This is a genomic window from Erythrobacter oryzae (assembly GCF_030271515.1).
GTDB classification, from domain to species: domain Bacteria; phylum Pseudomonadota; class Alphaproteobacteria; order Sphingomonadales; family Sphingomonadaceae; genus Erythrobacter; species Erythrobacter oryzae.
Genome location: NZ_JASCXI010000003.1, coordinates 273,665 through 327,014 on the forward strand (window position 1 = coordinate 273,665; position 53,350 = coordinate 327,014).

General features: G+C 68.6%; 56 protein-coding genes (2 of these 56 cut by a window edge). 27 read left to right on the top strand and 29 right to left on the bottom strand.

The genetic code is table 11. The features are described 5' to 3' along the window. From PFX90_RS10175 to PFX90_RS10185, 3 genes are all read right to left on the bottom strand, one after another. Positions 1–672 carry the 5' end (the start) of a cytochrome P450 gene (locus PFX90_RS10175; RefSeq protein WP_285712321.1) on the bottom strand. It extends 681 nt beyond the left edge of the window, so only the first 672 of its 1,353 coding nucleotides appear in the window; the start codon lies at positions 670–672; its stop codon lies beyond the left edge, outside the window. A 307-nt stretch (positions 673–979) separates the two neighbouring features. Further along, entirely contained in the window at positions 980–2,236 is a 1,257-nt protein-coding gene (locus tag PFX90_RS10180; protein ID WP_285712322.1) for an ABC transporter permease, read from the bottom strand. Continuing rightward, positions 2,233–3,243 (bottom strand): ABC transporter ATP-binding protein, encoded by a 1,011-nt coding sequence (locus PFX90_RS10185; protein WP_285712323.1) that lies wholly within the window; start codon positions 3,241–3,243, stop codon positions 2,233–2,235. Before PFX90_RS10185 ends, PFX90_RS10180 begins: the two co-directional genes overlap by 4 nt. Before the next feature lie 46 nt (positions 3,244–3,289). On the opposite strand from PFX90_RS10185, the gene queG reads away from it, so the two are divergent. Next, positions 3,290–4,345, top strand: coding sequence for a tRNA epoxyqueuosine(34) reductase QueG (queG, locus tag PFX90_RS10190; RefSeq protein ID WP_285712324.1), 1,056 nt, complete (start codon positions 3,290–3,292; stop codon positions 4,343–4,345). On the opposite strand, the gene PFX90_RS10195 is transcribed toward queG, so the two are convergent. The 5 genes from PFX90_RS10195 to PFX90_RS10215 all read right to left on the bottom strand — a co-directional run bounded on the left by PFX90_RS10195 (position 4,329) and on the right by PFX90_RS10215 (position 13,104). Further along, positions 4,329–5,567: an NAD(P)/FAD-dependent oxidoreductase gene (locus PFX90_RS10195; RefSeq protein ID WP_285712325.1), complete on the bottom strand. Its 1,239-nt coding sequence runs from the start codon at positions 5,565–5,567 to the stop codon at positions 4,329–4,331. The two genes, queG and PFX90_RS10195, sit on opposite strands and share 17 nt — an antisense overlap. 88 nt (positions 5,568–5,655) lie before the next feature. Then, positions 5,656–10,359, bottom strand: a complete 4,704-nt coding sequence (locus PFX90_RS10200; RefSeq protein WP_285712326.1) for an NAD-glutamate dehydrogenase — start codon at positions 10,357–10,359, stop codon at positions 5,656–5,658. 139 nt (positions 10,360–10,498) lie between these two features. Beyond that, positions 10,499–11,494, bottom strand: coding sequence for an LLM class flavin-dependent oxidoreductase (locus PFX90_RS10205; protein ID WP_285712327.1), 996 nt, complete (start codon positions 11,492–11,494; stop codon positions 10,499–10,501). After that, positions 11,491–12,363, bottom strand: coding sequence for a tetratricopeptide repeat protein (locus PFX90_RS10210; protein ID WP_285712329.1), 873 nt, complete (start codon positions 12,361–12,363; stop codon positions 11,491–11,493). The genes PFX90_RS10205 and PFX90_RS10210 overlap by 4 nt, the downstream gene beginning before the upstream one ends. Positions 12,364–12,369: 6 nt before the next feature. Further along, positions 12,370–13,104 (bottom strand): alpha/beta hydrolase, encoded by a 735-nt coding sequence (locus tag PFX90_RS10215; RefSeq protein WP_285712330.1) that lies wholly within the window; start codon positions 13,102–13,104, stop codon positions 12,370–12,372. Positions 13,105–13,174: 70 nt separating this feature from the next. Between PFX90_RS10215 and PFX90_RS10220 the strand changes: the two genes are divergently transcribed. Then, positions 13,175–14,833, top strand: a complete 1,659-nt coding sequence (locus PFX90_RS10220; protein ID WP_285712331.1) for an alkaline phosphatase D family protein — start codon at positions 13,175–13,177, stop codon at positions 14,831–14,833. Between the two features lie 75 nt (positions 14,834–14,908). Continuing rightward, positions 14,909–15,598, top strand: a complete 690-nt coding sequence (locus PFX90_RS10225) for a hypothetical protein (protein ID WP_285712332.1) — start codon at positions 14,909–14,911, stop codon at positions 15,596–15,598. On the opposite strand, the gene PFX90_RS10230 is transcribed toward PFX90_RS10225, so the two are convergent. The 4 genes from PFX90_RS10230 to PFX90_RS10245 are packed head-to-tail and all read right to left on the bottom strand — an operon-like array spanning position 15,595 to position 17,290. Next, positions 15,595–16,485, bottom strand: coding sequence for an alpha/beta fold hydrolase (locus PFX90_RS10230; RefSeq protein ID WP_285712333.1), 891 nt, complete (start codon positions 16,483–16,485; stop codon positions 15,595–15,597). The two genes, PFX90_RS10225 and PFX90_RS10230, sit on opposite strands and share 4 nt — an antisense overlap. Next, positions 16,482–16,685: a helix-turn-helix transcriptional regulator gene (locus PFX90_RS10235; protein ID WP_285712334.1), complete on the bottom strand. Its 204-nt coding sequence runs from the start codon at positions 16,683–16,685 to the stop codon at positions 16,482–16,484. Before PFX90_RS10235 ends, PFX90_RS10230 begins: the two co-directional genes overlap by 4 nt. After that, positions 16,682–17,122 (bottom strand): hypothetical protein, encoded by a 441-nt coding sequence (locus tag PFX90_RS10240; protein ID WP_285712336.1) that lies wholly within the window; start codon positions 17,120–17,122, stop codon positions 16,682–16,684. Before PFX90_RS10240 ends, PFX90_RS10235 begins: the two co-directional genes overlap by 4 nt. Before the next feature lie 3 nt (positions 17,123–17,125). Further along, positions 17,126–17,290: a hypothetical protein gene (locus PFX90_RS10245; protein WP_285712337.1), complete on the bottom strand. Its 165-nt coding sequence runs from the start codon at positions 17,288–17,290 to the stop codon at positions 17,126–17,128. A gap of 361 nt (positions 17,291–17,651) precedes the next feature. On the opposite strand from PFX90_RS10245, the gene thrS reads away from it, so the two are divergent. Genes thrS through PFX90_RS10260 form a run of 3 tightly spaced genes read left to right on the top strand, consistent with a single transcriptional unit; the run spans position 17,652 to position 20,755 of the window. Then, positions 17,652–19,646 carry a threonine--tRNA ligase gene (gene thrS / locus PFX90_RS10250; RefSeq protein ID WP_285712338.1) on the top strand — a complete coding sequence of 665 codons (1,995 nt, stop codon included), beginning with the start codon at positions 17,652–17,654 and terminating at the stop codon, positions 19,644–19,646. Positions 19,647–19,660: 14 nt separating this feature from the next. Beyond that, complete coding sequence (locus PFX90_RS10255; protein WP_285712339.1) at positions 19,661–20,011, top strand: hypothetical protein; 351 nt, start codon at positions 19,661–19,663, stop codon at positions 20,009–20,011. Then, on the top strand, positions 20,012–20,755 hold the full coding sequence (locus tag PFX90_RS10260; RefSeq protein WP_285712340.1) for a TSUP family transporter: 744 nt from the start codon (positions 20,012–20,014) through the stop codon (positions 20,753–20,755). Here the strand turns inward: PFX90_RS10260 and PFX90_RS10265 are convergent. From PFX90_RS10265 to PFX90_RS10280, 4 genes are all read right to left on the bottom strand, one after another. Next, positions 20,752–21,522 carry a DUF1223 domain-containing protein gene (locus PFX90_RS10265; RefSeq protein WP_285712341.1) on the bottom strand — a complete coding sequence of 257 codons (771 nt, stop codon included), beginning with the start codon at positions 21,520–21,522 and terminating at the stop codon, positions 20,752–20,754. The genes PFX90_RS10260 and PFX90_RS10265 overlap by 4 nt on opposite strands. A 73-nt stretch (positions 21,523–21,595) precedes the next feature. Continuing rightward, complete coding sequence (locus PFX90_RS10270; RefSeq protein ID WP_285712343.1) at positions 21,596–21,724, bottom strand: hypothetical protein; 129 nt, start codon at positions 21,722–21,724, stop codon at positions 21,596–21,598. A gap of 49 nt (positions 21,725–21,773) precedes the next feature. Beyond that, positions 21,774–22,748, bottom strand: coding sequence for an agmatine deiminase family protein (locus tag PFX90_RS10275; protein WP_285712344.1), 975 nt, complete (start codon positions 22,746–22,748; stop codon positions 21,774–21,776). 5 nt (positions 22,749–22,753) lie between these two features. Beyond that, positions 22,754–24,457 carry a M28 family metallopeptidase gene (locus PFX90_RS10280; RefSeq protein ID WP_285712345.1) on the bottom strand — a complete coding sequence of 568 codons (1,704 nt, stop codon included), beginning with the start codon at positions 24,455–24,457 and terminating at the stop codon, positions 22,754–22,756. A gap of 141 nt (positions 24,458–24,598) precedes the next feature. Between PFX90_RS10280 and glnE the strand changes: the two genes are divergently transcribed. The 6 genes from glnE to PFX90_RS10310 all read left to right on the top strand — a co-directional run bounded on the left by glnE (position 24,599) and on the right by PFX90_RS10310 (position 32,585). Then, entirely contained in the window at positions 24,599–27,358 is a 2,760-nt protein-coding gene (gene glnE / locus PFX90_RS10285) for a bifunctional [glutamate--ammonia ligase]-adenylyl-L-tyrosine phosphorylase/[glutamate--ammonia-ligase] adenylyltransferase (RefSeq protein WP_285712347.1), read from the top strand. Next, positions 27,355–27,828, top strand: coding sequence for a peroxiredoxin (locus PFX90_RS10290; protein WP_285712348.1), 474 nt, complete (start codon positions 27,355–27,357; stop codon positions 27,826–27,828). Before glnE ends, PFX90_RS10290 begins: the two co-directional genes overlap by 4 nt. Before the next feature lie 7 nt (positions 27,829–27,835). Next, on the top strand, positions 27,836–28,627 hold the full coding sequence (locus PFX90_RS10295; protein WP_285712349.1) for a ferritin-like domain-containing protein: 792 nt from the start codon (positions 27,836–27,838) through the stop codon (positions 28,625–28,627). Positions 28,628–28,819: 192 nt separating this feature from the next. Beyond that, positions 28,820–29,485, top strand: coding sequence for a M23 family metallopeptidase (locus PFX90_RS10300; protein WP_336426493.1), 666 nt, complete (start codon positions 28,820–28,822; stop codon positions 29,483–29,485). A gap of 269 nt (positions 29,486–29,754) precedes the next feature. Next, entirely contained in the window at positions 29,755–31,296 is a 1,542-nt protein-coding gene (locus tag PFX90_RS10305) for an acyl-CoA synthetase (RefSeq protein WP_285712843.1), read from the top strand. After that, positions 31,293–32,585, top strand: a complete 1,293-nt coding sequence (locus tag PFX90_RS10310) for a cytochrome P450 (RefSeq protein ID WP_285712351.1) — start codon at positions 31,293–31,295, stop codon at positions 32,583–32,585. The genes PFX90_RS10305 and PFX90_RS10310 overlap by 4 nt, the downstream gene beginning before the upstream one ends. 3 nt (positions 32,586–32,588) lie before the next feature. On the opposite strand, the gene PFX90_RS10315 is transcribed toward PFX90_RS10310, so the two are convergent. Then, the gene (locus PFX90_RS10315; RefSeq protein WP_285712352.1) at positions 32,589–33,467 is read right to left on the bottom strand and encodes a UTP--glucose-1-phosphate uridylyltransferase; all 879 of its coding nucleotides are present in this window, start codon (positions 33,465–33,467) and stop codon (positions 32,589–32,591) included. A 150-nt stretch (positions 33,468–33,617) separates the two neighbouring features. Here PFX90_RS10315 and murA point away from each other — a divergent pair, with 150 nt between their 5' ends. Together murA and PFX90_RS10325 are read left to right on the top strand one after the other, a co-directional pair. Next, positions 33,618–34,898, top strand: coding sequence for a UDP-N-acetylglucosamine 1-carboxyvinyltransferase (gene murA / locus PFX90_RS10320; protein ID WP_285712353.1), 1,281 nt, complete (start codon positions 33,618–33,620; stop codon positions 34,896–34,898). Between the two features lie 11 nt (positions 34,899–34,909). Then, entirely contained in the window at positions 34,910–35,098 is a 189-nt protein-coding gene (locus tag PFX90_RS10325) for a hypothetical protein (protein ID WP_285712354.1), read from the top strand. A gap of 8 nt (positions 35,099–35,106) precedes the next feature. On the opposite strand, the gene PFX90_RS10330 is transcribed toward PFX90_RS10325, so the two are convergent. From PFX90_RS10330 to PFX90_RS10345, 4 genes are all read right to left on the bottom strand, one after another. Further along, entirely contained in the window at positions 35,107–35,340 is a 234-nt protein-coding gene (locus PFX90_RS10330; RefSeq protein ID WP_285712355.1) for a ribbon-helix-helix domain-containing protein, read from the bottom strand. Between the two features lie 12 nt (positions 35,341–35,352). Continuing rightward, entirely contained in the window at positions 35,353–35,865 is a 513-nt protein-coding gene (locus PFX90_RS10335) for a hypothetical protein (protein WP_285712356.1), read from the bottom strand. 204 nt (positions 35,866–36,069) lie between these two features. Then, positions 36,070–37,044: a sulfur carrier protein ThiS gene (thiS, locus tag PFX90_RS10340; protein WP_285712357.1), complete on the bottom strand. Its 975-nt coding sequence runs from the start codon at positions 37,042–37,044 to the stop codon at positions 36,070–36,072. A 49-nt stretch (positions 37,045–37,093) separates the two neighbouring features. Beyond that, a complete protein-coding gene (locus PFX90_RS10345) occupies positions 37,094–37,483 on the bottom strand; it encodes a MerC domain-containing protein (RefSeq protein ID WP_285712358.1) in 390 nt (129 codons plus the stop codon). A 121-nt stretch (positions 37,484–37,604) separates the two neighbouring features. On the opposite strand from PFX90_RS10345, the gene PFX90_RS10350 reads away from it, so the two are divergent. The 4 genes from PFX90_RS10350 to rpsI all read left to right on the top strand — a co-directional run bounded on the left by PFX90_RS10350 (position 37,605) and on the right by rpsI (position 40,136). Beyond that, on the top strand, positions 37,605–38,669 hold the full coding sequence (locus PFX90_RS10350) for a COX15/CtaA family protein (RefSeq protein WP_285712359.1): 1,065 nt from the start codon (positions 37,605–37,607) through the stop codon (positions 38,667–38,669). Then, positions 38,666–38,983, top strand: a complete 318-nt coding sequence (cutA, locus tag PFX90_RS10355) for a divalent-cation tolerance protein CutA (protein ID WP_285712360.1) — start codon at positions 38,666–38,668, stop codon at positions 38,981–38,983. The genes PFX90_RS10350 and cutA overlap by 4 nt, the downstream gene beginning before the upstream one ends. Before the next feature lie 158 nt (positions 38,984–39,141). Then, the gene (rplM, locus tag PFX90_RS10360) at positions 39,142–39,621 is read left to right on the top strand and encodes a 50S ribosomal protein L13 (protein WP_285712361.1); all 480 of its coding nucleotides are present in this window, start codon (positions 39,142–39,144) and stop codon (positions 39,619–39,621) included. Continuing rightward, positions 39,621–40,136: a 30S ribosomal protein S9 gene (rpsI, locus tag PFX90_RS10365; RefSeq protein WP_285712362.1), complete on the top strand. Its 516-nt coding sequence runs from the start codon at positions 39,621–39,623 to the stop codon at positions 40,134–40,136. Before rplM ends, rpsI begins: the two co-directional genes overlap by 1 nt. A gap of 75 nt (positions 40,137–40,211) precedes the next feature. Here rpsI and PFX90_RS10370 read toward each other — a convergent pair whose 3' ends face one another. The 3 genes from PFX90_RS10370 to PFX90_RS10380 all read right to left on the bottom strand — a co-directional run bounded on the left by PFX90_RS10370 (position 40,212) and on the right by PFX90_RS10380 (position 41,625). Beyond that, positions 40,212–40,403, bottom strand: coding sequence for a hypothetical protein (locus PFX90_RS10370; RefSeq protein WP_285712363.1), 192 nt, complete (start codon positions 40,401–40,403; stop codon positions 40,212–40,214). Between the two features lie 175 nt (positions 40,404–40,578). After that, positions 40,579–41,343 (bottom strand): metallophosphoesterase family protein, encoded by a 765-nt coding sequence (locus PFX90_RS10375; RefSeq protein ID WP_285712364.1) that lies wholly within the window; start codon positions 41,341–41,343, stop codon positions 40,579–40,581. 9 nt (positions 41,344–41,352) lie between these two features. Next, positions 41,353–41,625, bottom strand: a complete 273-nt coding sequence (locus tag PFX90_RS10380; RefSeq protein ID WP_285712365.1) for a hypothetical protein — start codon at positions 41,623–41,625, stop codon at positions 41,353–41,355. A 229-nt stretch (positions 41,626–41,854) separates the two neighbouring features. On the opposite strand from PFX90_RS10380, the gene PFX90_RS10385 reads away from it, so the two are divergent. Further along, complete coding sequence (locus tag PFX90_RS10385) at positions 41,855–42,181, top strand: UrcA family protein (RefSeq protein WP_285712366.1); 327 nt, start codon at positions 41,855–41,857, stop codon at positions 42,179–42,181. A 134-nt stretch (positions 42,182–42,315) separates the two neighbouring features. Here PFX90_RS10385 and PFX90_RS10390 read toward each other — a convergent pair whose 3' ends face one another. The 4 genes from PFX90_RS10390 to PFX90_RS10405 all read right to left on the bottom strand — a co-directional run bounded on the left by PFX90_RS10390 (position 42,316) and on the right by PFX90_RS10405 (position 46,088). Next, positions 42,316–43,071: a LytR/AlgR family response regulator transcription factor gene (locus PFX90_RS10390; RefSeq protein WP_285712367.1), complete on the bottom strand. Its 756-nt coding sequence runs from the start codon at positions 43,069–43,071 to the stop codon at positions 42,316–42,318. Continuing rightward, the gene (locus PFX90_RS10395) at positions 43,064–44,326 is read right to left on the bottom strand and encodes a sensor histidine kinase (RefSeq protein WP_285712368.1); all 1,263 of its coding nucleotides are present in this window, start codon (positions 44,324–44,326) and stop codon (positions 43,064–43,066) included. The genes PFX90_RS10390 and PFX90_RS10395 overlap by 8 nt, the downstream gene beginning before the upstream one ends. A 119-nt stretch (positions 44,327–44,445) precedes the next feature. Next, a complete protein-coding gene (fumC, locus tag PFX90_RS10400; RefSeq protein WP_285712370.1) occupies positions 44,446–45,873 on the bottom strand; it encodes a class II fumarate hydratase in 1,428 nt (475 codons plus the stop codon). Positions 45,874–45,947: 74 nt separating this feature from the next. Then, positions 45,948–46,088: a hypothetical protein gene (locus tag PFX90_RS10405; protein ID WP_285712371.1), complete on the bottom strand. Its 141-nt coding sequence runs from the start codon at positions 46,086–46,088 to the stop codon at positions 45,948–45,950. Between PFX90_RS10405 and PFX90_RS10410 the strand changes: the two genes are divergently transcribed. Genes PFX90_RS10410 through PFX90_RS10430 form a run of 5 tightly spaced genes read left to right on the top strand, consistent with a single transcriptional unit; the run spans position 46,087 to position 51,393 of the window. Next, positions 46,087–46,680 carry a protein-L-isoaspartate O-methyltransferase family protein gene (locus PFX90_RS10410; RefSeq protein WP_285712372.1) on the top strand — a complete coding sequence of 198 codons (594 nt, stop codon included), beginning with the start codon at positions 46,087–46,089 and terminating at the stop codon, positions 46,678–46,680. The two genes, PFX90_RS10405 and PFX90_RS10410, sit on opposite strands and share 2 nt — an antisense overlap. After that, the gene (locus PFX90_RS10415; protein WP_285712373.1) at positions 46,677–48,152 is read left to right on the top strand and encodes a TolC family outer membrane protein; all 1,476 of its coding nucleotides are present in this window, start codon (positions 46,677–46,679) and stop codon (positions 48,150–48,152) included. The genes PFX90_RS10410 and PFX90_RS10415 overlap by 4 nt, the downstream gene beginning before the upstream one ends. Positions 48,153–48,198: 46 nt before the next feature. Next, positions 48,199–48,723: a DUF2497 domain-containing protein gene (locus PFX90_RS10420; protein ID WP_285712845.1), complete on the top strand. Its 525-nt coding sequence runs from the start codon at positions 48,199–48,201 to the stop codon at positions 48,721–48,723. Between the two features lie 52 nt (positions 48,724–48,775). Further along, positions 48,776–50,968: a S9 family peptidase gene (locus PFX90_RS10425; RefSeq protein ID WP_285712374.1), complete on the top strand. Its 2,193-nt coding sequence runs from the start codon at positions 48,776–48,778 to the stop codon at positions 50,966–50,968. Further along, complete coding sequence (locus PFX90_RS10430; RefSeq protein ID WP_285712375.1) at positions 50,965–51,393, top strand: (2Fe-2S) ferredoxin domain-containing protein; 429 nt, start codon at positions 50,965–50,967, stop codon at positions 51,391–51,393. The genes PFX90_RS10425 and PFX90_RS10430 overlap by 4 nt, the downstream gene beginning before the upstream one ends. A gap of 44 nt (positions 51,394–51,437) precedes the next feature. Here PFX90_RS10430 and PFX90_RS10435 read toward each other — a convergent pair whose 3' ends face one another. Beyond that, positions 51,438–51,749 (bottom strand): hypothetical protein, encoded by a 312-nt coding sequence (locus PFX90_RS10435; protein ID WP_285712377.1) that lies wholly within the window; start codon positions 51,747–51,749, stop codon positions 51,438–51,440. 138 nt (positions 51,750–51,887) lie between these two features. Here PFX90_RS10435 and PFX90_RS10440 point away from each other — a divergent pair, with 138 nt between their 5' ends. The 3 genes in view from PFX90_RS10440 to xth are tightly spaced (at most 40 nt apart) and all read left to right on the top strand, a layout consistent with a single transcriptional unit that may run on beyond the window. Continuing rightward, positions 51,888–52,319 (top strand): CBS domain-containing protein, encoded by a 432-nt coding sequence (locus PFX90_RS10440; RefSeq protein ID WP_285712378.1) that lies wholly within the window; start codon positions 51,888–51,890, stop codon positions 52,317–52,319. Between the two features lie 40 nt (positions 52,320–52,359). Continuing rightward, a complete protein-coding gene (locus PFX90_RS10445) occupies positions 52,360–52,692 on the top strand; it encodes a HesB/IscA family protein (protein WP_285712379.1) in 333 nt (110 codons plus the stop codon). 38 nt (positions 52,693–52,730) lie between these two features. Beyond that, a protein-coding gene (gene xth, locus PFX90_RS10450) for an exodeoxyribonuclease III (RefSeq protein ID WP_285712380.1) crosses the window boundary here: on the top strand, positions 52,731–53,350 show its 5' portion. The gene runs 175 nt beyond the window's last position; 620 of the gene's 795 nt are visible here — the first part of the coding sequence; it begins with the start codon at positions 52,731–52,733; its stop codon lies off the right edge, out of view.

A 53,350-nucleotide genomic window follows, 5' to 3' on the forward strand; every position in this document is an offset into this window, starting at 1 on the left:
TGCGCCCAGTTCGGTATCGCCCGACCAGTCCGACCAGAAGGTGAGCAGGCGGCGGTCTTCCCAGGGGAAGCCGAAAAGGATCGCGAGCATGCCGGTGGTGAGTTCGATCGACACGGTATCGACCCAGTCGAACACTTCGCCCCGCGGCAGGCGGTCGAGCAGCTCGCCGGTTCGTGCACGGATCTCCGCTTCCATATCGGTGACGGCAGACGGCGTGAACTTGGGCGCGACGGTGCGGCGCTGGCCGGTGTGCTGCGGGCGGTCCATCGCGATGAACATCGGCAGCTCGCGGCGTTCGATATTGCTGTTCGCCAGCTCCTCTTCCGACAGGCGGTTCAAGATGGTGATGCCGCCATGCTCCCAGCTCGAGGAGAAGGTTTCGGGCAGGGCCTCGATATGCTGGATCGCCTTGTGGCCGACCACCGCCCAATAGGGGCCGAAGGGGCTGTCGGGGATCCAGTGGAGCTGCCCGGCCTTGCGCATCTCGGCGAAGATCGGCTGCCACTTGTCCTCGTAATAGATGTCCGAGCGGCTGACGTCCCACGGGTGGGTGTGCTGGAGGCGTGCCTCGGGGTGCTGGGCGAAGTGGGCCTGAAGCGCCTCGTAGGAGGAAGGCTCGCGCCGTACCTGCGGGCGCTGGATTCCGGGCGTGGCGGGGGCGATGGTGGCCATGTCTGTCTCCCGTCGGGCGGCGCTTATGGGGTGGGCCGCTCCTTAACGAGTCGCAGTCTGACGCAACTGACAGCAATGTCAATATGAGTTGCGAATCGGGACGGATTGGACGCTTTCCTACAAGCCTTGCGCCTGACATGATCGCGGGAATGCGCCGCTTTGCCCCCTCGCCTGCCCTTTGCGCCAAGTGTCGCAGGGCGCCGTGCGCGGGGGGAGGAAATCCGGTTCTGGACAGTGTCGCTCGTGTCTCATGGTTCAGCCTTGCGCGGGGCAGGCTGAACGGCGGGACGGCGACTCGGACGCCGACTCAGGCGGGAAGCCGCACGCCCTTCTTGCGCTTGTCGCGCCCCGCTCCGCCCGACTTCATCACCCGCTTGCGGAACAGCAGCGATCCGGCCTTGACGATCAGCACCACGGCGACCGCCTGCCAGGCCAGCGCCAGAACGTGGGGCCACACCGCGCCCTCCATCGCCGCGCGCGCCAGCATCGCGAAGGGCGATGAGAGCGGGAAGGCGATCGCGGCCATCTCCATGCCGGAGCCCGGCTGGTTGATGGTGTATGCGGCAAGGAAGAACACCATCAGCTGGAGCATGGTGACCGGCATCGAGAGCGTCTGCACCTCGCGCACCGAGGTCGCCATCGAACCGATCGTCAGGAACAGCGCGCCGAGCAGGAGGTAGGCCATCGCGAAGTAGAGGACGCCGAGCAGCACGAACAGCGGCCAGCCGACCGCCGGGGCGGGCAGGCCGGTGATGTCGAAGCCGGTGACGCGGCTGACCACGTCGCCCGCTCCGCCGAACAGGACGAAGCCCGCGGTGCCCCACACCGCAATGCCGACGAAGGAGACCGCGAGCATGGCGAAGAGTTTGCCCATAAACACGGCGTCCATCGGGATCGCGGCGGCGAGGATCTCGATGATCTTGTTGGCCTTCTCCTCGACGAGGTTGGAGAGCACCATGCCGGCGAGCAGCATCGTCAGCAGGAACAGCAGCATCTGCGCGATCTGGGCGGTCTGGATGCGGGTGGTGCGCTCGTCGGCGGCGCTGGTCGCGACCGGATTGGCGCGGACCTCGGGGAAGGCGGCGGGCTCGGCGGCGAGCGCGTGTCCGGCGATCAGGCTGACGGGGCCCTGCCAGCGCGCGATCTGGCCCTCGGTGCCGACGATGACCGGGCGCTGCGGGGAGCCGGAGACGATGGCGGCGTAGTTGCCCTGGCGTGCCTCCATGAAGGCGCGCGCGTCGAAAGCGGGATCCTTGGCGGCCTCGGGGACGGGGCGCAGCACGGGCAGCGCGAAGGGCAGCTGCGGGGCGAGCTGCTCGCCAGCGGCGACCATCCTGGCGGTGTCCTCGGGGCTCATGGCAACGCCGACCTCGTAGGAGACCGCGTCGCGCTGGACCTCGCCGCCGATCGAGCCGGCGAGGCCGCCGACGATGACGGGGAAGAGCGGGCCGAGGAGGAAGAACAGGAAGGCGCGGGAGAACAGCACCGCGACGAAGTCCCGCCGGGCGATGACCCAGGCAGCCTCGAGCGCGGAGAGGCGGGGGCGGAGCGGCAGGTCGGTCATGCTTCGGCTCCCTCGCTGTCAGCGGCAAGCTGGCGCGCGGCGGCCTCGCCCGCGATGGCGACGAAGGCGTCGTGGAGGCCCGCGCGCTCGATCGAGAGCGAGAGGATGCCCGCCTCGCCTTCGATCAGCCCCTTCAGGAGCGGTTCGATGCCGCTCTCGGGGAGCGGGAAGTGGAAGAAGTCGCCGTTGCGGCGGGTCTCGGGCGGCAGGGCAGAGAGCCACGCGCCTTCGCGCGCCCGGGTCTCGAGCCGGACCTGCGCCGGGATGCGGTCACGCGCGGCTTCGACCGAGCCGGCATAGGGCACCTTGCCCCCGGCAATGATCGCCACGCCCTCGCACAGGCGCTCGGCGTGGTGGATGACGTGGGTGGAGAAAATGACCGTGACGCCGTCGTCGGCGAGCGCGCGGATCATCATCTCGAGCTTGCCCTGGTTGATTGCGTCGAGCCCCGAGAAGGGCTCGTCGAGCACCACCAGCCGCGGCTCGTGGACCAGCGTGCCGAGCAGCTGGACGGTCTGCGCCATGCCCTTGGAGAGCTGGCGGATCTGGCGGTCGGCGGCGTGGCCGAGGCCGTGCCGCTCGAGCAGCTCCACCGCGCGCTTGCGGCCCTCCTTCAGGGGCAGGCCTCTGAGGGCGCCCATGAAGGCAATCGCCTCGATGCACTTCATCGCGGGGTAGAGCCCGCGCTCTTCGGGGAGGTAGCCGATCAGGCGGCCGATGTCGTGCGGCCGGTCATGCCCGAACACGCGGCGCACGCCCTCGTCCGGGTCGATGATGCCGAGCAGCATCCGCAGCGTCGTGGTTTTCCCTGCGCCGTTGGGGCCGAGAATGCCGTAGATCGCGCCCTCGGGCACCGAGATGTCCACCCCGTCGACCGCGCGCGTGCCGTCGAAGCTCTTGACCAGCCCGCGCGCTTCGATCGCGAGCGGACGTCCGTCAGCCGGAACGGCGCTGAAGCCCTCCGCTCGATTGCCCGAAAGGCTCTGATCGCTTACCGCCATGTCCATGGCATACGCGGTTAGCGGACAGGATTAAACGGAGCCCTTGCCGAATATGGTTAACAGCGCCGCAACCCTGTCGGAGGAGATCGCCGAGCGGGCGCTCGCCTTCGGCTTCGCGGTGTGCGGGTTCGCGAGCGCCGGTGAGGACCCGCTGCGCTCCGAACGGCTCGAGGAGTGGCTCGGCGAAGGGCACCATGGCTCGATGGAATGGATGGCCACGCGCCTCGAGCACCGCCGCTCGCCGCAGGGGCTGTGGCCCGAGGCCCGGAGCGTGATCGCGCTCGGCATGAGCTACGCCCCGGGGCACGATCCGCTGGCGCTGGAGGGCTCGGATACCCACGCCCGCATCTCGGTCTATGCCCAAGGCAAGGACTATCACGATGTGGTGAAGAAGCGCCTCAAGGCGCTCGCCCGCTGGCTGGTGGAGACGGTGCCAGGGGCGCAAGTGAAGGTCTTCGTCGACACCGCGCCGGTGATGGAAAAGCCTTTGGGCGAGGCGGCGGGGATCGGGTGGCAGGGCAAGCACACCAACCTCGTCAGCCCCACCCACGGCAGCTGGCTGTTCCTCGGCGCGATCTACACGACCTTGGACCTCACCCCCGCGCAAGGCCACCGCGACCAGTGCGGCAGCTGCCGCGCCTGCCTCGACGCCTGCCCCACGGACGCCTTCCCTGCGCCCTACAAGCTCGATGCGCGCCGCTGCATTTCCTACCTCACCATAGAGCACAAGGGCGCCGTGGACGAAGCGCTGCGCCCCGCCCTCGGCAACCGCATCTACGGCTGCGACGATTGCCTTGCGGTGTGCCCGTGGAACAAATTCGCCGCGCAAGCGCAGGCGATCCGCGAATTTCTCCCCCGCGCCGAACTGGTCGCCCCGCGCCTCGACGAATTGCTGGCGCTGGACGATGCGGGCTTCCGCGCGGTGTTCTCGGGATCGCCGATCAAGCGCGTCGGGCGCAACCGCTTCGTGAGAAATTGCCTCTATGCGGCGGGCAACAGCGGCAACGCCGCGCTGGCGGGACAGGTTGAGACGCTCACCCGCGACCCCGATCCGGTGGTGGCGGAGGCGGCGGAATGGGCGTTCGCCCGCCTCAGATCAGATCCTTGAGCGCCACCTCGGGGTCGGCCAGCAGCGCCGGGTCGATCCGGCCGCAGCCGCTCTCGAGCAGCTTCCTCGCCTGCACGTAGTCCTTCATCGTGCTCACGCAGTCGAAGGCAATCGGCACTCCGGCTTTGAGGTAGACCACGGTGAACTTGCGGCTTTCCGGATCGCCGCGCAGGATCGTCTGGTCGTAGCCCAGATTGAGCCCCGCGGTCTGGAGCTTGAGGTCATACTGGTTCGACCAGAACCACGGCAGCGCGTGATATGGCTCCTTCTCGCCCATGATCGCCTTCGCCACGGTGTTCGCCATGTCATGCGCGTTCTGCACCGATTCCAGCCGGATCACCGCACCATCGGCAAAGTCGTTGGCGTGGGCGGCGCAGTCGCCGATGGCATAGATGTCGTCGAGCGTGGTGCGGCAGCAGAAATCGACATCGACGCCGTTGCTGCCCGCCGCCCCTGCCGCGATCAGCGGCGCGACCGCGGGCACGATCCCGATCCCCGCGATCACCATGTCGCAGGGCACTTCCTCGCCATTATCGAGCCTGACGCCGGTGACCCTGTCCTCGCCCAGCACCGAGTGGACGCCGACCCCGAGGCGAATATCGACGCCCTGACGGCGGTGTTCCTCGGCGTAGAAGGTCGAAAGCTCCTCGCCCGCCACCCGCGCGAGCAGGCGGTCGAGCATCTCGACCAGCACCACCCCGCAGCCCAGCTTGCGCAAGACCGCCGCCGCCTCGAGCCCGATATAGCCCCCGCCGATCACCACGGCCCGCCGCGCGCCGTCGGCGAGCGCCTGCATCATCGCGTCGGCATCGCGCTTGTCGCGGACGTAGAACACGCCCGGCAGCACCGCGCCCGGCACCGGCAGCCTCCGGGGATCGCCGCCACCCGACCAGATCAGCTTGCGATAGGTCACCTGCCCGCCGTCCGAGAGCGTCAGCGTGTGCCGCGCGGGATCGATGGCCGTCACCGCCGCGCCCAGACGCAGGTCGATCTGCTTGTCCGACCAGAACTTCTCGGGCCGGATCATGATCCGCTCGAAGCCCTTGTCGCCCGCGAGATATTCCTTCGACAGCGGCGGGCGCTCGTAGGGCGGGGCGTCGTCGCGGCCGATCATCAGGATCGAGCCCTCGTGCCCGTGCTGGCGCAGCGCAATCGCCGCCTGCGCGCCGCCGTGGCCGGTGCCGACGATAACGACGTCGGCGTGCTGGGTTGTGGATGCCATGACCTGCCTTATGCCCCTCCGGCTGCTTGCGGCCCTTGATGTGGCGCAAATTGCCGGAGGGTCAAGTTAGCGGTTTGGCAGTGGAGCCTCACCGCTCGAGCAGATTTCGCGCCTGGGCCGCGATCTGCGCCAGCATCGCCGCGCCCACCGGCGGGCGGGCCTGCGCGCGGGCGACGAGCTTGCGGAACTGGGCGACACCGGCGGCGTTGCGCTCGGCCCACTCGGACACTGCGCCGCGCGGGTCGGTCTTGCCGCCGTCACCGCGCATCAGCCGCCGCAGGAACTCGATCCGCATCTGCTGGAAATCGCGCGCGAGGCCCGAGATCAGCAGCCGCTCCCACACGTCCGAAGGCGACATATGCGCCGCCGTGCCCTGCGCCCAGTCGAGCCCGAGCGCGGTGCCGATATCGGTGAAGGCGTGGGTGAGGAGGCGCGGCTCGATCCCGCCGCTGCGCGCGGCTTGCGCGAGGCCCACCGCGCCGTCGAAGTCGAACATCCCCGCGACCCGCGCCGCCAGCCCCTCGGGCGCGCCGACGCCGACGAAACCGTCGCGCAGCGCCTTGGAGCGGGCGCGGGGTTCCTCGGTGAGCAGCTCCTCGCGGCCCTGCACCAGCGCGGTGACGCCCTCGGAGAGATCGGCGATCATCCGCCCGGCCGCGACCTTGCCCGCAGCGGTGCGCAACACATCGCTCATCAGGTTGCCGACGGCTGCCGCGAGCCGGTCGAACAGCGCGAGGCGCGCGGTCTCGGGCATGGCGGCGCTCTCGAGATCGCGCCACAGCGCCTCGAGCCCGAACAGGTTCTCGGTCACCACGAAGGCCGCCGCGACCTCGGCAAGGCCGACGCCCTCTTCCTCGGCCAATTCAAACGGATGGACCATGCCCAGCCGGTTGACGATGCGGTTGGAGAGGCTCGTCGCGATCATCTCGCGCCGCAGCCGGTGGCCCTTGATCTCGGCGGCATAGGCCTTGCGCATCGCCGCCGGGAAGCGCGCGAGCAGCAGCGGTTCGAGCACGGGATCATCGGGCAGATCGCTCGCCTCGATCGCGGCCTGCAGCGCGAGCTTGCCCGAGGACAGCAGCACCGCGAGTTCGGGGCGGGTGAGGCCCTGCCCGTCGGCGGCGCGGCGGGTCAGCACCTCGCCATCGGCGAGGCCTTCGGTGCGTCGGTCGAAATCGCCGATGTCTTCCAGCCGCTCGATCAGCCGTACATAGGCCGGGATTGCTCCAGCCCCGCCGCTTTCGGCAATCGACAGCGCGAGCGCCTGCAACCGGTTGTCCTCCAGCACCAGCGCCGCGACATCGTCGGTCATCGCTGCGAGCAGCGTGTTGCGCTTCTTCTCGGTGAGCTTGCCGCTCTTGGTCGCCGCGGCCAGCGCGATCTTGATGTTGACCTCGTTGTCCGAGCAGTCAACGCCCGCCGAATTGTCGATGAAATCGGTGTTGATCCGCCCCCCTGCAAGCGAGAAGGCGATGCGCCCCGCCTGCGTGACGCCCAGGTTCGCCCCCTCGCCGATCACGCGCGCGCGGATCTCGGTCGCATCGACGCGCAACCCGTCATTCGCCGGGTCGCCGACCTGGATGTGGCTTTCCTGCGGGGCCTTCACATAGGTGCCGATCCCGCCGAACCACATGAGGTCGACCGGCGCCTTGAGGATCGCGGTAATGAGCGCCTCGGGCTCGATCTCCTTCGCGTCGATCCCGAGCACCTCGCGCGCCTGCTTGGAGAGCTTGATCGTCTTGGCTGAGCGCGGGAAAACCCCGCCGCCCTTGGAGATCAGCGACTTGTCGTAGTCGTCCCAGCTCGACCGCGTGAGCGCGAACATGCGGCTGCGCTCCTTCCAGCTGGCGAGCGGATCGGGCGCGGGGTCGATGAAGATGTGGCGGTGATCGAAGGCGGCGACCAGCTTCAGCGCCTTCGAGAGAAGCATCCCGTTGCCGAAGACGTCGCCCGACATATCGCCGCAGCCCGCGACGGTGACAGAGTCCTTCTGGACGTCGATCCCCATCTCGCGGAAGTGGCGCTGGACGCTCACCCATGCGCCGCGCGCGGTGATGCCCATCGCCTTGTGGTCGTAGCCGTTCGAGCCGCCGCTGGCGAAGGCGTCGTCGAGCCAGAAGTCGCGGCTTTGCGCGATCCCGTTGGCAATGTCGGAGAAGGTCGCGGTGCCCTTGTCGGCGGCGACCACGAAATAGGGGTCCTCGCCGTCGAGCGCGGTGACGCATTGGGGGTGCACCACCTTGCCTTCGACGATGTTGTCGGTGACCGAGAGCAGCGTGCGGATGAAGATTTCATAGGCCGCGCGGCCCTCGGCCGCCCAGCCTTCGCGGTCGAGGGCGGGCGAGGGGAGCTGCTTGGGATAGAACCCGCCCTTCGCGCCGGTGGGCACGATCACCGCGTTCTTGACCCGCTGGGCCTTCATCAGCCCGAGGATTTCGGTGCGGAAGTCGTCGCGCCGGTCGGACCATCTGAGGCCCCCGCGCGCGACCGCGCCCGAGCGCAAGTGGATGCCCTCCACACGGGCGCTGTAGACGAAGATCTCGCGCCACGGCAGCGGCTTGGGCAGGCCCGGCACCTTGGCGGATTCGAGCTTGAACGCCAGCGCCTCGGCAGCGGCAGGGGCGAAGGCGTTGGTGCGCAGCACCGCGTCGATCACCGCGCGGTAGAGCCTGAGCAGGCGGTCGTCGTTGATCGCGGTGACTTTGGCGAGGCCTCGCGTGAAGCTCCCTTGCGCGGCGGCGGCGGCCTCCTCGCGGTTGCCCTCGAAGGCCGGGTTGTGGCGCGCTTCGAACAGCTCGATCATCGCGCGCGTCACCTGCGGCGCGGCGGCGAGCGCGTCGACCACGGTGTAGATCGTGTAGGCGAGCCCCGTCTGGCGCAGGTAGCGATAGACCGCGCGCAGCCAGTTCGCCTCGCGCGGGGAAAGCCCGGCGGCGGGAACGAGGCGGTTGAAGGGATCGTCCTCCGCCGCGCCGTTCAGCACGTCTGCCAGCGCCGCCTCGATCGGCGCGGCGCGCTCGAGCAGCGCCCCCGCCTCGCGTCCGGCGGGCAGGGTCAGCAGGAATTCGTGGATCGAGCCGAGGCCCGCATCGGTGAGATAGGTCGGCACCTCGGCGAGCACGCGGAAGCCGAAATTCTCGAAGGCGGGCACCACGTCCGACAGCGCCAGCGCGCCGCGGGTGTGGTAGACCTTGAGCCGCAGCGTATCGGCCCCGTCACCCGCGAGGCGGTAGAGCCGCACCGCGCGCTCGGACGGGCGGGCGATGGGCGCGTCGGCCTCGGCGAGGGTAAGCCCGCGCAGCTTGGCGATGTCGCGCGCGGCTTCCTCGGGGCCGTAGGCGAGGCGGTAGCCGGTCGGGAAGGCCGGGGCATAGCGCGCGGCGAGCGCGGCGGCGCGGCCATCGTCCTCGTGTGCGGCGATGTGGCTCGCGACCGCCTCGTTCCAGCCGCGCAGCAGATCGGCGAGCTGGGCTTCGATCGCGGCATCATCGGGCAGCGAGGCGCAAGCGCGCACGTCGATCAGGAAGCGCAGCAGGGCGAGGGTCGAGCTCTCGATCTCGAGGCTCCAGTCGAGCAGCCTGGCGCCGGGGCTCGCCAGCAGCATCGCCTGGATCTGCAAGCGCACATCGGTGCTCATGTGATCGCGCGGCAGCCACACGAAGGCGAAGACATGGCGCTCCAGCGTCGCGCGGACCATGATGACGCGCGGGCGCGGGCGGTCGATCAGCGCCATCTTGGCGGTGACGAGATCGGCGACGCGGTCGGGATCGAAGGCGGTGAGGAGGTCGTTGGGGAGCGAGGTGAACGCGTGGACCAGCGCCTTGCCGTTGTGGCCCGAGGGGTCGAAGCCGAGGCGCTGCGTGATATCGGTCACCATCGCGCGCAGCACCGGCACTTCGCCCGGGCGCGCGTTCATCGCGGCGCTGGTCCACAGGCCTGCGTGGATCGAGAGCGCGGTGATTTTCCCGCCCTCGCGCACCGGCACGATGAACAGGTCGAGCGGGCTGGCGCGGTGGACGCGCGATTGCACGTTGCTCTTGATCGCCAGCATCGCCTTGGTCGTACCGTCCTTGTCGGCCGCGTCGAACCACTCGAAGGCGCGCTCGAACGAGATGTCGGCGAGCAGATCGGGCGAGGAGGCGCGGCAGATGCCGAGCCGCGCTTCGCTGGTGCCGTCACGCCGCCGGGTCATGTGGCCGAGCTGGGTCAGCATCCCGTCCTTGAGCCAGACGAGCAGCGCCCCCGCCTCGGCATCGCGCGCGGCGACGGCCTGCGCATCGGCAGCCATGGCGTCCTGCATCGCCGGCCAGTCGGCAACCGCAGCATGGACATCGCCGAGCGTGGTCTGGAGCGCCTCGAGCAGCTCGCGCCGCTGGCGGGCGTCGACGCGCGGGGTCTCGATATAGATGAGCGATTCGCGCGCGCCGGCCTTGCCGAGGCCGGTAATGGTGCCGTCGGCATCGCGCTCGACCGGGACCACCGGGTGCAGCAGCCGGTCGATCCCCACGCCTTGCGCGGCAATGGTCGCGGCGAGCGAATCGACGAGGAAGGGCTGGTCGTCGTTGATAATCGCGATGCGCAGATGGCGCCGCGCGCCGCTGGTCGATTCGAGCTGGACGATCGGCTGGCCCGGTTGGCGGGTAGCGGCGGCGGTCAGCAGCCACGTCGCGGCGTCATCGAGCACGGCCTTGTCCGCGCCCGCATCGCCGGGGAGCAGCGAGGCTTCCAGCTCGAGGCGCAGGGCCTTGATCAGCGCCTTCGAAGGCGCGGCGGCGGCGGCTTTCGACCCCATGACTGGCTCCTGTCCATCCTGCGTTCCGGCGCTTGCCTCAAAGCAATATTATTATGCCGGATTGTTTTTATCGTGTCTTGTCCGATACCCTTATTCCGTGGGGGCGCGCAAGCCGGATGATTGCCCAGAGCCGAAGGTATCAGGCGGCAACCATGGCGCGGCAGGCGTCGAGGGTCAGTTCGAGGCTGCGGATGCGGGCGTCCGGGTCATAGGTCGCGCCGCAAAGCATGATCTCGTCGGCACCGGTGCGCTTGACGAAAGCCTCGATGCCCTCGCGCACCTGCGCGGGCGTGCCGACCGCGGCAGCCTGCCCGATATGGGCGAGCATCGCTTGCGCGGTCGCGGGAAGGGTGTCGGTATAGGCTTCGACCGGCGGGGGCAGCTTGCCGGGATTGCCGGTGCGCAGCCGCACGAAGCTCTGCTGCTGCGAGGAGGCGAGCAGGCGCGCCTCGCCTTCGGCTTCGGCGGCAAAGACGTTCATCGCCACCATCACATGCGGGCGCGCGAGCGCCTCGGAAGGCTGGAAGTCGCGGCGGTAGACCGCCAGCGCTGCGTCGAGGTGATCGGGCGCGAAATGCGCCGCGAAGGCGTAAGGCAGGCCGAGCTTGGCGGCCAGTTGCGCGCCGAACAGGCTCGATCCGAGCATCCACAGCTCCACCTTGGCGCCAAGGCCGGGGGTGGCAGCAATCGGCAGCTCGATATCGCCCGTCAGCAGCGCGCGCAGCTCGACCACGTCCTGCGGGAAGTATTCGGCGGCCTGGTGGAGGTTCTTGCGCAAGGCGCGCTGCAATTCCGGCCCCGCCCCCGGCGCGCGGCCGAGCCCCAAGTCGATCCGCCCGGGGAACAGCGCGTCCAGCGTGCCGAATTGCTCGGCGATCTGGAACGGGGTGTGGTTGGGGAGCATGATCCCGCCCGATCCGATGCGGATGCGGCTCGTGGCGTTGCCCACGTGAGCGAGCACGACCGAGGTCGCCCCGCCCGCGATCCCGTCCATCGCGTGGTGCTCGGCGACCCAGAAGCGGTCGCACCCCAAGCCTTCCGCCGCGCGGGCGAGGTCGGTGGTGGCGGCGAAGGCTTCTTGCAGGGTGCCGCCCTCGCGCACCGGCACCAGATCGAGCACGGAGAAACGGGTCATGACGCGGGAGCCTCCTCGGATGCGGGCGCAGTCTCGCCCGCCGCGCCGATCTGCGCAAGGTAGTCCTTGGCGGTGGTCGCCGCCGGGCTGTCGGGGGCGAGCGCGAGCACCGACTCCCAGCTCTTGCGCGCCGCATCGTCGCGGCCCGCGAGCACGGCGATGACCCCGGCTTCGAGCGCGGTTTCGGGATTGGTGGGAGCGAGCGTCGCGGCGCGTTCGATCGCGGCCTGCGCCTCGGCAAGCTTGTCGAGACGCCGCAGCAGGGTGGCCTTGAGCAGCCAGCCCTCGGCGCGGTCGGGCGCGAGCGCGGTCGAATTCTCGAGCGCGGCGAGCGCTTCGTCGGTGCGGTCCAGCATCACCAGCGCGCGGGCGCGGTCGCTGGCGGCGATGGCTTCGAGCAGCGGGGCCCTGGCGGCTTGCGCGTCGCGTTCGGCCTGCGTCAGCAGCGCGAGCGCGCCCTCGGAATCCCCGCCGCCCAGCGCCGCCGCCCCTGCCAGCGCGCCGAAGCGGGCGCGGGCGCGGGGTTCGGCCTCGGGCGTCTCCTCGCGCGCGGCGGTGAAGGCGGCGCGGGCGTCGTCCCACATCCCCAGCTGCGCCGCCGCCGTGCCGAGGCAGTGGTTGGCGAGCACGCGGTCGGCCCCGGTGGTCTCGGCGCGGCGGATCTGCGCCATGGCGTGGGCGCGCGCCGGGTCTTCCTCGAGCGTGGAGAGGCATCCTGCGAGCCATGCGCTGACCGGATCGGGCTCCGCCTCGGCATCGGGCTGCACCTGTTCGCGGGGGGGCCGGTCGCGCACCAGCTCGTCACCCGGCATCGCGCCCCCAAGCGGATTGGGGCCGACTTGCAGGGCGAGCGCGAGGAGGAAGGGCACGTGTGGCTATCCGTAAAATTCGGCCACGATGGCCTTGAGCATGGCAATGTCGCTATCCCGCGACAGGCGGTGGTCGCCGTCCTCTACCAGCGTCACCTGAACGTCAGCCGACCGCAGCGCCGCCTTGAGACGGAGCGAGATGTCGAAGGGCACGTCCGGGTCCGCCTTGCCGTGGAGCAGCCGCACCGGACACGTCAGGTCGATCATCGATTCCAGCCGCAAGTGGCATTCGGCATCGGCGAAGAATTTCGCATGGGTGGGGGTGGGTTCGGGGCCGTAGGGGTTCTCTTCGAAAATGGTCTCGCCGCGCTCGAGAGCCGCGCGCTGCTCGGCGCTGTAGCCCCAGCGGGTGAAATCGGGCGCGGGGGCGATGCCGATCATCCCCGCCACCCGGTGCTTCAGATGCTCGGCGACCAGCAGCATCAGCCACCCGCCCATCGAGGAACCGGCCAGCAGCACCGGCCCGGTGACATAGCAGGCGACCAGCGCCAGCACCTCGTCACGCCAGGCCGAGAGCATCCCCTCGGCGAAGTCGCCGTCGCTCGCGCCGCAGCCCGAATAATCGAGCAGCAGGCAGGCGCGGCCCTGCGCCTCCGCCTCGGCGAAGAGGGCGGTCGCCTTGCTGCCGCTCATGTCGCTCATGTAACCGGGGAGGAAGACAAGACAGGGCCCGCGCCCGTGGGTATAGCGGAAGGCGACGCGGCGTCCGTCGTAGAGGGTGTGGTGCATGATCGCTGTCATGCGCGCTTCCATGCCCCGCGGCGGCGCGATTGTCACGCAAGCGAAACCGGAGAGGGGTAGCGCGCACACTATGCTCAAGACCGAACCCGCGGCCCAGCCCGCTGCCACCGCGCTCACCCGGCGCTCGCTGTTCACCCTTGCAGGCGCAGGCGCCGCGATGGCCGCCGCGCCCGCCGCCGCAAGCGGCTTCGGCACCGGCTTCACCCACTGCGTCGCGAGCGGCGAGCCGGCGGCGACTTCGGTGCTGCTGTGGGCCCGATATGTCGCGGGCGCGGACACGGTGCTGACGTGGCAGGTGAGCGAGACGGAGAATTTCTCGAAACCCGTCGCCGAGGGCAACGTCACCGCCTCCCCCGCGCGCGACTGGTGCGCCAAGGGCGTCGCCACCGGGCTCGCTCCCGACCGCTGGTATTTCTACCGCTTCCTCGCGCCCGATGGCACCGCGTCCCCCGTGGGCCGCACGCGCACGCTCCCCGAAGGCCCCTCGGCGAGCTTCCGCATGGCGGTGTTCTCCTGCTCGAACTTCGGCTTCGGCTGGTTCAACGCCTATGGCCACGCGGTGGAGGCGAACGACTGCGACCTCGCGGTCCACCTCGGCGACTACATCTACGAATATGCCAAGGGCAACTATCCCTCGGCAGCGCAGACCGCCGAGGGCCGCGTGCTCGCGCCCGAGAGCGAGATCGTCGCGCTGACCGATTACCGCCTGCGCTACGCCACCTACCGCGCCGACCCCGATCTCCAGCGCCTCCATCAGGTGCTGCCGATGATCGCGGTGTGGGACGACCACGAGAGCGCGAACGACTCGTGGAAGGACGGCGCGGAGAACCACCAGCCGGAAACCGAGGGCACCTGGGCAATGCGCAAGGCGGCGGCCAAGCAGGCCTATCGCGAGTGGCTCCCCGTGGCCGATACCGCCTATTCGACCTATCAGGTGGGTGATCTCGCCACCCTGTTCCGGATCGACACCCGGCTCGAGGGACGCGACGAGCAGTTCGAGCTCGAAAAGATCATGACCGGGGCCAAGGACCCGCAGGCGCTGATGGCGGCACTGGGCAAATTCAAGGACGGCGCTTGGGCCGCGCCTGATCGCCAGCTGCTGGGCGAGGCGCAGGAGGCATGGCTCGCCGAGGCGCTCGCCTCCTCGACCAGGTCGGGCACACAGTGGCAGGTGCTGCTCCAGCAGGTGCTGATGGGCAATCTCAAGACCCCGCGCGACCTGATGCGCGCAGCGGGCGACGGCGTCCCCGATTACGTGCGCCAGCGCCTCGAGGCTGCCGCCGCGGCGAGCGAGGCGGGGCTGCCCTCCAACATGGACGCGTGGGACGGCTACCCCGCCGCCCGCGCCCGCGTGTTCAAGGCCGCGCTCGAGGCCGATGCCAATCTCGTGGTGCTCGCGGGCGACACCCACAATGCCTGGGCCTTCGACCTCGCGCATGAAGGCACCCCAGTCGGCGTCGAGTTCGGCGGCAGTTCGGTCAGCTCGCCGGGGTTCGAGACCTACCTGACCTTCGTCAAGCCCGACACCCTCGCCGCGGCGCTGGTGGCGGAGAACGAACAGCTCAAATGGGCCGACACCGCGCAGCGCGGCTACATGACGGTCGAGCTGACCCCGGCCCGCGCGACCACCGAATACCGCTTCGTGGCGGGAGTGAAGCAGCGCTCGACACGGCTGGCGGGCACCAGGCGGATCACCACCGAGAAGGGCTCTGCCAAGCTGACCGTATAATCGATGCCCGCGCTGACGGATTGTTAAGCCTCTTCCGCCATTTACTGGACCCATCCATGTTCTGGAGGGTCACGCATGCGGTTTATTGCTATGGCGGCGGGCGCATCGGTGCTGGGCACCGGCGCCTATGTGGGCGGCGCTTTCGAGCGGGGCGAGTATTACGAGATCGCCCCTGTCGACGTCGAATCGCGGCTGGCGGGGATGAATTTCACCTCCGAACTCGGCGGCGGGAAGGGCGATTCCTCGATCCGCCTCGCGCTGCGCAGCCGCGGCCCGAGCCTGCTCCGCTGGGACCTGATGGTCGACGGCAAGCGCGCCGGCGAAGTGCGCGCCAACCTCTCCCCCGACGATGCCGGCACCCGCGTCAACGTGACCTTCAAGTTCGCCGAGGGCGACGCGATGCTCGGGCTCGAGGATGATCCGCTGGTCAACGACATCGCCCGCATCGCGATGGAGGAGAAGGTCGATTCCACCCTCGACGGCCGCGCCTTCGACAAGCGGCGGATGCAGGCCAAGATCGCCGGGATGATCGCTGCCAATCCGGGCAAGCTCGCCGCGATGCAGAAGTCGCTGCGCGACAATATCCAGCGCGAGATGGACGAGTTCGACCGCGTCGACCCGCGGGACTTCGAGGACCGCGAATACGGCGAACCGACCTCCTATGGCGAGCCGACTTCTTACGGGAAGCCCACGATGTCGACCAGGCCGCAACGCCCGACCGACTTCGAGGAGACCCACGCCGACGGCGGCTGGGGCAAGAACTAAGGTATTTGCGCGGGCGCGGGCACGGCGGCTTCGGCCGTCAGCCCCGCCCGCAGCGCCGTTTCGAAGGCTTCCGGCTGGTCGAACATGACGAAGTGGAAGGCATCCTCGATCACGGTCAGCCCGAAATCGGGCGTGCCCGCATAGGCGGTGCGGAACAGCGGCTCGACCCGCGCGCGCGGGGCGTAGGGGTTCGCCGCCGCGATCACCCGCACCGGGACCTTCACCTCGGCGAGGCGCGGGCGCATGTCGGTGGTCATCAACGCGTGGATCGCCGAGGCAAAGCTCGCGCGGTCGCTGGCGATGCTCCAGTCGGCCACCCGTCCCTGCCACGCCGGTGTCTTGACCAGCGACATCACCCCGCGCCGCTGGCTCTCGGCAAAGCTGTCGCGGTCCTGCGCGAGGAGGCCGATGCGCGTGTCCTCGGCGATGCGGCGGCTGCTCGCGACGGTGGCACCCGGGTTGTAGATCAGGGGGAAGAAGGGGAGCGAATCGACCACCACCACGCGGGTGATCCGGTCTGGGTGATCCGCGCCCAGCATCAGCCCGAGAAAGCCGCCGAGCGAATGGCCGGCATAGGCGGCGCGTTCGATCTTCTGGCAATCGAGGTGGCGGATGATCTCGGCCTCGGTGTTCTCGAGCACCCGTGCGGGATCGCCTTGCGACGGCCGCCCGGCGAACCCGGCGACATGGACGAGGTGCAGGCGGTAGTCCCTGGCGAGGCTCTCCTTGACGAGACTCCAGGTCTCCGGCGAGGAGCCGAGGCCGGGGACCAGCACCAGATCGGGGCCGGTGCCGGTGACTTCGAAGGGCGGGCAAGGCGCGTCTTCGGCATGGACGGAAGCGGGCAGCAGCAGCGCAGCAAAGGCGGCGAACAGAAGACGTTTCATTCGGGGGTTCCCTCTCTCAGGAAAATGGCTTCGATCGGCAGGCCGAACACGTCGGCAATGGTGAAGGCGAGCGGGAGCGAGGGGTCATAGCGGCCCTTCTCGATCGCATTGACGCTCTGGCGCGAGACGCCGAGGCGGTCGGCGAGGTCCTGCTGGCTCCAGCCGTGCTCGGCGCGCAGCACCCGCAGGCGGTTGTTCATTCCGCTTCCTCCAGCTCGTCCTCGGCGCAGTCCCGGCGCATGGCGAGGCCGTTGACCATGCCGCCCACGCCGAGCCCGACAAACCATAGGAACGCCGCCCCGAACCCGTGCGTGCCGGAGGGCACGACGTCGTAGTTCTGGAGGAACTCCCACACGGTCATGATGCTGAGGCAGAAGGCGGTGGCGAACAGCGACTGCCGCACCAGCATGTGGCGGATGTATTCGTCGGTCTCTTCCTCGAGGAGGCGGAAGATCGTCCAGAAGGTGCCGAGGATCGGCAGCGCGGGCAGCACCGCCGCACCCCACGCGAGCGCGCCCGTCGGCGGGGCGTGGCGGAACAGCCAGCCAACCGCGAAGATCAGGAACACGAAGAGCGTCATGCAGGTCGTGAGGCGGATCAAATAGCGCCGCATCGCCGGGGAGGGTTTGGTGGCCATGGCTCAGGCCTTGCGCGGGCCGCAGGCGGGGTCGCGGCGGATGATCCACGGCACCATCGCCAGCGGCGCGAACTGGGCGACCTGCTCGGGAATGATGTCGAACACCGCCAGCGCCGCCAGGGCGAGTAGGACAAATGCGAGGCAGAGCGCCTCCTGGATGCGGGTCATGGAAAGCTCCTTTTGCACAATGGCAAGGTCGCTTTACATCTGAGTCGTGCACCGTGTCAAGGAGGCTTTCCATTGACGCATCACGAAACCCCACCCCCGCATGAACTATGTCAACTTGCGCGTGACTTGCGGCTGTTGGAGACCTATGTCGGGGAGGATGGCCAAGCTGCTCGCCACCACCCGCACCACCACCACCCGGACTACCATCCGGGGGCGGCGGCGCGCGCGTTAAGCGAAGCAGCCCGCCGCCCGGATCGGGGCGGCGCGGTGTTCTCCCCCTTCCGGTAACTCTCGCAACACCGCTCTTCCGGTGCGCCGCGGCATGCCCTAAGGCGCGCTCAAACGACACGGATTTGCGACGATGACCGAACTGCTCAAGATCAGTCTCCCCGATGGCTCGGTGCGCGAAGTGCCGCAGGGCTCGACCCCCGCGGACATCGCCGCGGCGATCGGCCCGGGCCTTGCCAAGGCGGCGATCGCCGCGCGCGTCGACGGCGAGCTGCGCGATCTGACCCGGCCCTTCGATGGCGACGCCCAGCTCGCGCTCGTCACGGCCCGCGACGAAGCCGATGCGCTCGAACTGGCGCGGCACGATTATGCCCACGTGCTGGCCGAAGCGGTGCAATCGCTCTTCCCCGGCACCCAGATCACCTTCGGCCCGGCGACCGACGACGGCTTCTACTATGATGTGAAGGCCCCCGCCTCACGCGAGCCCTTCGGCATGGACGACCTCCCCGCCATCGAGGAGGAAATGCGCCGCATCATCCGCGCCGACAAGCCGCTGCGCCGCGAGGTGTGGAGCCGCGAGCAGCTCATCGCCAAGTGGGCGGGCGAGGGCGAGACCTTCAAGGCCGAATGGGCCGCCGAACTGCCCGAGGGCGAGGAACTCACCGTCTATTGGTCAGGCAACGACTGGCTCGACATGTGCCGCGGCCCGCACCTGCCCTCGACCGGCAAGCTCGATCCCGATGCCTTCAAGCTGATGCGCGTCGCCGGGGCATACTGGCGCGGCGACCAGAACAATGCGCAGCTCACCCGCATTTACGGCACCGGCTGGCTCAACAAGAAGCAATTGCAGGCCCACCTCACCCGGCTCGAGGAAGCCGCCAAGCGCGATCACCGCAAGCTCGGCCGCGAGATGGATCTGTTTCACTTGCAGGAAGAAGCCCACGGGAGCGTCTTCTGGCACCCCAAGGGCTACCGCATCTGGCGCGAGCTGGAATCCTATATGCGCCGCAAGATGGACGGCGGCGGCTATCGCGAGATCAAGACCCCGCAGCTGATGGACGTGCGCCAGTGGACCCAGTCGGGCCACTGGGGGAAATATGCGCAGAACATGTTCGCCGTCCCCGACATCGTGCCGGATGTGGATGAGGAGAGCGGCGTCGCCTCGCCCAAGGTGGCCGATGATGCCGCATGGATGGCGATCAAGCCGATGAACTGCCCGGCGCACGTGATGGTGTTCAAGCAGGGGATCACCTCCTACCGCGACCTACCCATTCGTCTGGGCGAAATGGGCTGCTGCCACCGCAACGAGCCTCACGGCGCGCTCCACGGGCTGATGCGCGTGCGCCAGTTCACGCAGGACGACGCGCACATCTTCTGCACGGAATCGCAGGTCGTGGCCGAGGTGCAGAGCTTCATCGCGCTTGCCGACAGCGTCTACCGCGACTTCGGCTTCACCTATGACATCAAGCTCGCCCTGCGCCCCGAAAAGCGCTTCGGCAGCGAGGCGGATTGGGACAAGGCCGAGCAGGAGCTGCGCGACGCGCTGACCGCCAACGGGCTCGAGTGGGAGGAACTCCCCGGCGAAGGCGCGTTCTATGCCCCCAAGCTCGAATGGCACCTCACCGATGCGATCGGGCGCACCTGGCAGGTCGGCACGATCCAGTCGGACCGGGTTTTGCCCGAGCGGCTGGATGCGCACTACATCGGCGAGGATGGCGAGAAGCACCGCCCGGTGATGCTCCACCGCGCGATCTTCGGCTCGTATGAGCGCTTCATCGGCATCCTGATCGAGCACTTTGCGGGCAAGCTCCCGACCTGGCTTGCCCCGGTGCAGGCGGTGGTGGCGACGATCGTGTCGGATGCGAATTCATGGGCGATGCACGTTGAGGAACGACTGAAGGAAGCTGGCATTCGTGTCGAAAGCGATCTTCGCAACGAGAAGATCAACTACAAGGTGCGCGAACACTCGCTCGCGAAGGTGCCGCATTTGCTTGTCGTCGGCGGTCGCGAATCCGAGGAAGGGACAGTGGCCATCCGCACGCTCGGCGAGACGGAGCAGCGCGTGATGAAGCTCGAAGACGCGGTGCTGATGCTGATGGCCGAGGGCACCCCGCCCGACATCGCCTGAGCAGGCGCGCTGTCATGCCGACCATGATCACCCTCTCGCTGCTGCTCAACATCGGCGTGCTGGTGCCGGTGACGGGGAGCATCATGGCGAACGCGGGATGGGTGGAGGCCGCCTACGGCCCGCCCTCACCGGCGCGCGGCATTCTGCTGGCGGTCTATCTGGCGATCCTTGCAGGGTCGGCGGCGCTGCTGTGGAAGCCGGTGCCGGCGATGGTCGCCGCGCTGCTGCTGGTGCAGATCGCCTACAAGCTGATGACCCCCTTCACCGTCGGCGCGCTCGGCAATCCGGTGGTGCTGAGCAACCTCGCAATCGCCGCCTTCCATGCAGTGACGGTGACGCTGATCTTCCAGCGCACCGCGACCTAGATGGAGGTCCTGGGGGGCTTTACCGCACTGCAAGTGGGCGTCGCGCTGGCGGCGGCGCTGGGGTCTGCCTTCGTGCGGGGCCTCACCGGGTTCGGCATGGCGATCCTGCTGGTGCCGGTGCTGGCACTGGCGCTCCCCCCGGTCGAGGCGGTGGTGCTGACCAATGCGCTCTCGCTGATGATCGGGGCGACCGAGATCCGCTCCCTCGTGCGCGACGCGGAGAAAAGCGCCTGGGTGATCGGCGCGCTGGTGGTGGTGACGACGCCGCTCGGGCTCTACGCGCTGTCGCTGACAGGGCGGGATGTGGCGCGCCTCGTCATCGCGCTGATCGCACTCTCCGCCTTTGTCGCCATCCTGCTCCCCCGCCGGGGAAGCGCGCAGCCGGGGCGCGGGGTGACGGGCTTCGTCGGGGCGCTGAGCGGGCTGATGACGGGCTATGCCGGGATGCCCGGGCCGCCGGTGGTGCCCTATTACGCGGGGCGCGATTTGCCGCGAGCGACCGCCAAGGCCTCGATGCAGCTGATCTTCACCATCGCCGCGACCACCGGCCTCGCGACCGCGACATGGCTCGGCATCCTGCGGCTCGAGCTGCTGCTCTTCGCGGTGCTGATCCTGCCGGTGATCATCCTCGGCAACCGGCTGGGAGCGCGGGTGTCGGGCACGATAAGCGATCCGGTCTGGCGCGCGATGGTCGGCGTGGTGCTGGGCGGGGCAGCGCTCGCGGCCTTCCTGCGTATCCTTTAGGACACCCAGCGCGCCGCGAGCACCGGCCCGCCGCCCGGCTGGCGCAGCACCAGCGCATAGCGGTCCGCTCCGGGAACCTTGAGCTGGCCGCCGGCCAGCGTCACGCTCGCCCTGCCGCCCGCCCACTCGGCGAGTTTGCGTTCCGAGCGCAGCACATTGGGATAGGTGACCGTGCGCCCGCCATTCTCGCCGCTGCCGATCCCGACCTCGACCTTGCGGGTGACGGCGACCAGCACCAGCTCCGCCGTGCCCGCACCGGTGCCCGAAAGCGCCACGGCATAGCCGCCGCTCGCGCCCGGGGTAACGCGGATCGCGGCGTCGCTCTTGCTGCCATATTGCTTGACGCTCGGCGCGACCTCGGAGCCGTGCGAGCCGACCAGCCCGTAGCTCCCGTTCACCACCAGCTGCGGGGTATAGACCCCGTTGCGGCCCGCAAGGCCCCGGCGCGCGTAATCCTGCTGGAGCGCGGTGTTGCTCTCCTTGCCGAGCGTGTCCTTCCACCCGAGCCGGTCCCAATAGGTCACGTTGCGCGAGATCACGACGAGATCGGGGTTGGCGCTGAGCTTCTCGGCCAGCGCATCGGCCGGCGGGCAGGAGGAGCAGCCCTGGCTGGTGAACAGCTCGAGCAGCACCGGCTCCCCCGCAACGGCGACCGTCGGGGCCTTCGCGGGTGCGGCGGAGGGCGCGCCCTGCGACAGGCCGAAGCTGGCGGCACCGAGCACGGCAACGACGCCGAGCGTGAGGAACAGGGGGCGGCTGAAGGTCATGGGGTCATCCTCGCACAGAAGTGTCGGGGATGCTTTCGCGTTCTACCGGCGTCCGGTTACGCGGCCGGAAAAATCAGAACGGAAGCGCGCGGCCCGCAAGGATCAGCGACAGCGCGCAGCCCAGCACGATCAGCTGGCGCGCGAGTTCCACCCCTTCGAGGCGGGTGGCAGCGGCAAGCGGAAGGGCGAGAGCGCGGTTCATGCTCCGCACACTCGGCCAAAATCCCTAACGAATCGTTAACTCGCGCCCCTCAGGCCGGCATCTGCTGGCTGGCGCAATGGAAGCCGCCGCCGCCTGCCAGCACCGCGTCGCCGGGGAGACCGATCGTGTCCCGGTCGGGGAACAGCGCGGCGATCGCGGCGACGCCGTCCGCGTCATGGGGGCTGCCGAAGGTCGGCACCACGACGAGGTGCGAGGTGATCGCGAAGTTGACGTAGCTGGCGGGCTCCACACGCCCCTCGCGCTCGATCCGCCCGGGCGAGGGGATGCGCACTACTTCGACCCCGAAGGCCTCGGCCCGCGCGGCGGCATCGGCATAGATCGCGGCGTTGGGATCGTCCTTGCCGGTGGGCTCCGGCACGACGAGGCGATTGGGGGCGACGAAGCGCGCGAGGTTGTCGACATGGCCGTCGGTGTGGTCGTTGATGAGGCCATCGCCCAGCCACAGCACGCAGGTGAAGCCGAGGTGTTCGGCGAGTTCCGCCTCGATATCCGCGCGGCCCATATGCGGATTGCGGTTGGGGTTGAGGAGGCACTGCTCGGTGGTCGCGACCAGCCCGGTGCCGTCGCCATCGACTGCGCCGCCCTCGAGGATCATCGGCGTATGCGTTACCGCGAGGCCCGCATCGCGGGCGAGCGCTTCGCCGATCTCCATGTCGCCCGGCATCAGATACTTGCCACCCCAGCCGTTGAAGCCGAAGCGCCGCGCGATCCGCTCCGCGCCGTCCTTCACCACCAGCGGGCCAGTGTCGCGCAGCCAGACATCGCCGTAGACCCGGCGCTCTAGCGTCACTTTACCGCTGACCAGCGCGCGGGCGCGGGCCTCGTTGGCCTCGTCGCGGACCAGCAGGCGCACCTGCTGGCCGCTCTCCGCCACCGCCGAGGCAAAGTCGGCCATCTGCTCCTGCGCGGGCTCGAGCCAGCCGGGCCACTCCTCGGCGAGGTGCGGGAAGCCGATCCACAGCCACTCCTGCGGGGCCCATTCAGGGGGCATGAGAGCAGTCATCGCGGTCAGCAGCCCTTCTCGGACGCCTTGCAGCTTTCGTCCCGGATGCCGCGGAATTCGTCGCCGTCGTTCCAATTCGGCCAGCTGCTGCTCATCGCCATCATCCGCCCCAAGCGATAGTAGAGTTGCAGATCGGTCATCACGCCCGACCAGTCCCAGCTCTCGTCGAACTCGTCCTTGGGGCCGTGATAGCGCTTTTCGGTGTAATCCGCCGCCGCGGCAGCCCCGGCCTCGCGCCCGCCGGTCACCAGGTCCTCGCCACCCTCGACATAGATCATCGGCACGCCGAGCTTGGCGAAGGCGAAGTGGTCCGAGCGGTAGTAGTAGCCCGCCTCGGGCTTGGCATCGGGGGTCGCCACGCGCCCGGCGGCCTTGAGCGCCGTGTCGAGGAAGGCATCGAGCTGCGACTTGCCGCCGCCGATCACGGTGACGTCCTTCGCCGGGCCCGCCATCGAGAGCGCGTCCATGTTCACTCCGCCCACGGTCTGCGCGAGCGGAAACACGGGGTTCTGGGCGTAGTAGGTCGCGCCGAGCAGCCCCGATTCCTCCGCCGTCACCGCGAGAAACACGAGGCTGCGGCGCGGCGCGCCCGCCTTGGCGTGGGCCTCGGCGAGCGCGACCAAGGCGGCGGTGCCGGTGGCGTTGTCGACCGCGCCGTTGCAGATGTCGTCGCCATCGGGCGCGGGGGTGCAGCGCCCGAGGTGGTCCCAATGCGCGGTGTGGAGCACATATTCGTCCGGCTTTTCCGAGCCCGGAAGAATGCCGATAACGTTGTGCGACAGGAAGCTGCGCACATCGTTCCGGAAGCTGGTCGAAAGCTTCATGCCGAGCGGTACAGCCTTGAACCCCTTGGCCTGCGCCGCCTTGGTCAGCGCGTCGAGATCCTGCCCCGCCGCCTTCAGAACCGCGCGCGCCGCATCCTCGGTCACCCAGCCGTTCATCTGGGTCAGCGGCCCCGCGTCCTTGCCCCGCTGCGCATAGGCCTGCGGGCCGCTCCACGAGGACTGCACCACGTTCCAGCCATAGGCGGCAGGCGCGGTCTGGTGGACGATCAGCGCGCCCGCCGCGCCCTGACGCGCGGCCTCTTCATACTTGTAGGTCCAGCGCCCGTAATAGGTCATCGCCTTGCCGCCAAACGGCCCTTCGAGGCCCGCCGTCTGCCAGTCCGGGTCGTTGACGAGGATCACCACCGTCTTGCCCTTCACGTCGAGGCCCGCGTAGTCGTTCCAGCCCTTCTCGGGGGCGTTGATGCCGTAGCCGACGAAGACCAGCTCGCTGTCCTTGAGGGTCGTCTGGGCCTCCTCGCGATAGGTCGCGCCGACCCAGTCCTTGCCGTATTCGAAGCTGAAGCCTGCGCCCTTTCCGGTGATGCCGAGGGGAGCGAAGTCCTTGCCGGTGATCTCGACCAGCGGGACTTCCTGCACCCAAGAATCCCCGTTGCCCGGCTGGAGCCCTGCCGCCTTGAAGCGCTCGGTGAGGAAGGCGATGGTCTTCTCCTCCCCCGCGCTGCCGGGCGCGCGGCCCTCGAAGGCGTCGCTGGAAAGCGCGCGGGTGACGTCCTTCATCGTCCCTTCCGCGATCTGGCCGGGCTCCACTTCCGGAATGTCGAGCGCGGCGCTCGCACCGCCGAGGGCAGGCATCCCCTCGCAGGCCGAAAGCGCAAGCGCTGCTGCGGCGAGGACTCCGAGGGCGGGGTGGCGGATGGTCATGGCAAGCTCTCCCGTAAGACGCGCATCCCTTCGCAGAGCGGCGCGGCGCGTGCAAGCAACACGCCCTCAAGTAGCGGAGCGGTAGGGCGACAAAGACTCCTCCCTTGCGGGCAAAGCCGCGCGGGGCCAGAGAGGCGCGCGATGGGAGAGAACATCACCCCCGACTGGGACGGCGCCCTCGACCGCGCCCGCGCCCACGCGCCGTTTCTGGCGCGGGCGCTCGATCGCCAGCCGGAACTTGCCGCGCTGCTGGCCGCAGGCGATGGCACGGGCGCGCTGGCGTGGGCGCGCGCGCAGGGCGATAACCCCGACACCGAGGTCGCCCTGCGCCGCGAACGCCTCGCGCTCGCCGCCGCGCTGGCGGTGGGCGATCTGGCGGGGGCCTTCCCGCTCGTGGCTGTGGTGGGCGAACTCACCGGTTTCGCCGACCGCGCGCTCGACCGCGCGATCCGCACCGCGATCTTCGAGCGCACCGATCAGGACAGCGCCGAGGGCTTCATCGCCCTCGCGCTCGGCAAGCAGGGGGCGGGCGAGCTCAACTACTCCTCCGACATCGACCCGATCCTGCTGTTCGACCGTGACCGCCTCCCCCGCCGCGCAAGCGACGATCCGGGCGAGGCGGCGCAGCGCTATGCCCGGCGGGTGGTTGCCCTGCTCTCCGCCAACACCGCCGATGGCTATGCGCTGCGGGTCGACCTCAGGCTCAGACCTGCAAGCGAGGTCAGCCCGCTCTGCGTGCCGCTGGGCGCGGCGCTGACGCATTATCAGGGGGCGGCGCTCGCGTGGGAGCGCGCCGCTTTCACCCGCGCGCGGGCGGCGGCGGGGGACATCGCGGCGGGCGAGGCCTTCCTCGACGAGATCCGGCCCTTCGTGTGGCGCGGCCAGCTCGATTTCGGCGCGATCGAGGAGATCAGCGCGCTCACCCACCGCATCCGCGACAGCGGCAAGGGCCCGCCCGCCCCCGGCCCCGGCTTCGACCTCAAGCGCGGGCGCGGGGGGATCCGCGAGATCGAGTTCTACGCCCAGACCCACCAGCTGATCCACGGCGGGCGCGATGCCTCGCTGCGGGTCAGGGGCACGCGCGCCGGGCTCGACGCGCTGGCGGCGGCGGGGTGGATCGCGCCGGAGAACGCGCAGGTCCTCGGCGAGGCCTATGACCGGCTGCGGCAGATCGAGCACCGCTTGCAGATGGTCCACGACCGCCAGACCCACGCGCTGCCCGAAGGCGAGGCGCTCGATAATGTCGCGCGGCTCGATGGCCTGCCGGACGGTGCGGCGCTGGTGGCGGAGCTCACCGAACTCACGGCACGCACCGCGCGCATCTACGAGGAACTGATCGGCCGTGCCGACCCCGCCCCCGTCGCGGTCGCCATGCCCGCCAGCGCGCTCGCCGGACAGCTTGCGGCGTGGGGCCTTGCCGAGCCCGAGGTGCTGGCCGAGCGGATCGAGAGCTGGCGCGACGGGCGCCACGCCGCGATCCGCTCGCCGCAGGCGGTCGAGGCGTGGGATCGGCTCGCCCCCGCGCTGCTCGAGGCCATCGCCCGCAGCGACGATCCGCTGCGCGCGATCACCCGCTGGGAGCGGATCATCGAGAGCGTGCCGTCGGCGATTACCACCTTCCGCCTGCTCGCCGCGCGCCCCGACCTGATCGAGCGGCTGGTCGCCGCCCTGACCCTCGCGCCGGTGCTGTCGGACGAGCTAGCAAGGAAGCCCGAACTGCTCGACACCCTGATCGATCGCGACGCGCTCGACCTGCCCGGCGAGACGCCGGCGATCATGGCCCGGATGCAGGGCGCGGCGGCGCGCGACGACTACGAGGCGCTGCTCGACGCGATCCGCATCGTCACCGGCGAGATCCGCTTCGCATTGGGCATCCAGCTGATCGAGGGGCTTGCCGACCCCCTCGCCATCGCCCGCGCCCTGTCACGCACCGCCGAAGCCGCGCTGCAACTGGCGGCGCAGGCGACGGTGGAGGAATTCGCCACCAAGCACGGGCGGATTGCCGGAAGCGAATTGCTGATCCTCGGGCTCGGACGGCTGGGCGGCGGCGCGCTGACCCATGCGAGCGATCTCGACATCGTCTACCTCTTCACCGGCGATTTCGCCGCGCAGTCGGACGGCGCGCGGCCCTTGGGCGGCACGATCTACTACAACCGCCTCGCCAGCCGGGTGAGCGCCGCGCTTTCGGTGCCGACCGCGCAGGGGGCGCTCTACGAGGTCGACACGCGCCTCAGGCCGCAGGGCAATCAGGGGCCGCTCGCGGTCAGCTGCGAGGCCTTCGGCAAATACCAGCGCGAGGCGGCGTGGACGTGGGAGCACATGGCCCTCGCCCGCGCGCGGGTGCTCTACGGCTCGGACGCGGCGCGCGCGCAGCTCGAGGCGGTGCTGGCCGAGGTGCTCCACGCGCGGCGCGACACCGATGCGCTGCGCGAGGCCGTGCTGGGGATGCGCGCCGAGATGGCGAAGCACAAGCGGCCGACCGGCCCGGTCGACGCCAAGCTCGCGCGCGGGGGCCTCGTCGATATCGAGTTCCTGGTGCACTACCTCCAGCTCAAGGGCGAGACGGCGGACGGGCGCCCCCTCGCCGAAGCCGCCGCGCAGGCGCTCTCTCCCGACCTCGAACAGGCGCTTGCCGGCCTCGCGGCGGCGGGGCTGGTGCCTGCGGACCTTGCCGAGCCCCACGGGCTGATGAGCCGGATGCTGGTCGCCAGCCGCCTGCTCGCCCCCGATGGCAGCACCCCCCCGCCGAGCGGCGCGCGCGCGCTGGCGCGGGCCTGCGGGTTCGATTCCTATGCAGGCCTTGAGGGGGCCTTCGCCGCCGCGCGGCTCAGGGTTGCCGAGGTGTGGAAACAAATTCTGGGCACAGACATTCTCGCTACCGAACAGGAGAACCCCGCATGAGCAACTTCCCCGGCGTCGGCGACGCCATCCCCGATATCGCGATGGAAACCCCCGAGGGCGGGAGCGTGAAGCCCTCGGACTTCGCCGGCTCCAAGCTGGTGATCTTCTTCTACCCCAAGGACGACACCCCGGGCTGCACCACCGAGAACAAGGATTTCTCCGCGCTGAAGGACCAGTTCGAGGCGGCGGGCACCAAGCTCCTCGGCGTCTCCAAGGACCCGGCCAAGAAGCACGCCAAGTTCATCGCCAAGCACGGCCTCACCGCCCCGCTGGCGACCGATGCGGAGGAAGGCGGCCTCAGCGACGCGCTCGGCGTGTGGGCGGAGAAGCAGATGTACGGGAAGACCTACATGGGCATGGTCCGCGCGACCTACCTCGTCGGCGCCGACGGCAAGATCGCGCAGATCTGGGACAAGGTGAAGGTCGCCGGCCACGCCGAGGAAGTGCTGGCGGCTGCCAGGGCCCTCTGACACCCGCATGACCACCATCGCCCGCGCCATCCGCGCCGCGCTGCTGACGCCTGAGCCGCGGGCCAAGTGCTTCGCCACGCGGGCGCTGGTGCGCGCGTGGCGGCGCGGGGAGTTGGCGTGGGACTTCGACGTGGCGATGCCCGATCAGCCCGCCTGGCCCGATGCGCCCGAACTGCTGCCCCCCGGCCGGATGCCCAAGCGCCGCAAGGCCGGGAGCGAGCGCGGGCGGATCGCGCTGTGGCACTCCCTCGCGCATATCGAGTTCGTCGCGATCGACCTCGCGCTCGACATGGCGGGGCGATTCGGCGGGGCGATGGGCCGGGAATTCGTCAGCGACTTCCTCGATGTCGCCGCCGACGAGGCGATGCACTTCGCGCTGCTGGCGCGGAAGCTCGAATCGCTCGGCAGCCACTACGGCGCGCTCCCCGCCCACGCCGGGCTGTGGGAGGCCGCCCATGCCACCCGCCACGATGTCGCCGCCCGGCTCGCCGTGGTGCCGATGGTGCTCGAGGCGCGCGGGCTCGACGTCACGCCGGCGACCCTTGAGCGGGTGCGGACGGCGGGCGACGCGCACGGCGCAAAAATTCTCACAAGGATACTTGACGACGAAATCCGCCATGTCGCGGCAGGCACCAAGCACTTTCTGCATTGTGCCGAAACGGCGCAGAAGGAACCCGAATCCTACTGGCAAGAACTCGTAAAACGGCACTTCAGGGGCATCGTTAAGCCACCGTTCAACGACTCGGCGCGTCTTGCAGCCGGTTTGTCGCGCGAATTTTACGCCGCGATTGCCTATTAACGATCTGCCCGGATAACCAAGTTCCAGCGAAAGGCGCGCGATCGACGTGCCGGAACATTCCTACGGTCTGACCCCAAAAAGGCGGGCCGCAATCGGGACCGGGTCTTACATATGATTTTTGCCTTCCGCGGAGCGCTGAAGCTGGTTGCAACAACCGCTTGCGCTGTTCTGGTTACCGCCGCCGCGCCGGCCATGGCCAACACCAATTCGGCCGCCTCGACCACTTCCACCACCGCCAGCGCGGATGTCGTCCAGCCGCTGCGCGATGCCGGTGAGCTCCCCGAGATCGGCGACACCCGCTTCAAGTCGCTGTTCAGCACCATTCTCGAGACCGAGCGCAACACGCCGACGATCGGCGCGGTCGAAGCTCCCCTCGCCTTCTCCTCGCCCATTCCGCAGCGCGGCATCTCGGTGCCCTCGCGCATGCCGCTCGAAGGCGCAGCGCTGACCAGCGGCTTCGGGATGCGCACCCACCCGGTGCTCGGCGGCCGCCGCCAGCACACCGGCATCGATCTCGCCGCGCCCACCGGCACCCCGGTCTACGCCACCGCCGACGGCATCGTCAGCCGCGCCGACTGGTATTCGAGCTACGGCCTCTACATCAGCGTCGAGCACGGCGCCTCGATGCAGACCCGCTACGCCCACCTCTCGCGCCTTGCGGTCGCGGCCGGGGACAGCGTGAAGAAGGGCGACCTCATCGGCTATGTCGGTTCGACCGGCCGTTCGACCGGCCCGCACCTTCATTACGAAGTTCGCGTGGAGGGTCTTGCAGTCAATCCGATTCCGTATATGGTGGAGAGCGAAGCACAGCTGGCCTACGCCCGCGATGCACGCCTCACCGGCGCTGGCGGCGAATAACCGCCCCGCTGCAAGGCACCAGGGATTGCCCGTGAAACGGGCCGGACATTGGAGAGGGTGTCCGAACATGGGCGGCGGGTTATCCCGCCGCCTTTTTTTGTCTCTTGGCCACCCCGCCACCGCCCGCCAAGGGGGGTGACGCGCCTTTTAGGTAGCACTTCACATACTCTTTTCCCTTGCGAGCGTTCCCGCGCCCGCTAGATTTTCTTCCGAGAGAAATATCGGCCGCCCCCTCGCCGGGCAGCGCCGCTGGGAGAGAGAACATGTCGATGCACCCGATCGCGCACGCCGCAACTCGGCCCGATCATCCGGCGGTCATCATGACCGGCTCGGGCAAGCAGATCACCTATGGGCAGATGGAGGCCGAATCGAACCGCTTCGCCCACCTGCTGCGCGCCCACGGGATCGGCGCGGGCGAGGCCTTTGCGGTGCTGCTCGAAAACCGGATCGAATATTTCACCCTGATCTGGGGCTCGCAGCGGGCGGGCACGATGCTGGTGCCGATCTCGAGCCGCCTGACCGCGCCCGAGGCCGCCTACATCATCCGCGATGCCGAGGCGAAGCTGCTGATCACCAGCGGCTATTTCACCGGGATGCTGGGCGATATCCGCAAGGAGTGCCCGGGGCTCACGGTGCTGGTGATGGACAGCGGGGACGCCGAGGACTTCGCCGCCGCCCTCGCCGCACAGCCTTCAACGCCGATCCCCGACCAGAGCGCAGGCATGGTGATGCTCTATTCCTCCGGCACCACCGGCCGCCCCAAGGGCATCCGCCCCGCCCCGCCCGCAGATCCCGATCCGCAGGCCGCGGTGCCGCTCGTCGGCCTTGCGGTGATGGGCGCCGGGATGCCGACCGACGGGTCGATGGTCTACCTCTCCCCCGCCCCGCTCTACCACGCCGCGCCGATCGGCTGGTGCTCGGTGGTGCACCGCCTGGGCGGCACGGTGGTGATGATGGAGAAGTTCGAGCCCGAAGAGGCGCTGGCCGCAATCGAGCGTTACAAGGTGACCGACAGCCAGTGGGTGCCGACCCATTTCGTGCGCTTCCTCAAGCTCGATCCCGCGGTGCGCACGAAGTACGACCTCTCCAGCCACCAGCGCGCCCTCCACGCCGCCGCGCCCTGTCCGGTGCCGATCAAGCAGGAGATGATCGACTGGTGGGGCCCCATCGTGAACGAATACTACGCCGGCAGCGAGAGCATCGGGATGACGATGATCCGCTCGCCCGACTGGCTCACCCACCCCGGCAGCGTCGGCAAGGCGATCTACGGCACGCTCCACATATGCGGGCCCGATGGCGAGGAGGTCGCGGCAGGGCAGGATGGCCTCATCTATTTCGAGAACGCGCTGCTCCCCACCTACCACAACGACCCCGCCAAGACCGCCGAGGCGATGCACCTCAAGGGCTGGATGACGCTGGGCGACATCGGGCATCTGGACGCGGACGGCTTCCTGTTCCTCACCGACCGCAAGAGCCACATGATTATCAGCGGCGGGGTCAACATCTACCCGCAGGAGATCGAGAACCTGCTCGTCACCCACGCCAAGGTGATGGACGCCGCGGTGATCGGCGCGCCCTGCCCCGACCTCGGCGAGAAGGTGGTGGCGGTGGTGCAGCCCAAGGACATGGCCCACGCCGGGCCCGATCTCGAGGCGGAGCTGCGCGAATTCCTCGCGCCGAGCCTCTCGAAGGTGAAGATGCCCAAGCTGTTCGACTTCCGCCCCGAACTCCCGCGCGAGGCCAACGGCAAGCTCTACAAGCGCGAGCTGCGCGATGAATATGCGGCCAAGGCGAAGGAAGCCGCCGCATGACCGCCGAGGCGGTGCTGTCGGGCGATCTCGCCCGCAAGGTGATCGACCCCCACGCCTATGCCGAGTGGGACGGGTTGCTCGATACCTTCGACCACATCCGCGCCACCACGCCCGTGGCCAAGGTGCAGCCCGACACGCCGGGGCTGTTCGACCCCTTCTGGCTCGTCACCCGCTATGACGATGTGATGCGGATTTCGAAGGACAATGCCGCCTTCCTCAACAACCCGCGCCCGGTGGTCTTCAGCTTCAACCAGGCGATCGAGTTCAGCCGCGCGGCAACGGGTTCGAACATGCTGGTCGATTCGCTGGTGGTGTTCGACGCGCCGGTGCATCCCAAATACCGCAAGCTGACGCAGGAATGGTTCATGCCGAGGAACCTCGCCCGGCTCGAAGACGAGCTGCGGACGCTGGCGGCGGCGACGGTTGACCGGATGCTCGCGCAGGGCTCCGAGGTGGACTTCGTCAAGGAGGTCTCCGGCCCCTACCCCTTGCGCGTCGTCATGCAGATCCTCGGGGTGCCGCCCGAGGACGAGTTCCGGATGCAGATGCTCACCCAACAGCTGTTCGGCGGGCAGGACAAGGACCTCTCGGGCACCGGCATGGACCAGATGACCCCCGAGCAGGTGGTGCAGATCGTCGCCGGGGCGGTGAAGACCTTCGAGGACTACTTCGCCGCGCTGGCCGAGGAACGCCGCCGCAATCCGACCGAGGATGTCGCCAGCGTCATCGCCAATGCGCTGGTCGACGGCCAGCCGCTGCCCCCGCGCGACATGGCGGGCTACTATATCATCGTCGCCACCGCCGGGCACGACACCACCAGCGCGAGCACGGCAGGCGCGATGCAGGCCCTCGCGCGCGACCCCGAGCAATATGCCCGCGTGCGCGCCGACCGCTCGCTGCTGCCCGGCATCGTCGAGGAAGCGATCCGCTGGACCAGCCCCGTGCAGCACTTCATGCGCACCGCGGCCGAGGACTGCGAGCTCGGCGGGCAGGCGATCAAGGCGGGCGACTGGCTGATGATCAACTACGTCGCCGCCAATCACGACCCCGCGCAGTTCCCCGATCCGCGCCGCTTCGACGCCGCGCGAAGCCCCAACCGCCACCTCGCCTTCGGCGCAGGCGCGCACCAGTGCCTTGGCCTGCATCTGGCGCGGCTGGAGATGAAGATCCTGTTCGAGGCGATCCTCGACCGCGTCGCAGCCGTCGAACCGGCGGGCGAGGCAGCCCGCGCGACCAGCACCTTCGTGGGCGGGCTGAAGACGCTGCCGCTGCGGGTGACCCCGGCCTAGAGGCTACTTCAGCAGATCCAGCGCGATTGCCCGCACCTCGGCGCCCATGTCGGGGCGGGCGAGGGCGATGGCGAGCGTCGCCTGCACAAAACCGACCTTGCTCCCGCAATCATACCGCGCGCCGTCGAAGGTGACGGCGTGGAAGGGCTGCTGGCCGATCATCTTCGCCATCGCGTCGGTGAGCTGGATCTCTCCGCCCGCGCCCTTGCCCTGGTTCTCGAGCACCCGCATCACCTCGGGTTGCAGGATGTAGCGCCCCGAAACGATTTTATTGGAAGGGGCTTCGGCGACAGGCGGCTTCTCGACCAACCCCTTCACTTCGGTCAGCGCACCATGCGAAGCGCCCGGGTCGATCACGCCGTAGGAGGACACCTGCTCCATCGGCACCTCGAGCACCGAGATGAGGTTGCCGCCGACCTCTTCGTAAGCCTCGACCATCTGCTTCATGCAGCCGGTGCCGCCTTCGCGCGCGACCATCAGCTCGTCGGGCAGGAAGATCGCGAAAGGCTCATCCCCCACGATCGCGCGCGCGCACCAGATCGCGTGGCCGAGGCCGAGCGGCACCTGCTGGCGGACCGCGATCACATCGCCCGGCGTCGCGCGGGTGGGATCGAGCACCGACAGATCCTTGCCGCGCTCGGTCATGGTCTGCTCGAGCTCGAAGGCGATGTCGAAATGCTCGACGATCCCGGTCTTGCCGCGCCCGGTGACGAAGATCATCTGCTCGATCCCCGCCTCGCGCGCCTCGTCCACAGCGTACTGGATCAGCGGGCGGTCGACCACCGGCAGCAGCTCCTTGGGGACGACCTTGGTGGCGGGCAGGAAGCGCGTGCCGAGACCGGCGACAGGGAAGACGGCTTTTCGGATCGGTTTGGGAGTCATGGCTGGCTCTCTTGTATCGTGGACGCTGGCTGGCGCGTCCGCCGTCGCCGTGCCTTGCGCCACAACGCAGGTCAATGCCAGTTCGGATTAGTCCACCTGCGCACGCGCGGGCGAGTTGCGCGGCGGGCGCATTTCGTTAAGGCGTTCACCATGGACAAGCTGATCATCAAGGGCGGCAACCGCCTCCAGGGCACCATCCCCATCTCCGGCGCGAAGAATGCGGCGCTGACGCTGATTCCCTGCGCGCTGCTGACCGAGGAGCCGCTGACGCTGCGCAACCTGCCGCGGCTTGCGGACATCGACGGGTTCCAGCACCTGATGAACCAGTTTGGCGTCACCACCGTGATCCAGGGCACGCGGCCCGAGGATTTCGGCCGGGTGATGAGCCTCGAGGCGACCCGCATCACCTCCACCGTCGCGCCCTATGACCTCGTGCGGAAGATGCGCGCGAGCATCCTCGTGCTCGGCCCGATGCTGGCGCGCGCAGGCGAGGCGACGGTTTCGATGCCCGGCGGCTGCGCGATCGGCAACCGGCCGATCGACCTGCACCTGAAGGCCCTCGAAGCCTTCGGGGCGAAGATCGAGCTCGCGGCGGGCTACGTAAAGGCGATGCAGCCCGACGGCGGGATGCCGGGGGGCGATTTCGACTTCCCGGTGGTCAGCGTCGGCGCGACCGAGAATGCACTGATGGCGGCGGTGCTGGCGAACGGCACCAGCCGCCTGTTCAACGCCGCGCGCGAGCCCGAAATCGTCGACCTGTGCAACATGCTTGTCGCAATGGGCGCGGAGATCGAGGGGATCGGCACCTCCAACCTCACCATCCACGGCGTCAAGCGCCTCCACGGCGCGACCTACCGCGTGATGCCCGACCGGATCGAGGCGGGCTCCTACGCCTGTGCCGCCGCGATCACCGGGGGCGAGGTGCGGCTTGAAGGCGCGCGCGCGGACGAGATGATGGCGACCATCCACGCCCTGCAAGCCATTGGCTGCGATGTGTCGTGGGACGCCAAGAGCATCACCGTCGGCGCGAGCGGCCCGCTGAAGGCGACCGACCTCACCACCGCCCCCTATCCCGGCCTTGCCACCGACATGCAGGCCCAGCTGATGGCACTGCTGTGCAAGGCCGAAGGGGCGAGCGTGCTCAAGGAGACGATCTTCGAGAACCGCTTCATGCACGTGCCCGAACTGGCGCGCATGGGCGCGAACATCACCACCGAGGGGCGGACTGCCGTGGTCAAGGGCGTGGAGACCCTGACGGGCGCCGAGGTCATGGCGACCGACCTGCGCGCCTCGATGAGCCTCGTCATTGCGGGGCTTGCGGCGGAGGGAGAAACCACGGTGCGCCGCCTCTACCACCTCGACCGCGGCTACGAGCGGCTCGAGGAGAAGTTGCAGCTGGTGGGCGCGGACATCGAGCGGGTGGACGATTAGTCCAAGGCCTGATGGGTAAACGCAGCGGCGTCATTGATCACGAGGAAGGCCTCGCCAAGTTGAGCCTCGCTGAGCTCGATGCAGAGATTGCGCGCTGCGAAATGATGCGGAAGATCGCGACCACGGCAAGAAGCCGCAAATCGCTCGAGAGCCGCATCCACTGGCTAGAGAGCTTTCGGGCGCGGCATTGGGAAGACTGACCGAAGATCTAGCCGTTCACCATCAGCCACACGCGGATCGCGCTGGCGAGGCCCGGCGGCGTGGGCGACTTGATCCGTTCGGCATCGATGCGCGCGACCAGTGCGGCGACGGCCAGCCCCTCGCGCGACGCGGCGGCTTTCAACATGTCCCAGAACAGCGGTTCGAGGCTGATCGAGGTCTGGTGGCCCGCGATGCTCAGCGAGCGCTTGACCGGGGGGTGATAGGGGGATGGTGTCTCCATCCCCCGCAGGTATTACGCCGCTTCGAAGTCGTCCACATATTCGGGGAGGAATACCGGCTCGCGCTCGGACCAGCCGGGGGCGGTGGCGGCGGCTTCGCTCAGCGATTGGAGCAGCAGCTTGCGGCGCTCCGGGCGGATCACCGGCAGCGCGCTCGCAGCGCAGAAGGCAGCCGGAAGATAGGGCCGCACCGCCGCGCCAAGCAGGCGTTCGTAGAGGAAGCGGAAGGCGGAGAAGCTCGCCAGCCGCTCCTGCTCCAGATCGAAGGCGGCGAGGCGCACCAGCTTGCCGAGGAAGCGCTCGACCTCGTAGGGCGTATCGTCCTGGGGGATCAACCCGCGCAGGGTCTTGAGGTCCTGATAGGCGACATATTGCCGGCGGATCGCGACATTCTCGCTCTCGGAGCGGCCCCAGCGCCGGAAGGCGTCGGTGCGGGCAAGGCCGATATCGAGGCTGCGCTTGATGTAGCGCTGCTCGGCAGGGGCGAACCCGGCAAATTCCCGCATCTCGGCAATCGGCATCATCATGGCGTGCGTCTCCTTCGGACGGGGAGAACGTCGCTGAAGATGGTTAATTTAAGGTTAGGTAGATTTCGGCTCGGAGTCTTTGTGTCCGCATCGCATCCGCGATGCGAAATCCTCGCTCACGCGACCTGAAGGTCGCATCGCTGCGGGCGCGCATTCGCGCTTGCGGCTGCTGCGCAGCCGTTTCACCGCCACACGCTGGGTTGGTTAGATGAGACCTGCGAGCGGACTGCTTGGATCAGCATACATCCGCCGCGCCATGCGTCCGGCGAGATAAGCCTCCCGCCCGGCCTCGACCGCGAGCTTCATCGCGCGGGCCATGCGGATCGGGTCTTTCGCCTCGGCGATGGCGGTGTTCATCAGGATGCCGTCGCAGCCCAGCTCCATGCCGACCGCCGCGTCCGACGCCGTGCCGACGCCTGCATCGACCAGCACCGGCACCTTGGCGCCCTCGACGATCAGGCGGATGGTCACGCGGTTCTGGATGCCGAGCCCCGAGCCGATCGGCGCGCCCAGCGGCATGATCGCGACCGCGCCCGCATCTTCCAGGTGCTTCGCCGCAATCGGATCGTCGGCGCAGTAGACCATCGGGTGGAAACCCTCCTTGGCCAGCACCTCGGTCGCCTTCAGCGTCTCGCGCATGTCGGGGTAGAGCGTGCGCGCCTCGCCCAGCACCTCGAGCTTCACGAGATCCCAGCCCCCCGCCTCGCGCGCCAGCCGCAGCGTGCGCACCGCGTCCTCTCCGGTGAAGCACCCGGCGGTGTTGGGGAGGTAAGTGATCTTCTTGGGGTCGATGAAGTCGGTCAGCATCGGCGCCTTGGGATCGCTGACGTTCACGCGACGCACCGCGACCGTGACGATCTCCGCGCCGCTGGCTTCCACCGCGGCGGCGTTCTGCTCGAAGCTCTTGTACTTGCCCGTGCCGACGATCAGCCGGCTGCGGAAAGTGCGGCCCGCGACGGTCCAGGTATCGTCATGATCGCCGCCGCCCACGAAATGCACGATCTCCAGCACATCGCCCTCGGCCAGCGCCGCGTCGCCCAAGGTCGAGCGCGGGACGATTTCGCCGTTCCTCTCCACCGCGACTTTCTCGGGCAGCAATTCCAGCTCGCGCACCAGATCGGCGATGGTCGCGGCGGCCGAGCGGTGGGGCGCGCCGTTCAGGGTGATGCTCTTGGTCATGCGCGGTGACATAGTCCCTCGCAGCCCCCGCGCAACCCGCGCGTTTTGATCAGTCGCCGGTGCGCAGGTTCATCCAGTGCGCGAAGGCAACGATGGCGACGCCTGCGAGGGTGAGCAGGAATTCGTTGGTCCCGTGCGGCACCAGCAGCGCGAGGCCCATCAGGGCGAGCCCCCCGAGCGCCACGAGGAACGGCCCGCGCCGCCCGCTCCGCAGCATCCCGCGCCCGATCGCCAGCGCGGCGACGATCAGCGCCAGCACCAGTCCGATGCGGTGGATGTTCTCGTCAAGCAGGAAGTGCCCGCCGAGGCCCAGCGCCGAGACCAGCAGCAATGTCGCCAGACAGTGCAGCACGCACAGGCCCGCCAGCCCGATCCCGAGCTGGTCGAGTCGGCGCCGCAGCGAGGGGCGACTCGCGGAAGAATGGGCATCGGGGGTCATGCTGGGAGTGCACATATGTAATGTTGTTACATTGTGCAAGGCGCACTTGCGCTTATCGCACAGCGCTTTGCGGCGAACGGGCTTGCGCACGCGCGACCGCGGGGACAAAGAGCGGTTCGCCATGGCCACCTCCGCATCCGTGTCGAACCTGTTTCCGCCCGCCACCGGAACCCGCGCCCGCCCGCTGGCGGTGGCGCGCTGGCTCGAGTGCGTGGCGCTGCTGGTCGTGATGATCGTCGTCGTCGGCGGGATCACCCGGCTGACCGAGAGCGGGCTGTCGATCACCGAGTGGAATGTCGTGAGCGGCATCCTCCCGCCGCTGACCGAGGCCCAGTGGCAGGCCGAATTCGCCAAGTACCGCCTCACCGCCGAATACCGGATGGAGAGCGGCCCGGCGGGGATGGATCTCGCCGCGTTCCAGTTCATCTTCTTCTGGGAATGGTTCCACCGCATCCTCGGGCGGCTGATCGGCATGGCCTTCCTGCTGCCGCTGGTTGTGTTCGCGGCGCGGCGCATGATCCCGGCAGGCTATGGCTGGCGGCTTGGGGCCATGTTCGCGCTGATCTGCGGACAGGGCGCGCTGGGGTGGTACATGGTGTCCTCGGGGATGGGCGCGACCAATCTCACCGACGTGAGCCACTTCCGCCTCGCCGCGCACCTGCTGACCGCGTTGTTCCTGCTGGCAGGGCTGGTGTGGACCGCGCGCGACCTGCGGCTGCTGGCGAGCGATCCGGCCGCGCGCCCCGTGCCGCTCCGACCCGGTGCGGCGCTGGTGGCGGGGGTGCTGTTCATCCAGCTGCTGCTCGGCGCTTTCGTCGCGGGCCTCAATGCGGGCCACGCGGCGAGCGACTGGCCGCTGATGAACGGGCGGCTGATTCCGGAGGCGGATTGGTCGCAGGGCGTGGCGTCCACCCTCTTCAATGATCCCTTCCTGCTCCACTTCCTGCACCGCTGGTGGGCGTGGGTGGCGGTCGCCGCGCTGGTGTGGCTGGCGCGCGCCGTGCGCAAGACCTCGCGGCTCGACAGCGTGCTGGTCCACTCTGCCTTCGGGACGATGGTGCTGCTCGGCATCGCGACGGTGATGAGCGGGGTCTCCTTGTGGATCGCCGCCGCGCACCAATTGGTCGGCGCGCTGACGGTCGTCGCCACCGTGCGCGCGATGCACTCCTACGGGCGCGCCGGATGAGCGCCGCGCTCGTCTGGTGCCCTTTCCCTGACGCTGACAGCGCCCGCGCCGCCGCCGACGCGTTGCTCGATGACGCGCTGATCGCCTGCGCCAACATCCTCGGCCCTGTCGAGAGCCGCTTCGTGTGGGAAGGCGCGCGGGCCACCGGCAGCGAGGTCGCGGTGGTGTTCAAGACCACTTCCGAGCGGCTCGATGCCGTAGTCGAACGCCTCGGCGAGCTTCACCCCTACGATACCCCAGCGATCATCGGCTGGCATGCCGACGCGGCCCATCCGGCCACCTTCGCATGGCTGGCGGGGAGCATTCCGGGCTAGCGGTATTATTTTACCGCATCGAGAAATGGCGCTTTTGCTTGACTTCGCGCCCCCCGGAAGACATTTGCGCGCCACTTCGCTCCCCCGGCTGCGGTCGGCGCGGGGTGATTCTCCCGGACATCCCCCGGCAGAGCAGTTTTGAACCAAGGACACATGCCATGAAGGCGCTCAGCAAGCAGACCCGGTCGATCAAACCGGCCGAGGTCGAAAAGAACTGGCACATCATCGACGCCGACGGTCTCGTCGTGGGTCGTCTTGCCTCGATCATCGCCAACATCCTGCGCGGCAAGACCAAGCCGAGCTACACCCCGCACGTCGATTGCGGCGATCACGTGATCGTCATCAACGTCGAAAAGGTGAAGTTCACCGGCAACAAGATGGGCGACAAGGTCTATTACAAGCACACCGGCCACCCCGGCGGCATCAAGGAAACCACCCCCGCCAAGGTGCTGGGCGGCCGTTTCCCCGAGCGCGTGCTGGAAAAGGCTGTCGAGCGCATGATTCCGCGCGGCCCCCTCGGCCGCAAGCAGATGAAGGCGCTGCACCTCTATGCCGGCACCGAGCATCCGCATGACGGCCAGAAGCCGCAGGTGCTCGACGTCGCTTCCATGAACCGCAAGAACAAGGTGGCCGCGTAATGGCTGACGAAACCAACACCGTCTCGGATCTCGCCGATCTGAAGGACATCGCCGCAAGCGTGCCGCAGGGTGACGCTGCCGAGATCGCCCGCGTCACCGCGCCGCTGCGTCAGCGCGAAGTCGATGCGCAGGGCCGCTCCTACGCCACCGGCCGCCGCAAGGACGCGGTCGCCCGCGTGTGGGTCAAACCCGGCACCGGCAAGATCACCATCAACGGCCGCGATCAGGAAACCTACTTCGCGCGCCCGACGCTGCGTCTGGTGATCAACCAGCCCTTCACCGTCACCGACCGTGCCGGCCAGTACGACGTCGTCGCCACCGTGCGCGGCGGCGGTCTGTCGGGTCAGGCGGGCGCCGTGAAGCACGGCATCGCCCAGGCCCTGACCAAGTACGAGCCCGAGCTGCGCTCCGCCGTGAAGGCCGAAGGCTTCCTCACCCGCGACAGCCGCGTGGTCGAGCGCAAGAAGTACGGCAAGGCCAAGGCCCGCCGCAGCTTCCAGTTCTCGAAGCGCTAAGGCTCTCCGATACCGGACAAGAAAGGGCGGCCCCCGCGAGGGAGCCGCCCTTTTCATTTGCCGACGCTGCAGGAGTCAGCGTTGCAGTAGCGAGAGCGCGAAGAACAACCCCGTTCCCGACAGGAACAGCGGCCACGACCAGAACATCCGCACATCGCCCAGCGAGACCAATTGGATCGCCAGAGGCCCCGCGCTGGTGCCCTGCGATCCGATAACCACCGCGATCACCGCCGAAACGATCGCGCCAAAGACCACCGACTTGATCATGTCCATCGCCTTTCCCGTAGGCGCGCCCCGGCTGGCGGCGCAGTTGGAAGGTGCAGACGCGCGTGAAAGACAATCGGGTGCATGCCGTCCCCGCGCGCCTGCCCCTATGCTATCACCAACAAAATCTTAACACGGGCGATAGAGGAAAGGTTAAGGCCGAACCCCGTATGTTTACCTAGAGCGTTTCCGCTCCCGCGCCGATCAGCCTGAGGTGCGTTTCGATCACCCCGCCGGCCTCGCATTCGATCACCCGCCAGCACGCCGGCGTCTCGTGACGCAGCCGGGTCGAGAGCGTGCCGGTGCCGATCATCCGCATCGCGTGGCCGCCCTTCTCGCGGCGCTGGTCGAAGGGGACATGGACATGGCCCGAGATCACCGCATCCGCCCCCGCCGCGGCGAGCTGCGCGAAGGCCGCATCGCCGCCGATGGTGGGGTTCTCGGGCTTGCCCTCGTCGCCCAGCAGCGGGTGATGGGCGATGACGATCACCGTTCGCAGGTCTCCGGCGGCCTTCAATGCGCCGATCGCTTCGAGCGCGCCGCGCAGCGCGGCGGGCTTCACCACCCCGTCACTCCAGGGAAAGCGGGTCTGGGCGCGCACCGTCGTGCGCAGCGGCACCAGCACCACGTCGGCGCTCGCGAACCCGTCCGCCACCGCCGCGCGCAGGGCGTTGTAGCGGCGGAAGGGGTCGGTGAAGCGCTCCCACGGGTTGTAATAGGGCATGTCGTGATTGCCCGGCTCGAGCACCACCGGCACGCCGAGGCTCGCGAACCAGTCCCGCGCGGCGGCATATTCCGAATGCTTGGCGCGCTGGGTGAGATCGCCGGTGCACACCACCGCATCGGGCTTTTCGCGAGCGACCGCCTCGGCCACGGCGGCGAGCGCAACGCGGTCCTCGACACCGAAATGGACATCGCTGATGTGGAACAGGCGGGTCGGCATGGGCGCGGTCTATAGCTTGCCGTTCAGGATAAGCCATGCCGCCCCGGCATTGACCGCGGTGTAGACCGCATAGGCCCACGCGAAGCCCGGCCAACCCCTCACCGACAGCAGCAGCGCGAAGAACAGCACCGCGAACTCGCTCAGCATCGCGGCGCGGCGGCCGAGGGTCTGGCTCGCCGCGGGCAGGCGCGCGAACAGCGGATGCCCGCGCGCGAACACAGCGCCGAAAATGGCGAAGTTGGCGATGCCGAGGAGGAAGATGAACGCGGTGGCCGGACCCATCGTCCCAATATGGCGCTACGCCGGTCGATTGGAAACCGCCATTTGTCGCCCGTTTCACGTCATTGATCATATCAATGCTGCGCCGGTCGAGCGTCCGACCGGGGTTGATCGACATCGCGATGCGACTCGCCGGGGAGGGGCGTATCAATTGTTTCAGCAGGAAGCCTGGCACCCCCGGATCGGACCCCCGCCCGATCTCAGGCCCCTGCGAGAGATGGAGGATCCCCCGATGAAAACCCTTGCGAAATCACTTCTGACCGTAGGCCTTTCGGCCGCACTCGTCACCCCCGCCTTTGCCGCGAACCCGTTCGAGGAAGCCCCGCGCCGCACCGCAGAAGTCCAGTTCGCCGATCTCGACCTCGGCACCGCCGCCGGCCAGCGCGCGCTCGACACCCGGATCGAGACCGCGATCCGCCAGGTGTGCCGCAACGTCAGCGTCAAGACCGGCACCCGGATCATGGATCAGAGCGCGCAGGAGTGCAAAGCCCGCGCCCGTGCCGAAGCCAAGCAGCAGGTCGCTGCGGTGATGGCCAGCGACGCCCAGCGCGGCGGTTGATCCGCGTAACGTTTTTGCCCCGCGCCCCCGGTGCGTGTGAGGCATCGGCCCGAACCCTTCCAGTCCCTGGGGTTCGGGCCGTTTTTTTTGGTTTTGTGGGGCTGCTGGCGCGCGAGATAACTGCGCGCCGCCCCTTACCTTCCAGCCATCGCCTTGACGCGCGCCAAGTAAGTCCGGCCGATCCGCAGCGCCTCGCCATTGACCAGCTCCGCCGACCACACGCCGAGGCCATCGTGCCTGAGGCCGCGAATATGGTCGCGGCGCAGGATCGTCGAGCGGTGGATGCGGATGAACTGTTCGGGGTCGAGCCGCTCTTCCAGCCCGGCGATGGTCTGGAGCAGCAGGTAGGAGCGCGCATTCTCGGCGCTCCCGACATGCAGGCGCACATAGTCGCGCTCGGCGTCGATCTGGTGGACCTCGCTCACCGCGATCCGCAGCAGCTCGGAGCGGTGCGGCACCCACAGCTCGTCGAGATAGCGCCCCGCCTTCTGGCGGCGCTGCCCGCGGCGGGCGACGGCGCGCTCGATCGCGCGCTCGAGCCGGTCGGCCGAGACGGGCTTCAGGACGTAATCCACTGCCTCCAGATCGAAGGCCTCGACCGCGAAGTGATCGTGGGCCGTCACGAAAATCACCACCGGCGCCTGCGGCTGCGCGGCGAAGTGGCGCGCGACACCGAGGCCGTCCAATTCCGGCATGGTCATGTCGAGCAGCACCAGATCAGGCTCGAGCTTTTCGGCCAGCCGCAACGCGGCCGCGCCGTCGCTCGCTGTGCCGACCACGCGGACGGCGGGGATCTCGGCACAGATCACCTGCACCCGCTCGACCGCGAGCGGTTCGTCGTCGACGATCAGGGTGCGCAGCGCAGTATTCTCGGTTTCGGTCTCAGGCATGACGGTTCACGGGCCTCGACAGGGGGATGCGGATTTCGGTGCAATAGCCGCCCGGGACGGGGGCTGACGAGAAGCCGATATCGGGGCCGAAGCGCGCCTCCAGCCGGTCGCGCACGTTGGCGAGGCCGATGCCGAAGCCGTGGGTGGTGCCCTGCGGCACGCCGGGGCCATCGTCGCCGACGGTGATCACGAGCCGGTCGAATTCCTCGCGCGCGGCCAGCGTGATGGTGACGGGGCGCGACACCGGCGAGACGGCATACTTGACCGAATTCTCCACCAGCGGTTGCAGGATCATCCCCGGCACGCGGCATTCCTCGAGATCGAGCGGCAGATCGAACTTCGTCACCAGCCGGGTGGGAAAGCGCACCGTCTCGATATCAAGGTAGAGCTTCTGCAGGTCGAATTCGTCGCGCAGGGAGACATCGGCGGTCGGCTCGGTGGCGAGCGAGTGGCGGTAGAAGCGGCTGATCGTCTGGATCATCCGCTCGGCGCTGTCGGCCTTGCCGGTCATCACCAGCGCGGAGAGCGAATTCAGCGTGTTGAACAGGAAATGCGGGTTCACCTGATAGCGCAGGGAGCGCAGCTCGGCGGCCTTGGCGGCGGAGCGGAACTGCTCCTCGCGCCGCTGCGCGCTGCGGGCCTGCACCCCGGCGAGCAGCGCGAAATAGGTCGAAGCCCAGGCGAGCAGCAGGAAGTAGCGCCCCAGCGCCACGTCCAACAGCTTGCGCCAGAAATCGGAATAGGTCTCGGCCGGCGCGATCATCACCGCCTGCGAATCGACCACATCCGAGTCCCCCTGCTGCTGCCCCGCCGGGCTGACGCGGCGCACGGGGACATCGACCAGCAGATTGCCGCTCTCGTCGCGGCGCAGGTTGATGTTGTATTTCTTGGCGTAGAGCTGCTCCTGTGCAAGCTCGATGTCGCGGAAGATCCACTGGTTCACCTGACCGATGGCAAGCGCGATCGGGAAGGCCAGCGCCAGCGCCGCGGCGATCTTGAGCCACAGCGGCCGCGCGTCGAACAGCCGCAGCAGCAGCCACAGCACGATCGTCAGCGCGATCCCCAAGGCGGTGATGACCAGCCGCCGCCAGCCTAGTTCGACCTGAAGCGAGAGATCGAGCACCAGGCTCGAACGGAAGGTGGTGAGCGCGAAATAGGTCGCCCACAGCACGACCATCGAGAACAGCACCGTGCGGAAGGACACGGTGGCGGCGGGTTCGGCGGGGGCGGTATCGCTCAGCGGGTTGGTTGCCATTATGCCGGACAGCGATACCGCGCCTGCCCGGCTATGGGAACCGGGCAGGGCGCAAGTTGTCGGGCGCAGACTCGCCTTGGTCGAAAGATGAACAGCCGTTCATCATCGACCAACAGCACTTAATCCCGCGGGCGGATCATGTCCGAAGGCACCACCCACTGCGCGAACTGCTCTTCGGTGAGCAGGCCGAGCGCCAGTGCCGACTCCTTCAGCGTGGTGCCTTCCGCGTGCGCCTTCTTGGCGATCTTGGCGGCATTGTCGTAGCCGATGTGGGGGTTCAATGCGGTCACCAGCATCAGGCTTTCGTTCAGAAGCTGGGTGATGCGGGTGGTGTTGGCCTCGATCCCGACCACGCAATTGTCGGTGAAGGCGTGGCTCGCATCGCCGATCAGCTTCATCGATTGCAGCACGTTGTAGATGATCACCGGCTTGAACACGTTCAGTTCCAGATGCCCGTGCGATCCGGCCACCGTCACCGCGACGTGATTGCCCATCACCTGCGCGCAGACCATCGTCATCGCCTCGCACTGGGTCGGGTTGACCTTGCCCGGCATGATCGAGGAGCCGGGCTCGTTGGCGGGGAGGCTCAGTTCGCCTAGGCCCGAGCGGGGGCCGGAGCCCAGCAGGCGGATGTCGTTGGCGATCTTCATCAGGCTGACCGCGAGGACGTTGAGCGCGCCCGAAATCTCGACCATCGCATCATGCGCGGCGAGCGCCTCGAACTTGTTGGGCGCGGTGACGAAGGGATGACCGGTCTCAGCGGCGACTTCGGCGGCGAAAGCGGTGTCGAAGCCGACCTTGGCGTTGATCCCGGTGCCAACGGCCGTCCCGCCCTGCGCCAGCTCGAGCACGCGGGGGAGCGCGGCCTCGACCCGCTTGATCCCGTAGCCGACCTGCGCGGCATACCCGGAGAATTCCTGCCCCAGCGTCATCGGGGTCGCATCCTGCAAGTGGGTGCGGCCGATCTTGACGATGTCGGCGAACTCGCTCGCCTTGGCATCGAGCGCGCCGTGGAGTTTCTTCAACGCCGGGATCAGGTGGTCCATCGCCTCGACCGCCGCGGCGATATGCATCGCGGTGGGGAAGGTGTCGTTCGACGACTGGCCCATGTTGCAGTGATCGTTGGGGTGGACGGGCGTCTTTCCGCCCTTCTTCCCCGTGAGAATCTCGTTCGCGCGGCTCGCGATCACCTCGTTGGCGTTCATGTTCGACTGAGTTCCCGATCCGGTCTGCCACACCACCAGCGGGAACTGGTCGGCGAGCGTCCCGTCGATCACCTCGCGCGCGGCCTGGACGATCGCCTCGCCGATCCCGGCATCGAGCACGCCCAGCTTCATGTTGGCCTTGGCCGCCGAAAGCTTCTGCACGCCCAGCGCGCGCACGAGGGCGGGGGGCATCTTCTCGCCGCCGATCGGGAAGTTGACGATCGAGCGCTGCGTCTGCGCGCCCCAGTGCATGTTGGCCGGAACCGCCACTTCGCCCAGCGAATCGGTCTCGATCCGCACGTCACCGCCGTTTGTCGCCCCATTGCCTGCCATGTCACTCATCGAAGCCATCCCTCACTAAGTCGATTTGCGCCCCACTGGGTTACGCGCTCCCCTAAGCCCCAGCTTGGACGGGGTCAAAGGCGTAAAATCGTCAGGCTATCCGCACGCGGATCGCGGGCAAAAGCCTTGGAAGCGCGCGGCAGCACGTTTAAGGAGAGGGTTGACCGGCTGTATTGCGACCCTAATACAGTCACCCGAGAAATGATGAGCACCATGACGCAGACCCTTCCCGACACCCGAACCGCCCGCCGCGCGATGATCGACAGCCAGCTGCGCACCAGCGGCGTGAACGAGGAATATGTGCTTGCCCGGATGCTCGCCGTCCCGCGCGAGGACTTCCTTCCGGCCGAGAAAGCCGCGCAGGCCTATATCGACCGCGCGGTTTCGCTGGGCGAAGGCGGCCACCTCGCGAGCCCGCTGTTCTACGGCAAGCTGCTGCTCGAAGCCGCGCCTGCGCCGGAGACCCGTGTGCTGGTGGTGAGCGGCGGCACCGGCTACCTCGCCGCGCTGATCGCGCCGCTGGCGGGCAGCGTCACCGAAGTCACCGCCGCCGAAGCTGCCGCCTTGCAGGGCGCGGGCGAATATGACCTTGTCGTCGTCGACGGCGCGATCGAGCAGCTGCCCGAGGGGCTCGCCGCCGCGCTGGCCGAGAATGGCCGGATCGTCACCGGCCTCGTGCTGCGCCAGGTCACCCGCCTCGCCTCGGGCCGGAAGATCGCCGGCACCGTCAGCCTCCAGCCGCTCGAGGATCTCGGCATCCCCGTGCTCGCCGCCTTCGCCGCGCCCAAGCGCTGGACCTTCGCGTGACGGCTCGCCCCGCCTCGCTCAAGCTGGCCGCAACGGCGAGCCTGCTGGCGCTCACCGCGCTGGCCGCGCCCGCCCATGCCGACGACCTGCGCGAGGCGCTGGCCGCCGCCTACAACACCAACCCCTCGCTCGAGAACGCGCGGGCCACCAAGCGCGCCAATGACGAGAACGTGCCGATCGCGCGCGCGCAGGGCCTGCCCACGCTCGATGTCACCGCGACCCATATCGAGTTCCTGCGCCAGTCGGCCAACTCCTTCACCGCGCCCGAGCGCAACCTCGGGGTGACCGCGGCGCTGGTCATGCCGATCTATTCGGGCGGCGCGGTGCGCAACAACATCGCCGCCGCCAAGGAGCGGGTCGAGGCGAACGAGGCTGACCTGCGCAATGTCGAGAGCTCGCTCTTCGCGCAGGTCGTCGCCGCCTATATGGACGTGCTGCGGACCGAGGCGCTGGTCGCTCTGGCGACCAATCAGGTGCAGGTGCTGCGGACCAATCTCGAGGCGACCAGCGACCGCTTCCAGATCGGCGATCTGACCATCACCGACGTCGCCCAGTCGCGCTCGCGCCTCGCGCTGGCGGAAGGCGATCTGCAAACCGCCGAGGCCAACCTCATCAACGCGCGCGAGACCTATATCCGGCTCGTCGGGCAAGCCCCGGGCGAGCTCGAAGCGCCGCCGCCGCTGCCGGGCCTGCCCGATACGGTGGGTCAGGCGATCGTCACCGCGCTCGAGAACAACCCCGCGCTCGATGCCGCGCGCCAGCGGGCCGAGGCGGCAGGTTTCGACACCAAGGCCGCCGGAGCCGGACGCCTGCCGACCGTCTCGCTGTTCAGCAACGGCCAGTACAGCGATTTCTACGGCACTCTCGGCGGCCCGGTCGCGGCGCAGTTCGCGCAGAGCGAGAAGACAGCCAACGCCGGGGTGCGGATCACCATCCCGATCTTCCAGGGCGGCCTTCCCGCCGCCCGCCAGCGGCAGGCCGGCGCGCGCGAGAGCGCGGCGCTGGAGGACGTGATCCTCAACGAACGCCAGATCATCGCCGATACCCGCGCGACCTATGCCGCGTGGCAGGCCGCCAATGGCGTGATCAAGAGCGCACAGGCCGCGGTCGAAGCGGCCGAACTCAGCCTTGAAGGCCTTCGCGCGGAAAACTCGATCGGCAACCGCCAGATTCTCGACGTGCTCAACGGCGAGCAGGAGCTGGTGCAGGCCCGCGCCCAGCTGGTGACCGCGCGGCGCAACGCCTATGTCGCCGGGTTCAACCTGCTGGTGCTGATGGGCAAGGCCGAGGCGCGCGATCTCAACCTCGATGTCGGCGGGCCGCTCTATGACCCGACGATCAATTCCGAGCGGGTCAGCAGCAAGATGAACGACTGGGACCGCGATCCCGAACCTGCTGCGAAATCGACCAGAACCGTTGACATCCCCCCCGCCACGGCGACAATCGGCCCGCAATTGCTGCCCGGCGAATGATCGCCGTCCCGATTCGGGACTTTGCGGCAGGTTTACGGGGCGAATGATGGGCCAGGATAACGGGCAGGGTGGCGAGGCTTCGGTCGAGGAGATCCTCGAATCGATCAAGAAGGTGATCGCCCGCGACAACCGCGTCGGCGCGATGGAAGCGCGGCGGCGGCGGATGCTCGTTGCGGAGGACGATGCCGTCCAGCCCGCCCCGCTCGCCCGCACCCACAAGGTGCGCGATGCCGAGGAAGTGCTCGACCTGTCGGAAATGGAGCTTCCTGCCGAGGCGCCCGCCCAGACCCCGGCCCAGACCCCGGCAATGCCGCTCACCCAGACCGAGGAAGCCCCGCTGATCGCCGATCAGGTGCGCGATGCGATGCAGGAGAACCTCGCCGCGCTCGCCATGCTGGCCGAGCCGCCCGCCCGCCCGCAGATCGTGCGCTCGGGCGAGACCTCGCTCGAAGGCCTGACCCGCGAGTTGTTGCGCCCGATGCTGGCGGAGTGGCTCGAGGCGAACCTCCCCGCGATGGTCGAAAGCCTCGTGCAGGCGGAAATCGCCCGGATCGTCGGCAAGCGCCGCTGAGCATAACCCTTGGGCTAGCGCCGGGGGCGCAGGAGGTCTAACGCCTCCGGCCATGCGTCATCTCACAGCTTTCGGCGCGCTGGTCGCCGCTATCGCTTTCTCGGCCCCGCTCGCCGCCGAGGATCTGTCCGCCCGCGCGCAGGCCGCCTCGGTCGTCCCCGGAGTCGCCGCGCCGCCGATGACCGCCGAGGATCTGGTCACCCTCCCGCGCCTCGGGGCACCGGCGGTCAACAAGGAGGGCACGCTGGCGGTCTACAGCGTGACCGTGACCGATCCGGCGACACTCAAGCGGTCGCCGACGCATTACCTGATCGACCTCACCAAGCCGGGTGCGGTGCCGGTCGCGCTCGACCTCGGGCTCAAGGCCTCGGACCTCGCCTTCGGGCCGGACGGGGCGCTCTATTTCCTGAGCAGCGAGACGAACCTGATCTCCGCCCAAAGCCTGCCCTTGACCCTGTCGCGGGTGTGGCGGGTGACGCTGGCGAAAGATGGAAAAGCCGGGACCCCCGAGCTCGTCACACCGCAGACCGCGCGCGACATCGCGGGCTTCAAGCTCGCCCCCGATGGCGCGCGGCTCGCCGTGTGGGGCGAGGTGCCGCGCGAATGCCCGACTTTCGGCTGCGCCGACGCGGCGACGCCCTACACCCCCGGCCCCGGCACCGGACGCCTCTACGACGCCAAGGACGGCTTCGTGCGCCACTGGGACCGTTGGGCGACCCCGGGCCTCCACAACCGCATCTTCGTCTACCCGCTTAGCGGTGGCGTCGCCACGGGCGAGGGTGAGCCGGTCGACGGCAAGGACCCCGCCACCGGCATCATCGCCGACACCCCCACCATGCCCTTCGGCGGCGCGGAGGAGATCGCCTTCTCGCCCGACGGCAAATGGGTCTACTTCACCGCGCGGCTATCGGACGCGGAGGAGCCGGGATCGACCAATCTCGACATCTACGTCACCGATTTCAGCGAGGACATGCCGCTCAAGGTCTCGGACAACGACGCCACCGACACCGCGCCGACCCCCTCGCCCGATGGCCGCTGGCTGGCGTGGCTGGCGATGGAGCGCCCGACCTACGAGGCGGACAGGCAGGTCGTGGTGCTGCTCGACCGCAAGACCGGCGCCCGCCGCGCGCTGACCCGCGACACCGACCTCTCCTTTGGCAGCCTCGCATGGAGCGCCGACGGCAAGAGCCTGATCGCCACCGCGCAGAAGGTGCTCGACACCCCCGCCTTCCGCATCGACATCGCCACCGGCAAGGTGACCGAGCTCAACCTGATGGCGGGGAACGAGGCGCATATTTCGAACCTCGTCCCCCTGCCCGGTGGCCGCGCGCTGTTCACCCGCGATTCGATCGGCCAGCCGGCCGAGCTGTTCCTGTCGGACGGCATGGGGCAGGCCCGCCCGCTCACCGATGTCGCCACCACCCGCATGGGGGCGATGGCCAGCATCGTCACCCGCCGCTTCAGCTTCACCGGGGCGAACGGCGACACGGTGTGGGGCCAGCTCACCCGCCTCGCCGACCAGACCGGGCCGATCCCGGCGATCCTCTACATCCACGGCGGGCCGCAAGGGAGCTTCAACGACAGCTGGTCGAACCGCTGGAACCCCCGGGTGCTGGCTTCGCAGGGCTATGCGGTGATCTCGGTCGATTTCCACGGGTCGACCGGCTACGGGCAGGCCTTCACCGACGCGATCAACAAGAACTGGGGCGGCTGGCCGCTCGAGGACCTGCAAAAGGGCTTTGCCGCCGGCATCGCGCTCGACCCGCAGATCGACGGTGACAAGGCCTGCGCGATGGGCGCGAGCTACGGCGGCTACATGGTCAACTGGATCGCGGGCAACTGGCCCGACCGCTTCCGCTGCATCGTCCAGCACGACGGCATCTTCGACAACCGCTCGATGTATTATTCGACCGAGGAACTGTGGTTCCCGCGCTGGGATCATGGCGGGACCTACGAGCAGGCGAAGGACGTCTACGAGAAGTGGAACCCCGCCAACCACGTAGACAAGTGGAAGACGCCGATGCTGGTCGTCACCGGCCAGAAGGACTACCGCGTGCCCTATTCGCAGGGGTTGATGAGCTTCACCGCCCTCCAGGAACGCGGCATCCCCGCGCAATTGCTGGTCTTCCCCGACGAGAACCACTGGGTGCTGGGCGCGAAGAACTCGCTGCAATGGCACCAGACGGTGTTCGCCTGGCTCGACCGCTGGCTGAACCGCGAGGCCGCGGGAGTGGACGGCAAGTGAGCCGCAAGGAACTCGAATCCGCGCGCCATTCGCTCGCCAAGCATTTCGGCGATCCCGAACAGGGGACCGCGATCCGGCGCCACATCATGCTCTGCGCGCTGTCCGAGAAGCAGAAATGCTGCTCGCGCGAGGCCGGCGAGGAGGCGTGGGGCTTCCTCAAGTCGCGGCTGAAGGAGCTGGGGCTGGTCGGCCCGCAGCGCACCGGCGAGAGCAAACGCGGCGCAGGCGGCGGGGTGCAGCGCACCAAGGCCGATTGCCTCCAGATCTGCGCGGCCGGGCCCGTCGCGGTCGTGTGGCCGGACGGGGTGTGGTACCACTCGTGCAGCCCCAAGGTGCTCGAGCGGATCATTCAGGAACACCTGATCGGCGGCGTTCCGGTGGAGGATTACCGGCTCAATCCCCCCTCCCCTTCAGGGGAGGGGTAGGGGGTGGGGGCGCGAGCCGGAGGCTCGCGCCTGCTTCAGCACCCTCAGTCCTCCCGCGGGCTCCACAGCTCGTCGCGTTCCGGCATCTGGTTGTCGACCGATTCGTCGTGGCCGGTGCCGTTGGAGAGGAACACCAGCCCCATCAGCCCCCCGCCGAGCAGCATGGTAAGGCTGATCCCCAGCGCCACCGCTATATAAAAATGCACTGAAATCATGCCATTATAGGCAAACAGCAAGCCCATCGCGGTCGCCACCACCAGCACCGTCGCGGCGAGCAGCCATTTCATGATCTGGCGGTAGCGCGCCCAGGCGTGGGCGGCGTTCACGGGATCGTCGAGCGGGGACTTGCGGGTCATGGCTCCCGACATGGCCCGCCCCCTGCCGCAATGCAACGCGCGAAAGCTGCAAGGCCCCGCGCACGCGGTGCAACGGCGGATTCGCTTTTTCGTCAGGCTCATGGCACTTTCCCTCTCCGGTAGAGAGGGAGACTCGCCATGACCATTGCCCGCATCATCGCTCAACGCACCTCAGGCGACATCATCGCCTGCGATTGCACCACCCCGGTCTCGGAAGTGGTGCAGACCCTCGCCGCCAAGCGCATCGGCGCGCTGCCGGTGCTGCGCGAGGGGCGCGTCGTCGGCATCGTCTCGGAGCGCGACGTGATCTACCGCCTCGCCGACCGGGGGAAGGAGTGCCTCGATGTCGCGGTCGAGGAGATCATGACCTCGCCCGCCGTCACGGTCGAACCCGGCACCACCATCGACGAGGCCTTGGGCATGATGACCCGCCGCCGCTTCCGCCACTTCCCGGTGGTCGAAAATGGCGAGCTGGTCGCCTTCATCTCGATCGGCGACCTCGTGAAGCACAAGATGGACCAGGTGCAGGGCGAGGCCGAGGCGCTGCGCAACTACATCACCGCGGCGTGACCGCTTGAGAAGCAGGGTCAGGCCCACTAGATTGTAAGCCATGAGCGCCGCGCCCCTGATCCTCACCCCCTCCGCCGCCAAGCGGGTGGCCTTTATCGCCAGCAAGCAGGCGCGCCCGGCGATCCTGCGCCTCGCGGTCGAGGGCGGGGGGTGCTCGGGCTTCCAGTACAAGTTCGAACTGGCCGACGGCCCCGATGCCGAGGATTCTGTCTCCGAGACCGATGGCGTGAAGCTGGTGGTCGATCCCGTCAGCCTCGATCTGATCGCGGGGAGCACGGTCGATTTCGTCGAATCATTGGGCGGCGCGGCCTTCAAGGTCGAGAACCCGCAAGCCGCCGCCGGCTGCGGCTGCGGGGCGAGCTTCGGGATTTAGGTTAGACCCGGCGCGTCGTTTGCGGCACAAGCGCGCGCATGAAAATCGCCACCTTCAACATCAACGGCATCAAGGCGCGGGGCCCGCGCCTCATCGAATGGCTCGAGGAAACCCGCCCCGCGGTCGCCTGCCTGCAGGAGATCAAGACGCAGGACGAGGGCTTCCCCGCCGCGGACTTCGAAGCGATCGGCTACTCGGCGATCTGGCACGGGCAGAAGAGCTTCAACGGCGTCGCGATACTCGCAGACGCGCGGGCGGGCTATCACCTCACCGAAGTCCAGCGCGGCCTCGGCATCCCCGGGCCCAACGAGGGTGACGAGGAGCAGGCACGTTACCTTGAGGCGGACGTCAACGGCGTGCGGATCGCCTGCCTCTACCTCCCCAACGGCAACCCCCATCCGGGGCCGAAGTTCACCTACAAGCTCGCATGGATGGCGCGGCTGCGGGAGCGGATGGCGCAGATCTGGGCCGAGGAAGTGCCCGCGGTGGTGCTCGGCGATTTCAACGTCATCCCGCATGATGACGACGTGTGGTCGGTGAAGGCGATGCAGGACGACGCGCTGATGCAGCCCGAAAGCCGCGCGGCCTATGCGCGCCTCCTCGCCGATGGCTGGACCGACGCTATCCGCACCCACAACCCGCGCGGGGGCGTGTGGAC

What these genes read in the sequence shown, in the direction of transcription:
- PFX90_RS10270 (WP_285712343.1), bottom strand. Translation starts at nt 21,724, where the DNA reads ATGAACCGCGCTCTCGCCCTTCCGCTTGCCGCTGCCACCCGCCTCGAA.
- PFX90_RS10405 (WP_285712371.1), bottom strand. Translation starts at nt 46,088, where the DNA reads ATGGTGCTCATCATTTCTCGGGTGACTGTATTAGGGTCGCAATACAGC.
- PFX90_RS10375 (WP_285712364.1), bottom strand. Translation starts at nt 41,343, where the DNA reads ATGCCGACCCGCCTGTTCCACATCAGCGATGTCCATTTCGGTGTCGAG.
- PFX90_RS10195 (WP_285712325.1), bottom strand. Translation starts at nt 5,567, where the DNA reads ATGGCATCCACAACCCAGCACGCCGACGTCGTTATCGTCGGCACCGGC.
- PFX90_RS10335 (WP_285712356.1), bottom strand. Translation starts at nt 35,865, where the DNA reads ATGATGATGCCGATTGCCGAGATGCGGGAATTTGCCGGGTTCGCCCCT.
- PFX90_RS10225 (WP_285712332.1), top strand. Translation starts at nt 14,909, where the DNA reads ATGCGGTTTATTGCTATGGCGGCGGGCGCATCGGTGCTGGGCACCGGC.
- rplM (WP_285712361.1), top strand. Translation starts at nt 39,142, where the DNA reads ATGAAGGCGCTCAGCAAGCAGACCCGGTCGATCAAACCGGCCGAGGTC.
- PFX90_RS10395 (WP_285712368.1), bottom strand. Translation starts at nt 44,326, where the DNA reads ATGGCAACCAACCCGCTGAGCGATACCGCCCCCGCCGAACCCGCCGCC.
- thiS (WP_285712357.1), bottom strand. Translation starts at nt 37,044, where the DNA reads ATGACCAAGAGCATCACCCTGAACGGCGCGCCCCACCGCTCGGCCGCC.
- glnE (WP_285712347.1), top strand. Translation starts at nt 24,599, where the DNA reads ATGGGAGAGAACATCACCCCCGACTGGGACGGCGCCCTCGACCGCGCC.
- PFX90_RS10205 (WP_285712327.1), bottom strand. Translation starts at nt 11,494, where the DNA reads ATGACCCGTTTCTCCGTGCTCGATCTGGTGCCGGTGCGCGAGGGCGGC.
- PFX90_RS10280 (WP_285712345.1), bottom strand. Translation starts at nt 24,457, where the DNA reads ATGACCATCCGCCACCCCGCCCTCGGAGTCCTCGCCGCAGCAGCGCTT.
- PFX90_RS10185 (WP_285712323.1), bottom strand. Translation starts at nt 3,243, where the DNA reads ATGGACATGGCGGTAAGCGATCAGAGCCTTTCGGGCAATCGAGCGGAG.
- PFX90_RS10275 (WP_285712344.1), bottom strand. Translation starts at nt 22,748, where the DNA reads ATGACTGCTCTCATGCCCCCTGAATGGGCCCCGCAGGAGTGGCTGTGG.
- PFX90_RS10390 (WP_285712367.1), bottom strand. Translation starts at nt 43,071, where the DNA reads ATGCCTGAGACCGAAACCGAGAATACTGCGCTGCGCACCCTGATCGTC.
- PFX90_RS10350 (WP_285712359.1), top strand. Translation starts at nt 37,605, where the DNA reads ATGGCCACCTCCGCATCCGTGTCGAACCTGTTTCCGCCCGCCACCGGA.
- PFX90_RS10420 (WP_285712845.1), top strand. Translation starts at nt 48,199, where the DNA reads ATGGGCCAGGATAACGGGCAGGGTGGCGAGGCTTCGGTCGAGGAGATC.
- PFX90_RS10245 (WP_285712337.1), bottom strand. Translation starts at nt 17,290, where the DNA reads ATGACCCGCATCCAGGAGGCGCTCTGCCTCGCATTTGTCCTACTCGCC.
- PFX90_RS10215 (WP_285712330.1), bottom strand. Translation starts at nt 13,104, where the DNA reads ATGACAGCGATCATGCACCACACCCTCTACGACGGACGCCGCGTCGCC.
- queG (WP_285712324.1), top strand. Translation starts at nt 3,290, where the DNA reads ATGGTTAACAGCGCCGCAACCCTGTCGGAGGAGATCGCCGAGCGGGCG.
- PFX90_RS10445 (WP_285712379.1), top strand. Translation starts at nt 52,360, where the DNA reads ATGAGCGCCGCGCCCCTGATCCTCACCCCCTCCGCCGCCAAGCGGGTG.
- PFX90_RS10345 (WP_285712358.1), bottom strand. Translation starts at nt 37,483, where the DNA reads ATGACCCCCGATGCCCATTCTTCCGCGAGTCGCCCCTCGCTGCGGCGC.
- PFX90_RS10265 (WP_285712341.1), bottom strand. Translation starts at nt 21,522, where the DNA reads ATGACCTTCAGCCGCCCCCTGTTCCTCACGCTCGGCGTCGTTGCCGTG.
- murA (WP_285712353.1), top strand. Translation starts at nt 33,618, where the DNA reads ATGGACAAGCTGATCATCAAGGGCGGCAACCGCCTCCAGGGCACCATC.
- PFX90_RS10180 (WP_285712322.1), bottom strand. Translation starts at nt 2,236, where the DNA reads ATGACCGACCTGCCGCTCCGCCCCCGCCTCTCCGCGCTCGAGGCTGCC.
- PFX90_RS10240 (WP_285712336.1), bottom strand. Translation starts at nt 17,122, where the DNA reads ATGGCCACCAAACCCTCCCCGGCGATGCGGCGCTATTTGATCCGCCTC.
- PFX90_RS10410 (WP_285712372.1), top strand. Translation starts at nt 46,087, where the DNA reads ATGACGCAGACCCTTCCCGACACCCGAACCGCCCGCCGCGCGATGATC.
- PFX90_RS10440 (WP_285712378.1), top strand. Translation starts at nt 51,888, where the DNA reads ATGACCATTGCCCGCATCATCGCTCAACGCACCTCAGGCGACATCATC.
- cutA (WP_285712360.1), top strand. Translation starts at nt 38,666, where the DNA reads ATGAGCGCCGCGCTCGTCTGGTGCCCTTTCCCTGACGCTGACAGCGCC.
- PFX90_RS10310 (WP_285712351.1), top strand. Translation starts at nt 31,293, where the DNA reads ATGACCGCCGAGGCGGTGCTGTCGGGCGATCTCGCCCGCAAGGTGATC.
- PFX90_RS10425 (WP_285712374.1), top strand. Translation starts at nt 48,776, where the DNA reads ATGCGTCATCTCACAGCTTTCGGCGCGCTGGTCGCCGCTATCGCTTTC.
- PFX90_RS10305 (WP_285712843.1), top strand. Translation starts at nt 29,755, where the DNA reads ATGCACCCGATCGCGCACGCCGCAACTCGGCCCGATCATCCGGCGGTC.
- thrS (WP_285712338.1), top strand. Translation starts at nt 17,652, where the DNA reads ATGACCGAACTGCTCAAGATCAGTCTCCCCGATGGCTCGGTGCGCGAA.
- PFX90_RS10260 (WP_285712340.1), top strand. Translation starts at nt 20,012, where the DNA reads ATGGAGGTCCTGGGGGGCTTTACCGCACTGCAAGTGGGCGTCGCGCTG.
- PFX90_RS10330 (WP_285712355.1), bottom strand. Translation starts at nt 35,340, where the DNA reads ATGGAGACACCATCCCCCTATCACCCCCCGGTCAAGCGCTCGCTGAGC.
- PFX90_RS10295 (WP_285712349.1), top strand. Translation starts at nt 27,836, where the DNA reads ATGACCACCATCGCCCGCGCCATCCGCGCCGCGCTGCTGACGCCTGAG.
- PFX90_RS10370 (WP_285712363.1), bottom strand. Translation starts at nt 40,403, where the DNA reads ATGATCAAGTCGGTGGTCTTTGGCGCGATCGTTTCGGCGGTGATCGCG.
- PFX90_RS10200 (WP_285712326.1), bottom strand. Translation starts at nt 10,359, where the DNA reads ATGGGGTCGAAAGCCGCCGCCGCCGCGCCTTCGAAGGCGCTGATCAAG.
- PFX90_RS10220 (WP_285712331.1), top strand. Translation starts at nt 13,175, where the DNA reads ATGCTCAAGACCGAACCCGCGGCCCAGCCCGCTGCCACCGCGCTCACC.
- PFX90_RS10255 (WP_285712339.1), top strand. Translation starts at nt 19,661, where the DNA reads ATGCCGACCATGATCACCCTCTCGCTGCTGCTCAACATCGGCGTGCTG.
- rpsI (WP_285712362.1), top strand. Translation starts at nt 39,621, where the DNA reads ATGGCTGACGAAACCAACACCGTCTCGGATCTCGCCGATCTGAAGGAC.
- PFX90_RS10435 (WP_285712377.1), bottom strand. Translation starts at nt 51,749, where the DNA reads ATGACCCGCAAGTCCCCGCTCGACGATCCCGTGAACGCCGCCCACGCC.
- PFX90_RS10315 (WP_285712352.1), bottom strand. Translation starts at nt 33,467, where the DNA reads ATGACTCCCAAACCGATCCGAAAAGCCGTCTTCCCTGTCGCCGGTCTC.
- PFX90_RS10325 (WP_285712354.1), top strand. Translation starts at nt 34,910, where the DNA reads ATGGGTAAACGCAGCGGCGTCATTGATCACGAGGAAGGCCTCGCCAAG.
- fumC (WP_285712370.1), bottom strand. Translation starts at nt 45,873, where the DNA reads ATGAGTGACATGGCAGGCAATGGGGCGACAAACGGCGGTGACGTGCGG.
- PFX90_RS10235 (WP_285712334.1), bottom strand. Translation starts at nt 16,685, where the DNA reads ATGAACAACCGCCTGCGGGTGCTGCGCGCCGAGCACGGCTGGAGCCAG.
- PFX90_RS10230 (WP_285712333.1), bottom strand. Translation starts at nt 16,485, where the DNA reads ATGAAACGTCTTCTGTTCGCCGCCTTTGCTGCGCTGCTGCTGCCCGCT.
- PFX90_RS10290 (WP_285712348.1), top strand. Translation starts at nt 27,355, where the DNA reads ATGAGCAACTTCCCCGGCGTCGGCGACGCCATCCCCGATATCGCGATG.
- PFX90_RS10385 (WP_285712366.1), top strand. Translation starts at nt 41,855, where the DNA reads ATGAAAACCCTTGCGAAATCACTTCTGACCGTAGGCCTTTCGGCCGCA.
- PFX90_RS10380 (WP_285712365.1), bottom strand. Translation starts at nt 41,625, where the DNA reads ATGGGTCCGGCCACCGCGTTCATCTTCCTCCTCGGCATCGCCAACTTC.
- PFX90_RS10300 (WP_336426493.1), top strand. Translation starts at nt 28,820, where the DNA reads ATGGCCAACACCAATTCGGCCGCCTCGACCACTTCCACCACCGCCAGC.